Consider the following 55,397-nt stretch of genomic DNA (forward strand, 5'->3'; position numbering starts at 1 on the left):
ATCTTCAGCTGGGCGGAGGCGTCGCGGGCGATGATGTCGGCCTCGCCGTCGCCGTTGAAGTCCGCCGCGGCCGTCTGCGTGAACACCGGAGCGGGGTCGGAATCCACGCCACCGATCGGCGAGACGTAGCCGTCGACCTTCTGGGTGTTGTAGTAGCCGTTCTTGATGGTGCCGTAGGTCACCGAGTTGTTCTGGTTGCCGCCGATGATGGTGATGGTGCCGTCGGCGTTGATCGACTTGACCAGCGCCACGTGGTCGGCGTACCCGGCACCGTTGTAGTTGAAGACCACCGCGTCGCCGACGTGCGGGGTCTGCGTCAGCCCGCCGTTGTACTGGCCGAAGCTGCCGGCGGCGGGAGTGAGCCCCGAGACGTTCACACCGGACTGCGCCCAGACCCACTTCGCGAAGTCGGCGCACCAGGGTTCGACGCAGCTGTTGTAGTAACCGGACCCTCCCTCGCTGTTCGTGTCGCACGGGCCGTTGCCGAGGTTCTGCTCGGCGATGCCGATGATCGTCGAGCCCACGCTCGCCGAGGCCGTCTGGGCGGCGGCGAACACAAGCGTGGGGGTGAGCACGGCGGTGGCGAGGACGCCTCGCAGCGTACGGCGAAGAACGGTCTTGGACATTCGACATCTCCTGATCTCGGGCATGGCAAAGTCGGTGGCGGCGCGTGTGGCGCCTGGGTGTGCGGGGAAGGCGTGGGGCCGATCGGACGCGGCCTCGTCGGTCAGGTACGGCTCAGGGCGCGATGGTCACCCTGGTCGCGGCCTTTCCGGCCAGGTGGTTGGACGGCTGGGCGACGGCATACGCCTGGAGTTCGGTGACGCCCGCCCCCAGGGCGGCGTCGAGCGCGACCCGGTATCGGATCGTCATGTCCGCGTTCCTGGGCAGGGGAGCGCCACCGGTGGCGACGAGGAGGAAGTCCATCCCGGCCGCTTGGGGCAGCGGAGCGGGCTGCCAGGTGCCGCTCGCCGGGTCGAAGCGCTCCAGGTGGCCGGGCACGGACCCGAGGGGGGAGAGCCCGCCCTCGTACTGGTCGAAGCGCACCACGGGGGCGATGAGCGGGAAGTCGACGTCCCCGGTGTTGCGGAAGGTCACGGTGAACTCCACCGGGGCGGCGCCGGGTACGAGCCGGGCCGACGACGGCAGGCCGTCGATCTCGGCTGTGAGCCGCGCGGTGTCCGAGACGGCGAGCCGTCCCTCGGGCAGCTGCCGTGGTGCGTCCGTGGGCCTGACGGAGGGCGACGCCTGAGAGGGTCGGACCGACTGCGTGTGGCGGGGCGTGGCGTGGGCCGTCGCACTCTCCTGGGGGCGCACGGGCGCCGGAGGGGAGGTGTGCCGCGTGGGCTCGGTCGTGTGGGCGGTACGTATGGGGCGCGGGAGCCGGCTGTCCTGCGGGACGGCCGACGCACCCGGGTCCCCGGGGAGGGCGGTGCGGCTCGCTCCTGCAGCCGCCGGTGCGGCTTGGGGAGCGGAGGGCTGGGCGCCGCCGCAGGCGGTGAGGAGGCCTGCGAGTCCGGCGGCCGCCAGAGCGGTGGTGACGAGGCGCTGAGCACGGAACCTGACGGACTGCATGGCTACGGGAATCCTCTGCGGGGATGTCGACGGGGTGGGGGACCCAGGGCACTCGGTCCGAGGGCGCTTCTTCGCCGGAGGCGACGGACAAGGGTGAGCGGGTTCGGAGCAGCGTCCGAGGCGGGCCCGCTGAGACACACGTACGGGAAGGGGAGCCGCCGTCCGTGTGCGTGGCGCTACTGCCAGGTCATGTTGTCGGTGCCCGCGACGGGAACGGTGTCGGCCGCCGGGGCCGCGGCGACGACCAGGCCGCCGGAGGACGGGACGGTGGTGCCGGCGGTGACAGCGAGGGCGGCGCCGAGGGCGGCGACGGCGACGGCGACGGTCGTGCCGATACGGGTACGCAGCATGACGTGATTCCTCTTTCCTGACGTGAGCGGAACGAGCCCGGAGCGCATCCCCCGGCCATGCCGGGTCCCGCGGTCCCACCGGGCTGCCCGGCGGCGAGATCCAGCATTCCCGCAGCTCAAGTCCCCGCCAAGAGCTGCCAGGTGGACGGAATCGGCCGTGGACGGATCAGTCCACGTCACCCTGGTCCACCGCGTGGGCGGCGTCGTAGACGGGGGCCAGGAGCGGCACGTACGCCTCGATGAGAGTCCAACCCGCCAGCTCCGTCTTATCGGCCAGCATCCTCGAACAAGCGGCCGACGCGACGTGCTCGGCTTCCTCCAAGCGGTCGGCGAGCAAGAAGATGCCGAGGACGGGGTCGCCGAGGGTCGCGTGGTGGATCGTGACGTGTTCGACGTGACCGGGTACGGCCATGTCGGCCACCCAGGTGCCGATTGCGTCGGGGACGCAAGCCCCCGTGGGCCGACGCAGATGAACATGAACCAGGTACATGTCCGAAAGGCTTACAGGGCCGACACCGGGCCGATGTCCGGCAGACAGGACGGTTCGGGCCATGGCCGGAATGGGCCAGGCTGCTTCGTGTTCCGCGTTCTCCCTCGTCACCTGTCAGACGTGCCTGGCATGATCCTGCGATCATCTGTGTTCATATCGAAAGCATTCCGGGGGGGATGTCAGAGATGCTCGTCGAACTGGGCCTTGACGGCACGGCCGAGGCCGTCTACCGGATCATGCTGGCCCACCCTCAGCGCGGCGTGGGAGCCATCGCGCAGAGCCTGGACATATCCGAGAGCAAGGTCCGAAGCGCTCTGGACACACTCAGCGAGCTCACTCTCGTCCGGGCGTCGTACGAGTCCCAGGGCCAGTTGCGGGCCGTGCCGCCGGCCCTGGGCATGGAGATGCTGATGGCTCGCCAGCAGGCCGAGCTCGCGGCACGCCAGCAGCGGTTGGAAGCCTCGCGCGAGGCAGCGGCACGGCTCATCGCCGACTACGCCGCCCTCACTCCTTCGGTCGGCGGGCCCGGAGAACAGCTCATCGGTCTCGACCGGATTCGCGACCGTCTCGCCACTCTGACCCGGGAGGTCAGGGAAGAGGTGATGGGCCTGAACACCGACGGAGCCCAGACCGCGGAAGCCATGGCGGCGTCCCGTCCCCTGGATCAGGAGCTCCTCGACCGAGGCGTTCGCGTGCGCACCGTCTATCTCGACAGCGTACGCAACGACGACGCCACGCTCGGCTATGCCGACTGGCTGACCACCCGCGGCGCCCAGGTGCGCACGGCGCCGACACTGCCCACCCGGATGATCGTGGTCGACCGGAAGACCGCTGTCATCCCACTCACCAGTCAGGACACGGCAGTCGGGGCCGTGGTCCTGACGGGCGACGGCATCGTCACCGCGCTCTGCGCACTCTTCGAGACCATCTGGGCCACGGCCCGACCCCTCGGCAGCAGTTCCACACCCGACGAGTACGGCCTCACCGCCCAGCAGAGCGCGACGCTCCGTCTCCTCGCGAACGGCCACACCGACGAAGCCATCGCGAAGCGGTTGGGAGTCTCCTCACGCACCGCCCGACGCATCGCCACCGACCTCATGGACCGACTCGGCGCCCGTAGCCGCTTCGAGGCGGGAGTCCGCGCCGTCGAGAAGGGCTGGCTCCGCTCCTCCGTCTGACACGGCCGTCCACCGGTCCAGCCTGACTTTGCTCGTGCAGAGACCCCGTACCGGCCGAGGAAGTTGGCCCTGGAGAGCGAACTCACCGGTCCGAGCCCCGTGGAGCGGGCACTGGGTTCCACGGCGTACGGCCTGTCGAACGCGAACGGGCTGTCCACCGCCGTCGGTCTCGGCCGTCAACACCCATGACTCCTCTCGCGGCCGCCATGTCACCCGCCCCGGTACAGTCCTTCACCACAAGGCCCCGCCCGCCCCGTCCGGCGCGCGGGGCCTTGGGCTCACCCGCGCATGCGCGCCGGGCACGCCATGCTGCATGCTGTGCCTTCACGGTCTTCACGTATGGAGCTGCGCATGACTACCACCTTCCCGGACGTCTCCATCAACACGGAGCGACTGGTGCTGCGCCCGTACGAGGAAGCCGACATCCCCGCCTTCGTCGAGATGATGAACGACGAACTCGTCACCGCCTGGACCTCGGTGCCGCATCCGTACACCCGCGCCCACGCCGAGGACTGGGTCCGCCGGATCGCCCCCGCCGAACGGACCGCCGGCCGCGGCATCGTCCTCGCCGTCACCGAGTTCCTGACGCAGCGTCTGGTCGGCACCGTCCACCTCCACTCGACCGACTGGCACGTCCGGGCCACCGAGGTCGCCTACGTCACCGCCCCCTGGGCCCGCGGCGAGGGGTACGCCACCGAGTCCGTCCTCGCCGTCGCCCAGTGGCTCTTCCGCGACCGCGGCTTCGAACGCCTCCAGCTCCGCACCGCCGCCGACAACACCGCCTCCCAGCAGGTCGCCCAGAAGATCGGCTGCATCAGCGAGGGCGTGCTGCGCAACGCCTGGATAGCGCGCAGCCTCACCGAGAGCGGCGAGTGGACCGACATCCGCACCGACCTCATCCTCTGGGGCCTCCTCCCCGAGGACCTCGACGGCGTCGCCGACCAGATGGCCGAGGCCGGATACTCCTCGTACACCGACTGGAGCTGAGCGTTCCGGACGTCGGCCCGGGGTACTCTCGACACGCCCCGACCTGCGACGACACCACAGGAGACAGACGCGATGGCCGATCGGGTCACGGTGATCGGCTGGGACGGCTCGCCCCTCACCGCCGCGGCCGGCTCCGCGCTCTCGGCCGCCACGCTTGTGGCCGGCGCCGCCCACCACCTGGCGCTCCCCGAAGTACCCGCCGGCGCCGAGCGCGTCCGGCTCGGCAGCGTCGGCCTCGCGGCCCGCCGGATCGCCGGCCACCGCGGCACCGCCGTCGTCCTCGCCGACGGGGACCCCGGGTTCTTCGGCGTCGTCCGAGCCCTGCGCGCCCCCGAGCACGGCCTGGAGGTCGAGGTCGTCCCCGCCGTCTCCTCCGTCGCCGCCGCCTTCGCCCGGGCCGGCATGCCCTGGGACGACGCCCACGTCGTCGTCGCCCACGAGAAGACCCTGCGCCGCGCCGTCAACGTCTGCCGCGCCCACCCCAAGGTCGCCGTCCTCACCTCCCCGGGCGCCGGCCCCGCCGAACTCGCCCTCCTCCTCGACGGCGTCCACCGCACCTTCGTCGTCTGCGAACAGCTCGGCACCACTCGCGAACAGGTCTCCGTCCTCACCTCCGACAAGGCCGCCGACCACACCTGGCGCGATCCCAACGTCGTCCTCGTCATCGGCGGCGCCGGCGGCACCGGGGCCTCCGCCGCCCCCTGGCTGATGGGCAACGACCCGGCCGCCGGAGCCGTCCGCGGCTGGGCGGGCCGCCCGGAGGAGTACGGCTCCGAGGACCGCCCCGGCATCGGCCACGACCCGACCCTGCGCGCCGTCCAGCTCGCCCGGCTCGGCCCCCGCACCGGCGACCTCGTCTGGGACGTCGGCAGCGCCGGCGGCAGCTTCGCCGTCGAGGCCGCCCGCTTCGGCGCCGCCGTCATCGCCGTCGACGCCGACCCCGCCGCCCGCGCCCGCACCGAGACCGCCGCCCGCCGCCACGGCGTCCTCCTCCAGACCGTCACCGGGCGCGCCCCGCACGTCCTGGAGAACCTCCCCGAACCCGACGTCGTACGCGTCGGGGCCGGCGGCGTCCCCGTCGTCACCGCCTGCGTCGACCGGCGTCCGGAACGGATCGCCACGCACGCCACCACCCGCGACGAGGCCGAGGCGATCGGCACCGCCCTCGCCGCCGGCGGCTACGCCGTCGAGACCGTCCTCCTCCAGACCGTCGGCCTCGATCCGGCCGACTGGACCGAGCGCGAACGCTCCGTCGTCTTCCTGCTCTCCGGCCGCCGGACCGCCGGCGCCCCCTGACCCCGGCCGGGCACCGGGGCAGGTAGGCTGGCCGATTGTTGTACCGCACGGGGATGTTCGGCAGGTTGTTCGTCAATGTCCCGAATCGATGACCGTCTTGACCCGTTCTCGGTGGTCACCGGCGTGCGGGACACCGGGGGGACGGCGCGACGTGGCGCAGTCCACAGCGCACCGTGGCGGATCCGCCTGCCACGATGGGCGCGGGCCGCGACAATGCTCGGGTGACGGCGCGTCTCCGTGCCGCGCGGCGCGGGCGCTCGTTCTCGTTGACGGGCGCGGCTCTGAACGAAGACAACGATGGGCGAGGGGTACGCATGACGGACACCGGCCAGGTCCCGGGCGAGGGACTGCCGGAGAACGCAGGCATGGTCGAGCAGCCGGGCATCCCCGCTCCGGGCGCGTACACCTACCTGGACCCCTCCGGCCCCATCCCCGGGCAGCTCCCCGAGGACGACGACATGCTGCTGATGCCGGGCGCCCAGGGCGCCTGGAGCGAGCACGCCCCCGGCGTGGCGCCCGCCCCGCCCGTCGCCGTCCCCGCCCCGCCCGTGGTCCCGGCCCAGGGCGGCGCCCCCGAGGCCCTCGGCCAGGACCTCGGAGCCGCCCCCCAGGCCGCCGTGCAGGCCGTCCCGATGGGCGACCCGCTCACCGACCCGCTGCCGGACCCGCTCACCGACCCCCTGACCGGGCCGCTGCCGGACCCGCTGACCGGCCCGCTGCCCGACGGCCTCGTCCTCGCCGACCAGCTCACCGCCCCGGTCACGCCGGCGCACGGAGTCCCCGTGCCCGGCGCCACCCCGCCGCAGGGCGTGCCGTTCGGCACCCCGGCGCACGGCGTCCCGGTCGCCCCGCAGGAGCCCGTCGCCACCGCCCACGGCTACGAGCCCGGCATCCTCGACACCGGCGCCCACGAGGCCGCCGGCCGCGACTCCGGCTCCGTCGACCTCGGCGGCGTCCGCGTGCCGCCGCCGGCCGCCCCGCAGCCCGCCCCCGCGCGCCGCCCGCTCCACATGGGCCCGCCGGTCCCGGACACCGCCACCGGAGGCGTGGTGCGCTCGCTCGCCGACCGCGGCCCGGCCGCGCCGGTGCCCGCCGCCCCGCCGGCCCCGGTGCCCGTCCCGGAGCCCCTCGTGGCCACCGGTCCCGCGCCCGTGCCCGTACGCACCCCGGGGCCGCCCACCACCGGGCCCGAGTACTTCGAGATCGCGCAGGACCAGCAGACGGCCCCGCAGGGCGCCGAGCCGTGGGCCGCGCAGCCGCAGGAGCCCCCGGCGCCCGCCGAGGTCCCCGAAGAAACGGTCGTTCCGCCGAGCGGCCTGTTCGTCCAGGTCGAGGGCACCGTCCCGACCGCAGAGCAGCCCGCCCCGACCCCGCCGGCCGGGACCTTGATTCCCGAGCAGGAGGCCGTCGCGCCCGAGGCCGTGGCCCCCGAGGCCGTCGTCCCCGCGCCCCGCGAGCCCGAGGCCGCCGCCGCAGAGCCCGTGGCCGAGGAGCCCGTGACGGCGGAGCCGGTGGCGGAGGAGCCCGCCGAGGCACCCGTGGCCGAGGCCGTGGAGGCCGCCGCGCCCGCCGACGTACCGGCGGAGACCGCGCCGGAGGCCCCGGTCGAGGAGATCGCGGCCGAGGAGATCCCGGCCGAGGAGGTCGCGGACGAGGTGGTTCCGGCCGCCGAGCAGTCCGTGGAGCCCGTGGAGCCGGTGGAGCCGATCGCCGAGCCGGCCACCGAGCCGGTGGCCGAGCCCGTCGTGGCCGAGGCGGTTGTGGCCGAGCCCGTCGCCGTCGAGGAGCCCGTCGCCGCCGAGCAGGCGGTCGAGACCGTGGCCGTCGCGTTCGAGGAGCCCGCCGCCGAGGAGCCCGCCGCCGAGGCGGCCCCCGTCGAGGCCGTCGCCGAGGCCGAGCCGGAGCCCGCCCCCGAAGCCGAGCCGGAGCCCCAGCCCGAGGCCGTCGCCTCCGAGCAGCCCTCTGCCGAGCAGTCCTCTGCGGAGCAGCCCCAGGCCGAGCAGATCCCGGCCGAGCGGTCCCCCGCCGAGGCGTTCGCCGACGCCGCCGCCGAGGTGCCCGCCGAGGCCCCCGTCGTCGCCGTGGCCGAGGAGATCCCGGTCGTCGCCGAGGACGCCCCCGAGGCCCCGGCGCAGACCGAGGCCGAGGAGGCCGAGGACGCCGACGAGCAGGCGGAGCCGCGTCCCGCCGCCCCCGGCTACGACGAGGCCGAGCGCGAGGCGGTCCTGCGCGTGATGCGCGAGCGCCGCGACATCCGCAACGGCTTCCGCTCCGACCCGATCCCGCACGAGGTGCTGCTCCGCGTCCTGGAGGCCGCCCACACGGCCCCCAGCGTCGGCCACTCGCAGCCCTGGGACTTCGTCGTCATCCGCTCCGCCGAGACCCGGCAGACCATGCACGAGCTGGCCCAGCGCCAGCGCGAGGCCTACGCCAAGTCGCTGCCGAAGGCCCGCGCGAAGCAGTTCAAGGAACTGAAGATCGAGGCCATCCTCGACACCCCGGTCAACATCGTGGTGACCGCCGACCCCACCCGGGGCGGCCGGCACACCCTCGGCCGCTACACGCAGCCGCAGATGGCCCCGTACTCCTCGGCCCTCGCCGTCGAGAACCTCTGGCTCGCCGCCCGCGCCGAGGGCCTCGGCGTCGGCTGGGTCAGCTTCTTCGACGAGCGCGAGATGGTCCGCGCCCTCGGCCTCCCCGACCACCTGGAGGTCGTCGCGTACCTCTGCGTCGGGTACGTCGACGAGTTCCCGGACGAGCCCGAGCTGATGCAGGCCGGCTGGGCCAAGCGCCGCCCGCTCTCCTGGGTCGTCCACGAGGAGACGTACGGCCGACGCGCCCTGCCCGGCGAGGACCCGCACGACCTGCTCCAGGAGACCGTCGCCGCCATCCGCCCGCTGGACGCCAAGGCGCTCGGCGAGGCGTGGGAGCGGCAGAAGCGGATGACCAAGCCGGCCGGCGCGCTCGGCATGCTGGAGATCATCTCCGCGCAGCTCTGCGGCCTCTCCCGGGTCTGCCCGCCGCCGATCCCGGAGCCCGCCGCCGTCGCGATCTTCGCCGGCGACCACGGCGTGCACGCCCAGGGCGTCACCCCCTGGCCGCAGGAGGTCACCGGCCAGATGGTGGCCAACTTCCTCGGCGGGGGAGCGGTCTGCAACGCCTTCGCGAACCAGGTAGGCGCCGAGGTCTGCGTCATCGACGTGGGCGTCGCGAGCGAGCTGCCCGCCACCCCCGGCCTGCTGCCCCGCAAGGTCCGCGCCGGTTCCGGCGACTTCACCACCGGCCTGGCGATGACCCGCGAGGAGACGATCGCCGCGATCGAGGTCGGCATCGAGACCGCCCGCGACCTCGTCGCGGCCGGGAACAAGGCGCTCCTCACCGGCGAGATGGGCATCGCGAACACCACCGCGTCCGCCGCCCTCATCTCGGTCTTCACCGGCGTCGACCCGGCCGAGGTCACCGGCCGCGGCACGGGCATCAACGACGAGACCCACGCCCGCAAGGTCGACGTGGTCCGCCGCGCCCTCGACCTGCACAAGCCGGACCCGCAGGACCCGATCGGCGTCCTGTCGCAGATCGGCGGCCTGGAGCACGCCGCCCTCGTCGGCTTCATCCTGGGCGCCTCCTCGCTGCGCACCCCGGTGATCCTCGACGGCGTCTCCACCGGCGCGGCCGCCCTGGTCGCCCGCGCCATCGCCCCCGAGTCGCTGGCCGCCTGCATCGCGGGCCACCGCAGCGCCGAGCCCGGCCACGTGGCCGCGCTCAACAAGCTGGGCCTGCGCCCGCTGGTCGACCTGGACCTCCGCCTCGGCGAGGGCACCGGCGCCCTGCTGGCCCTGCCGCTGGTGCAGAGCGCGGCCCGCGCCATGCACGAGGTCGCGACCTTCGACTCCGCGGGCGTCACGGAGAAGTAGTCCGTACGGCCCCGGTGCCGCCGCCCCCGACCCGGGGGAGGGCGACACCGGGGCCGCCCCATGTCCCCCGCCCCCGTCCCCCGCGCCCCTCCCCGCCCCCCCCGCGCCCCCTCCGGAGCCGCCCCGCGCCGGTCCGAGGGACGAGGGTCACAAGGTGCCCACGCCACGTCACCGATATCGTGTGCACCGGGCCTCCCGCCCGCCCCACCAGCCGCTTCACCGCCGCAGCGGCCGGCCCAGGGCCTGCCCGACCACGTCCGTCGGGTCCGGCCCGCCCGGCACGCACGATCGGCGCACGGCCGAAGCGCCCGAGTAGCTCCGCTACGAGGGCGCCCCGGCCGCACGCCGCTCGCACGCACCGAACCACCCGGCCCGATCCGACGCACATGGTCGGACAGGCCCAAGCCCCGTCCGAGGAGCCGCCCGCACATGGCCCAGCACGTCGAGCCCGCCGAGCACCCCGCCTACCCCGTCGGCCTCCGCCTCGCCGGCCGGCGCGTCGTCGTCCTCGGCGGCGGCACGGTCGCCCAGCGCCGCCTGCCCGCCCTCATCGCCGCCGGCGCCGACATCACCCTGATCTCCCCCTCCGCCACCCCCTCCGTGGAGGCCATGGCCGAGGCCGGCGAGATCACCTGGGTGCGCCGCCGCTACGAGGACGGCGACCTGGCCGAGGCCTGGTACGCGCTCGTCGCCACCACCGACCCGGCCGCCAACGCCGCCGCCTCCGCCGAGGCCGAGCGCGCCCGCGTCTGGTGCGTCCGCTCCGACGACGCCGAGGCCGCCACCGCCTGGACCCCGGCCACCGGCCGCGGCGCCGGCGTCACCGTCGCCGTCCTCACCGGCCACGACCCGCGCCGCTCGGCCGCCGTCCGCGACGCCGTCCTGGAGGGCCTGCGCGACGGCTCCCTCGCCGCCCCCGCGCAGCGCGCCCGTACGCCCTTCGTCGCCCTCGTCGGCGGCGGCCCCGGCGACCCCGACCTCATCACCGTCCGCGGCCGCCGGCTGCTCGCCGAGGCCGACGTCGTCATCGCCGACCGGCTCGGCCCCCGCGACCTCCTGGACGAACTGCCGCCGCACGTCGAGGTGATCGACGCGGCGAAGATCCCGTACGGCCGCTTCATGGCCCAGGAGGCCATCAACAACGCGCTGATCGAGCACGCCAAGGCCGGGAAGTCCGTGGTCCGTCTCAAGGGCGGCGACCCGTTCGTCTTCGGCCGGGGCATGGAGGAGGCGCAGGCGCTCGCCGCCGAGGGCATCGCCTGCACCGTCGTGCCCGGCATCTCCAGCTCCATCTCGGTCCCCGGCGCCGCCGGCATCCCGGTCACCCACCGGGGCGTCGCCCACGAGTTCACCGTGGTCAGCGGGCACGTCGCCCCCGACGACCCGCGCTCGCTCGTCGACTGGGCCTCGCTCGCCAAGCTCACCGGCACCCTGGTGATCCTCATGGGCGTCGACAAGATAGGGAAGATCGCCGAGGCGCTCGTCGCCCACGGCAAGGCCCCCGACACCCCGCTCGCCCTCGTCCAGGAGGGCACCACCGCGACCCAGCGCCGGGTCGACGCCACCCTCGCGACGGTCGCCGAGGTCGTGAAGGCCGAGGACGTCCGTCCGCCGGCCGTCATCGTCATCGGCCCGGTCGTCGCGGAGGGCCCCGACAAGCTCACCCGCTGACGCGACCACTCATCCACCCGGCCGGGACGGGCGGCGACCGCCGCCCGTCCCGCGCATTGGCACCACACCCCGGACAAGGCAGTATCACCCCGTGGCCGAAATCATCACGATCACCGACGCCGACGACCCCCGCCTCCACGACTACACCGGCCTGACCGACGTCGAGCTGCGCCGCCGGCGCGAGCCCGCCGAGGGCCTGTTCATCGCCGAGGGCGAGAAGGTCATCCGCCGCGCCAAGCAGGCCGGTTACGAGATGCGGTCGATGCTGCTCTCCGCCAAGTGGGTCGACGTCATGCGCGACGTCATCGACGAGGTCCCCGCGCCGGTGTACGCGATCCAGCCCGACCTCGCCGAGCGCGTCACCGGCTACCACGTGCACCGCGGCGCCCTCGCCTCCATGCAGCGCAAGCCGCTCCCCGAGCCCGCCGAACTCCTCGCGGGCGCCCGTCGGGTGGCCGTCATGGAGGCGGTCAACGACCACACCAACATCGGCGCCATCTTCCGCAGCGCCGCCGCCCTCGGCATGGACGCCGTCCTGCTCTCCCCGGACTGCGCCGACCCGCTCTACCGCCGCTCGGTGAAGGTCTCCATGGGCGCGGTCTTCTCCGTCCCGTACGCCCGCCTGGACACCTGGCCGCGCGGTCTGGAGGCGGTACGGGAAGCGGGCTTCAAGCTCCTCGCGCTCACCCCGGCCGAGAAGGCCACCGCCATGGACGAGGCCGCCCCGCACCGCCTCGACCGGGTCGCCCTGATGCTCGGCGCGGAGGGCGAAGGCCTCTCCACCCAGGCGCTGCGCGCCGCCGACGAGTGGGTCCGCATCCCGATGGCCCACGGCGTCGACTCCCTCAACGTGGGCGCGGCCGCGGCCGTCGCCTTCTACGCGGTGACGGCCGGCCGCCCCGAGGCGTAGCCGGGCCCCGCCGCTCAGCCCTGGAGGGCCTGGGCGGCGGCGATGCCCAGCGCCACCAGGAGGGTCACCACCACGAAGACCACGAGCCGCTGGCGCAGCAGCCGGGGGTTGGCCGGGCGGCGGCCGGTGGACGTGGTCCGCGCCCCCGGACGGGTCCCGGGACGCGACTGCGGATTGCGGGAGCCGCCGGTGCGCGGGGGCGCCGAAGGGCGCGAGGACGGTGCGGCGCCCCGCCCCCGGGCCGCGGCCCGCTCCGGCTCGCGGCCCGGCGCGTCCCGCTCCGTGTACCGCTCGGTCGGCCGCAGCGTGCCGCGCTCCTCCATCCGCTCGCGCGGGGCCGGCGTCCGCGCGGACGGCAGGCCCTGCGCCTCGCGGGCCGCGATCTCCTTGAGCCGCATCGACAGCTGGAGCGTGCTGGGGCGGTCCTCCGGGTCCTTCGCCAGACAGGCCCGGATCAGCGGTGCGAGCGCGTCGGGTACCCCCTGGAGCTGGGCCTCCTCGTGGACCACGCGGTAGAGCATGACCTCGGAACTGCCGTGTCCGAAGGGGGAGTCGCCCATCGAGGCGTACGCGAGGGTGGCACCGAGCGAGAAGACGTCCGTCGCCGGGGTGACGGCCGCGCCCCGCACCTGCTCGGGCGCGAGGAAGCCGGGGGAGCCGACCGCCGTGCCGACGTGCGTGAGGGTGCTGGCCCCGGTGGCCCAGGCGATCCCGAAGTCGATGATGCGGGGGCCCTTGGGGGAGAGCAGGATGTTCGACGGCTTCAGGTCCCGGTGCACGACCCCGGCCTCGTGGACGGCGACCAGGCCCTCCGACAGGGCGGCGCCGATCGAGGCCACGTCGGCGGCCCGCAGCGGACCCTCCTCGGCGACCCGGTCGTGCAGCGAGGGCCCGGGCACGTACTGGGTGGCGAACCAGGGACGGTCGGCGTCCAGGTCGGCGGCGACCAGCCGGGCGGTGCAGCCGCCGCGGATCCGCCGGGCCGCCGACACCTCACGGGCGAACCGCGAGCGGAACTCCTGGTCCTCGGCGAGGTCCGGGCGGATCACCTTCAGCGCCACCCGCTGCCCGCGCCGGTCGGAGCCGAGGTACACGACCCCCATCCCTCCGGCGCCGAGTCTGCGGTGGAGCCTGAACGCCCCGACGATCCGCGGGTCCTCGCGCCGGAGCCGCATCATCGCCATGTCCGTCCCCTCGTCCGTTCGACGTGGCACAGCTTACGTAGTGGCGCCCCCGCGCGCTCATAGGCCGCGCCCTCCCACCGGCTTCGATTGTCAGTGCTGAGGGGGACGACGGCCCCGTGCCGCACCGACTCTCCCCGCCAACACCCCTTGCCGTCCAGCCCACTTGACAACGGCCCCGGACAACTCCCGCCGCCCCGCGCCGGGTACCTCCGCCCAGGTCCGCGCACCCCGGCGCACCCCGCTCCCCCTCCGACGTGACCCAAGTCACGCGGGGGCGCGTCCCCTCCGGGAAGACCCCCACCCGCGCGCCCCCGTCTCCACCCAGGGGAGTACGCCGGGGGGAGCGGCGTCATCCTCCCGTAGGCCCGGAAGCCGGTACGCGGGCATGACGCCCCGGGCGGTCCCGCTCCCTACTGTTGAGGTCATGCGGTGGGCGCGACTCTCGTCCCCCGAGGAACACGCGCCCACCGCACCGAGAACCGGCAAGAGACAGCGACAGGAGAGGACCATGGCCCACACGGCACACCGGCCGACCACCCGCCCCGCGGGACGCCGTCACCCCCTGGTGGCCACCGCCATGGTCCTCCCCCTCGCGGCCCTGCTCGTGGTCGTCTTCGGCGGCTGGGAAGCGGTGGTCACACAGGCGTCGTCCGTGGGCGTGATGCTGGGGCGCTGAGCGGCGCCCCGGACCCGGGAGAGCGGCCCGGGTCGGGGACATCGGCCGACAGCCCCGTGGGGACGGGGGTGCGGCGGACGACAGCGCAGGGGCCGGTCGGCCGGGGAGCCGACCGGCCCCTCCGCGTGTCCGGACCCGGGCGTACTCTCGCCGGATGGAGTTCGTGGAGAGCGGCGGCGACGTGCTGGGGGCGCTGGCCCTGATCGCGCGGGGGGCGGTGCACGGCGGGGAGCGGTGCGGGTGCGATCCGGAGGCGGTCCGGGTGCTCGCGGACCGCGAGGACGGGGCCGTCGTACGGCACGGCGGGATCGTCGCCAAGGCGCACGCCCCCGGCACGGAGGACGGTCCGCACGCGCTGCGGGTCGCGCTCGCCGGCGACCCCGCCCTCGGCGGGATCCTCCTGCCGCCGGTCCCGGGGCCCAGAACCGAGCGGGTCGCGGGACGGCCGGTGACGGTGTGGCCGTACGGGCCTCCGGTCGATCCCGGCGACCCCGACGCGGCGCCCTGGGAGGACGCGGCCCGGCTGCTCGCCCTGCTCCACCGCACCCCGCCCCCGCCCGGCCCGCTGCCCGCGATGCGGGCTCCCGTGAAGGCGGCGCTCGCCGTCGGGCGGATGCTCCGCGCCGCGCCGGACCACCCGGCGACCGCCACCGTCCTCGCGGCCTGGCGGACCGTCACCGGGGCCATGGGCGAGGCCGGCACCGGGGGCACGCGCGCGTCCCTGTGCCACGGCGACTTCCACCTCGGCCAGCTCGTCCGGGACCTCCGCGGCGACTGGCGCCTCATCGACGTCGACGACGCCGGGCTCGGCGACCCCGCCTGGGACCTGGCCCGCCCCGCCGCCTGGTTCGCCGCCGGGCTGCTTCCCGCGGAGGTGTGGGCGCGGTTCCTCGGCGCGTACGAGGCGGCCGGCGGCCCGGCCACCGGGCCGGACCCGTGGGCCCGCCTCGACCTGCCCGCCCGTGCCCTGACCGTGCAGACCGCGGCGCTCGCGCTCGCCAAGGCGGCGGCGGAGGGCCGCGCGCTCGACGAGGTCGAGGGCGTGATGATCGACACCTGCGCCAGGATCCCGGTTTCCCGAACCGTCCCGGGTTCCGCCGCGTCCTCATAAGCTGAAGCAGTCATACGAACGGCAACGGCAGGGGAGTTGAGCCGAGCATGCAGTGTCCCAAGTGTCACGCGGCGATGCACACGTACAACCGCAACGGCGTCCAGATCGAGCAGTGCAGCGGCTGCCGCGGGATCTTCCTGGACTACGGCGAGCTGGAGGCCCTGACCCGCCTGGAGTCGCAGTGGCAGGCCCCGCCGGCCCCGCCCGCCCCGCCGGCCGGCTACCCGGCCCAGCCCGCCCCCGCCGCCCCCGCCTGGGGCGCCCCGCACGGCGGCCACCACGGCGGTCACTACCGCCAGCGCGGCTTCGGCCGGATGCTCTTCTCCTCCTGAGCCGTCCGCGTCCTTCCGGCCCCCGGGTCCGTCCTGCGGATCCGGGGGCCGGCGCGTGCCCCCGCCCGCACGACGACGAAGCCCCCGGCCGCGAACCGCGGCCGGGGGCTTCGTCTTTCTGTGCGCGATACTGGGATTGAACCAGTGACCTCTTCCGTGTCAGGGAAGCGCTCTCCCGCTGAGCTAATCGCGCGGGACGCACCCGAAGGTGCGGGAGAAGTGGTGCGCGATACTGGGATTGAACCAGTGACCTCTTCCGTGTCAGGGAAGCGCTCTCCCGCTGAGCTAATCGCGCGGGACGCACCCGAAGGTGCAGGTGAAGTGGTGCGCGATACTGGGATTGAACCAGTGACCTCTTCCGTGTCAGGGAAGCGCTCTCCCGCTGAGCTAATCGCGCGGGGATCCGAAGATCAGGATCCGAAGATCCAGTGGACGATACTGGGATTGAACCAGTGACCTCTTCCGTGTCAGGGAAGCGCTCTCCCGCTGAGCTAATCGTCCTTGGAGGTGGAGACGGGATTTGAACCCGTGTAGACGGCTTTGCAGGCCGTTGCCTCGCCTCTCGGCCACTCCACCAGGAGTGATAACGGGGGTTCGGGAAGATCCCCCACATCGAGCGGACGACGAGATTCGAACTCGCGACCCTCACCTTGGCAAGGTGATGCTCTACCAACTGAGCCACGTCCGCTTGTCGTTTCCGGCCCGCTTGCGCGTCCCGGCGACGTGTTGAACTCTAGCGGATTCCTGGGCCAGTACAAAAACGCGTTTCCGCAGCGTGCTGACCTGCACGCCCTTCGACGCGCCCGGCGGCGGCTCCCGGAGGGTTCGAACGGTGTTCACCCGCCGTGTCCCCGAGGTCGCGCGGAGCCCCGCTCCCCGCGCACCCCGTGCCCCGGGGGCGGCTCGACCTAGACTCGATGCGTGTACGACCTACCTCCCCTGGCCCGCTTCGGCGGCCTCGTCGCGACCGACCTGCGGGACGTCACCCATGATCCCGAGGCGCTCGACTCCACCGGCTTCTGGGCCGTCTGCGCCGACTTCGAGGGCCGGCTCACCTGCGCCCGCTTCGGAGACGTCCGCAGGGCGCCGGTGCCCGCCGCCGTCCCCGGCGCGTGGATCGGCCCCGGCCCCGGCGACTGGACGTCGTCGCTCGACCGCGCCGCGTACACCGCCGGCGTACGGGCGGTGCGCGAGCACATAGCGCGCGGCGAGGTCTACCAGGCGAACCTCTGCCGGGTGATGACCGCGCCGCTCCCCGATCCGGCAGCCGCCGACGTGGACGCCCTCACCTCGCTGCTCGCGGCCGGCAACCCCGCCCCGTACGCGGGGACGATCCGGCTGCCCGCGCACGGCGTGGAGATCGCCACCGCCTCGCCCGAGCTGTATCTGCGGCGCGACGGCGGCCGGGTCTCCTCCGGTCCCATCAAGGGCACCGGCAGGACCGCCGCCGACCTGCTCCCCAAGGACCACGCCGAGAACGTGATGATCGTGGACCTGGTCCGCAACGACCTCGGCCGCGTCTGCGAGACCGGCTCCGTCGCCGTCCCCGCCCTCTGCGACATCGAGGAGCACCCCGGCCTGGTCCACCTCGTCTCCACCGTCAGCGGTGTGCTGCGCGAGGACGCCGGCTGGCCCGAGCTGCTCGACGCCACCTTCCCGCCCGGCTCCGTCACCGGCGCCCCCAAGTCCTCCGCGCTGCGGATCATCGAGGCGCTGGAGACCGCGCCCCGGGGGCCGTACTGCGGCGGCATCGGCTGGGTGGACGCGGACGGCGGCCACGGCGAGCTGGCCGTCGGCATCCGCACCTTCTGGATCGACCGGCCGTTCGGCGTGCTGCGCTTCGGCACCGGCGCCGGCATCACCTGGGGCTCCGACCCCGAGCGGGAGTGGGAGGAGACCGAGCTGAAGGCGGCCCGGCTGGTCGCGATAGCGTCGGGCGCCTACGAGTCAGGCGCCCGGGACGGCGAGGTCCCAGGAGCGAGCGGAAAGGCCATCTCTCGATGAAAATCTGGGTCAACGGCGGGCTGCACGACGAGGAGACCGCCCGGGTCTCCGTCCTGGACCACGGACTGACCGTCGGCGACGGCATTTTCGAGACGGTCAAGGCCGAGCGCGGCGAAACGTTTGCTCTCACCCTCCACCTGGAGCGGCTCACCCGCTCCGCCCGCGGCCTCGGCCTGCCCGACCCGGACCTCGACGAGGTCCGCCGGGCCTGCGCCGCCGTCCTCGCGGCCAACCCGATGGAGCTCGGCCGGCTGCGGATCACCTACACCGGCGGCCTCTCCCCGCTCGGCTCGGAGCGCGGCGACGCCGGCCCGAGCCTCGTCGTCGCCGTCGGGGAGACCTCCCGCCGCGCCGACACCACCGCCGTGGTCACCGTCCCCTGGACCCGCAACGAGCGCGGCGCCCTCACGGGCCTGAAGACCACCTCGTACGGGGAGAACGTCGTCGCCCTGGCCCGGGCCAAGGAGGCCGGCGCCACCGAGGCCCTCTTCGCCAACACCGTCGGCCGGCTCTGCGAGGGCACCGGCTCCAACGTCTTCGTCGTGCTCGACGGCCGGATCCACACCCCGCCCGTCTCCTCCGGCTGCCTCGCCGGCATCACCCGCGCGCTCGCCGTCGAGTGGACCGGCGCCGTCGAGGCCGACCTGCCGTTCGACGTCCTGGAGACCGCGGAGGAGGTCTTCCTCACCTCCACGCTGCGCGACGTCCAGGCCGTCCACCGCGTCGACGGCCGCGAACTCGCCGCCGCCCCCGGCCCGGTGACCGCCAAGGCCATGCGGGTCTTCGAGGAGCGGGCCGCCGCCGACCGGGACCCGAAGCTCGGCTGAAATCCGGATGACGGGGCCTTCCCGGATGGGTAGAACACCCCTGATGACCACCACCCTGCGGCCGGCCGAGCCGCTCCAGCACTCCGCCGACGGCGGCCGTTCCCGCGTCTACGACATCTGCGTGAACAGCCGCCGGGTCGGTTCCGTCCGCGTCGCCACCGATCCCGGCTTCGGAGCCGCGTCGGGGAGGGTCGACCGCCTGTGGGTCGACGAGCCGGACCGCGGCCGGGGGCGGGGGACGGTGGCGGCGCTCGCCGCCGAGGAGGTGCTGCGCGCCTGGGGCTGCTCGGACGTCCGGATATCGATGCCGGCCGACGCCATCGCCGCCCTCGGCCTGGCCCGGGCGCTCGGCTACGCCGAGCTCAGCCGGAACATGCTGAAGGAGCTCGCGGACCGGTCGCCCGCGCTGCCGCCCGGCGTCGAGGTGCGGCCGATGACCGAGGACGAGTTCACCGCCTGGCAGGCGACGGCCAGGGAGTCCTTCGCGCGGAGCTGGGTCGACCGGGGCGTGCCCGAGGACCAGGCCCGCGCCAAGGCGGAGGCCAGCCACCGCGAGCTGCTGCCCCAGGGGCTCGCCAGCCCCGGCACGGCGTTCCACGTGGCCCTCGCCGACGGCCGGGTCGTCGGCAACGTGTGGACCGGGGTGCGCGAGCTGGAACCCGGCGTCAGCGCCTCGTACGTCTACGACATCAAGGTCGCGGCGGAGCGGCGCGGCCGGGGGTACGGCCGGGCGCTGATGCTGCTGGCCGAGCGCGTGGCGCGGGAGGCCGGGGAGCACCGGCTCGGACTGCACGTCTTCGCGGGCAACACCCCGGCGATCCGCCTGTACGAGTCGCTCGGCTACCGCACGACCCACGTCAACAGCGCCAAGCGGCTGCTCTGAGACGCGGCGCCCGGGTCAGCCGGCCAGCAGGCGGTCGGCGATCTCCTCGATCCGGGCGCGCAGCCCGTCCTGGTTCTGCCCGCCGTCGAGGCGCTCCCCGCCGATGACGTAGGTCGGGGTGCCGGTGATCTTGAGGGCCTGGCCCTCGGCCTGGTCGGCGTCGACCGTGAGCAGGTGCCGTCCGTCGATCAGCGCCGTGTCGAACTCCTCGGCGTCCAGGCCGAGTCCGGCCGCCACCTCCATGAGCACCGGCTCGCCCCGGTCGGCGAGCTCGGCGGTCCTGGCGAGCAGCGCCTCCACGTAGGCCCAGCCCTGTCCCTGGTCGGTCGCCTCCTCGGCGGCCTGGGCGGCGGCGTAGGCGTGCTTGTTCTTGGTGAGCGGGAAGTGGCGCAGCTGGATGTCGAGCCGGTCGCCGTAGGCCGCGCGCAGCGCGCGGACGTCGTCGAGGGCCCGGAAGCAGTCGGGGCACTGGAGGTCGAACCAGGCCTCCAGGACGACGGGGGAGGGGGCGGTGGTGGAGTCTGTCATGGACGGCAGTCTTCCAGCAGGTCGGCACGGGTCCCGCATCGGCACGGCACCGGGACCTGAGGAGGAGATCCCGTCCGGGACGACCCGGAGATCTCCCTGAGACCGGCCCGTGGGCGTGGCCTCCGGCGGGTGGACCGGTGCAGGATGGAAGGGACGTATCACCCGGGACCTGGAGGATCGCATGCTGGCCGAGACCATCTTCTCCGCGGTGTCCGCGGCGGGCCTGGGCATCGCCGCGATCACGGCGTACCGGAAGAAGTACCTGAGCGCGGCGCGGATCGCCGGCTGGTCGCTCGTGCCGCTCGGCCTGGTGATGACCGGTGCCGTCGAGTGGGCCTTCGACACCGTCTTCAGCCCGGTCGCCTGGGTCGGCTTCGGAGTGCTCGGCGCGGCCTGGCTGCTCCTGCTGACGGCCCGGGGCGTGGAGCGCCGCCGGGGTGGCCGGAAAGCGGTGGACGGGGGAGCGCGGCCCGAGGCGGTCGCGCCCGGCGCCTCGTCCCCGGCCTCCGCCACCGCGTCGGCCCGTGAGGCCCTGGCCCGTCCCGCGTCGGGCACGCCCGCCCGTGGCGGGGAGGCCGAGGACTTCAGCGACATCGAGGCGATTCTGAAGAAGCACGGAATCTGACCGCTTCTGGCCGTTGCCTGCCGGGCCGCGACCGGGCGGTGATCCGGAGATCCACGGGAAGGGATGAACCGCCCCGTCCAAGGGCGGATTCCGGCCTTCCCGGGGTCCGCGGTGCGCGATCATCCCCCCGAGATGCTCGAAACCTCGCGGGAACCCGCCCCCGCCTCCGCCGAGTCCGTGCCCGCCGCCGATCCGCCGGTCGACGAGCCGAGGGGCTGTCTCTACGCGCTGTCGCAGCCGCCGCTGATGATCTTCCTGACGGTGATCGGGGCCCTGCTCCTGATGGCGGCCCTGCACGACCTCTACGTGCTCTGAGGGGTCAGCCGGCGGCTTCCTTGCGGCGGGCCCGGTAGGCGGCGACGTGCAGCCGGTTGCCGCAGGTGCGGCTGTCGCAGTAGCGGCGGGAGCGGTTGCGGGAGAGGTCGACGAAGGCCCGGCCGCAGTCCGGGGCCTCGCACCGGCGCAGCCGCTCCCGCTCGCCCGAGACCACGATGAAGGCGAGCGCCATCCCGCAGTCGGCGGCCAGGTGGTCGGCGACCGAGGCGCCCGGCGCGAAGTAGTGCACGTGCCAGTCGTAGCCGTCGTGGTCGGTGAGCTGCGGGGTGGTGCCCGCGGCGGCGACCAGCTGGTTGATCAGCGGGGCGGCGATCCTGGCGTCGGGGGCGGTGAAGACGGCTGCGAAGCGGTCCCGCACCGCGCGGACGGCCCGCAGGTCCTCGGCGTCCAGGTCGCCCACGTCGCTGATCCGGTGCTCGCGGACGAACACGCCGAGCGCGTCGAGGTCCGCGAGCGTGTCCTCGCGGTCGCCCTGGGCGGCGGTGTTCATGAGATCGACGACGGTGTCGAGGGCGATCCGGGTGTCGTGGGGAATGAGCACGCTTCGCTCCCTGGCCGGCCGCGGGCGGGCGCCCGTGGAATGCCGTCGACTCTAGCGCGCCCCGGAAATGCGCGACGGCGCCCTCACCGCGCCGGCTGCGCGGTGAGGACGCCGGAGGTCGAGCGGATGCGACCGCCCGCGCGGCGCCGTCGCCCCGAGTCGGACGACGCCGTGCGGTCTATGGCCTGGCTCAGCTGTCGGCCAGGATGTGGGACAGCTCCGTATCGAGGTCGAAGTGCCGGTGCTCGGTGCCCGGTGGCACCGCGGCGTCGGTCCGCTTGAGGAACGATTCCAGGGCCCGCGCGGGGGCCTCCAGCAGGGCCTCGCCCTCGGGCGAGCTCAACGCGATGCAGACGACTCCCTGGCCGTGACTACGGGAAGGCCAGACCCGGACGTCGCCCGTGCCGGTGGGCCGGTGCAGCCCCTCGGCGAGAAGGTCGCGGGCGAAGACCCACTCGACCGTCTCCTCGGCTCCGGTGTGGAAGGTGGCGTGCACGGCGTACGGATCCGCCGTGTCATACCGCAGGCCCGCGGGTACAGGCAGTGAGGACTCGCTCGACACAACGAGGCGCAGGTGCAGCTCGCAGCTCACCACGGTGTTCATAAGCGCCAGGGCCTTTCGCTCAGTGTGCGCTCGGGGATTCGCACGTCGGCGAAATCGACATGCCACCTCCGGTGCCGTTGTAAACCCCTCTGTCGGTTTTGTGATCGTTCAGGTAGCTCGTCTGGCGGTATGTAACTTTGGGTAATACCGCCATACCGGTGGGGCTGGTGAGTCGGGTAAATTGGCACCATGAATGCGGAGAGTGACGAGCGAGCCCCCGAGCCCCAGCCCGCCGAGCAGGCCGAACTGGGATCCCGCGCGCCGGAGTTCATCAAGGCCCGCCGCGGCCTCCACCTGAGCTGGCAGGTCGGCGTCTTCATCGTCGGACTCGCCGTGATCGTGGCCGGCATCCTCATGCTCGTCTTCCCCGGCCCCGGCTGGCTGGTCATCTTCGGCGGCATGGCGATCTGGGCCACCGAGTTCGTCTGGGCGCAGATCGTCCTGCGCTGGACCAAGCGCAAGGTCACCGAGGCCGCCCAGCGTGCCCTCGACCCCAAGGTCCGGCGCCGCAACATCACCCTCACCGTGATCGGCCTGGTCATCATCGCCGCGCTGCTCGGCTGGTATCTCTGGAAGTTCGGCCTCGTCATGCCCTGGAAGATCGACGAGTGACCCAGGGATGGTTCGGAAGCCCCGCTGACATGCGGTAATGTTTGCGGTGCGCCGGGGCGATTAGCTCAGCGGGAGAGCACTTCGTTCACACCGAAGGGGTCACTGGTTCGATCCCAGTATCGCCCACCCCGGTCCGAGGGCCCGGAGACGACATCGTCTCCGGGCCCTCGGCGCGTCCGGCCCCGGATCACCGCATCCGGGCCAGCCGCTCCCGCATCCTCCGCGCCTCCCGCAGCCGCCGCTCGTAGGTGGCCCCCACCGCGAGCAGCAGCAGCCCGGCCGCCGCCGGCGGCAGCCACCGCGGCAGCGCGCCGACCAGCTGCACCACGTACGGCGCCAGCTCGTGCACCGCCACCAGGGCGAGCGCCGCCCCGCCGAGGACCAGCGGCGCCTGGAGCCGGAACCGCGCCCCGAGCAGCGTCACCGCGAGCGCCCCCGTCCCCAGGAGCAGCGGCCGCGCCCAGTACGGGTCCGACCAGACCGCCATCAGACTCGGCACCAGCGTCGCCGCGAGGCCGGGGCCGTACGCGACCCAGGACGAGGCCTCCGGGTCCCGGCGCCGCCGCAGGAAGCCCACCACCAGCGCCGGCACCGTCACCGGCAGCGTGTACGCCTCCGGGACCGTCACGCCCCACACGCCGAGCCGCAGCCAGGCCGCGGCCAGGAAGAGCGCGCCCGCCGTCCACGAGGCCGCCCGCCGCCGCTCCGCCCGCAGCGCCGTCGCCGCCGCGATCACCCCGCCCAGCGCCAGCGCCACGGCGAGCACCTCCGGACGCGGCGCCGTGAGGGCCACCGCCAGGACGCCCACCGCCACCCCCGACAGCTCCGCCGCGAGCGACCGGAACCGGGCGGCCAGGACCGCCGTGCCCGCCGGGACGAGCAGCAGCACGAGCCCCGCCGTGGCCGCGGAGACCCCCGCCGCCGCGGTTCCCGCCCCCACGAGACCCGCCGCCGCGAGCACCGCGCCACCGGCCGCCGTCTCCCGCACCGCGCCGGCACCGAGCACGGCCGCCGCCACGAACAGCCCCAGCAGCACCCCCAGCACGGCGAAGGTCGCCGCCCGCACGTCCAGCGCCAGGAGCAGCGCCGAACCCGCCGAGGCGAGCCCGGCCGCCAGCCCGGTCCCGGACAGCAGCGCGCCCGCCGCCACCGGAGCCGCCGGAGCCCCGGCCGTCCACGCGACGCCCCAGCCGGCGCCCTCGGGCCGCGCCGCCGGCTCCGGCCGCTCCGGCACGGCGGCCGGCTCGGGCAGGCCTCGGGCGAGCACCCCCGGCCGCACCGCCACGCCCAGCGCCGCGCCCGTCGCCACCAGCCGGACGACGAGCCCGGCCGCGTACGACAGCTCCAGCGCGACCGGGAGCGCCGTCAGCACCGCCCACCCGAGCAGCACCGCCCCCCACCGGCCCCACGGCCCGCGCACCACCGCCGCCGCGCCCGCGCCGAGCAGCAGGACCAGGAGCGCCGTCGCCGGATAGTCCGCCGGGACCGGCGCCGCGTGCGTCCCCGACCAGACGCCCGCGCTCCGGCCGGCCGGGCCGAGCAGCCCCCCGAGCACCGGCGGCAGCGCCCACACCAGGCCGAGCGCCGCGATCCCGCCGCCGGCGAGCCCGAACCCGGCCCGCACCTCCGCCGGGATCCGCTCCGCCCGCACCGGACGCCACAGCGACGCCACCGCCAGACCGCAGACCACGTACACCGGCACCGCCCACTCCGCCGGCAGCGCGGCCCGCACCGGACCCGCCACCGCCGCCACCCCCGCCGGCGCGGCCACCATCGCCAGCACCCGCGCGGCCGGACGCACCACCCGGGCCGCGTACAGGAAGACCGCGGCCCAGCCGAGCAGCAGCGGGCCGCCGGTCCACGGGCTCGTCAGCGACAGCCAGCCGCCCGCCGGCAGCGCCCAGAGGGCCAGGAGGGCCGCCGACACCCCCGCCGTCGTCCGCACCGCCACCCCCACGGGACGGGCGAGCAGCAGCACGTCCGCCGCCGCCGTCAGCGCCGTCGCCCACGCCACGGCCGCCGGACCCCCGCCGGCCGCCAGCACCCCCAGTGGCAGCGGCAGCTGCGCCGCGGCCACCGCCGCGGGGAACGGCAGCCGCAGCACCCGCAGCAGCCCGCCGTACCCGGCCCACACCCCCGCGAGGACCGCGGCGGCGACCGCCGCGTACCCGAGCCCGTCCGTCTCCGGCAGCGCCACCCGGTGCAGGGCGTACGCGTCCAGGACCGTCAGCGCGAGCCCCAGCGCGCCCACCGCCTCCGCCGTCGACGCCAGCCCCCGGCGCAGCAGCACCACGGGCGCCGCCAGCGCCGCGGAGGTCACCACGAGCAGCACCGCGGAACGCCCCGCGATGCCCATCGAACCCCAGCTCACCAGCGTGAACGCGAGCGCGGCGACCGCGAGCAGCGTCCCGCCCAGCGTCAGCAGCACGTTCTGCGCGCCGCGCGGCGAGGTCTCCGCCGCCCGGGGCGCCCCCGGGAACGGCGGGGCCGTCGGCGGGCCGGCGGGGGAGTGCAGCACCCCGAGCAGCCACACCCGCCGGGCCAGCAACTCCGCACGGCGCGCGTCGAGTCGGGCCAGCTCGACGTCGACGCGCCGCAGCTCCTCGACCGGAGGCAGGTTCATGTCCATGCCCGGAGTGTCGCGCCGCGCCCCCGCCCGGGGAATGCGCGCTGCTACTCAGATCCGGCCCGAGTACCCACACTGGACCCATGGACTGGTGCCGGTACCGCTTCCGCAGCGTCTGGCGGCTCGCCGCCCCGCCCGACCGGGTCTACGCCGCCCTCGCCCGCGCCGAGGACTACCCCCTCTGGTGGCCGCAGGTCCGCGCCGTCGTCCCCCGCGACGACACCAGCGGCACCGCCCGCTTCCGCTCCCTGCTCCCGTACGACATCGAGGTCACCGCCCGCGCCCTCCGCCACGACCCCCTGGCCCGCGTCCTGGAGGTCCGGCTCGACGGCGACCTGGAGGGCTGGGCCCGCTGGACCCTCACCGCCGAAGGCGCCGGCACCCACGCCCTCTACGAGCAGGAGGTCGAGGTCCGCGCCCGGCTGCTGCGCCTCCTCGCCGTCCCCGGCCGCCCCTTCTTCCGCGCCAACCACGCCCTGATGATGCGCGGAGGACGGCGCGGGCTCGCCGCGCGCCTGCGCTCCGGATGAACGCTCCGGTCGCATGCTCCGAACGAATTTGGAGCACGGCCCGGAAGGCCTGTATGGTTCAACCCGTTCCCGGGCGATTAGCTCAGCGGGAGAGCACTTCGTTCACACCGAAGGGGTCACTGGTTCGATCCCAGTATCGCCCACCGGGAGAGGCCGGTCCGTCATCACGACGGACCGGCCTCAGCCGTTTCCGGCACCGCTCACGCCTCACGCCGCCTTCCGCAGCTCCGGACGGAGCGGCCACGCGGGATCCACCAGCTCCGGCGTCCCCTGCCGGGTGAACCACGCCTGGAGGCCCCGCGCCTGTGCCGCGTGCCACACCGCCTGGAGCGTGTGCAGCTCCGCCGGGGACAGCCGCTCCAGACGGGACGCGAAGCGCCGCCCCACCGCCCGCACCACCTGGAGCGCGGCCGTGGCGTCCGCCGCCGCGTCGTGCGCCCCCTCCAGCTCCACCTCGTAGTGCGCGCACAGGTCGGTCAGCGTCCGGCGGCCCTTGCGGTACCGGTCCAGATGCTTGTCGAGGACCCGCGGATCGAGCACGCACAGCGAGGTGTGCTCCAGGTACCGGCCCAGCGTCGACGCCCGATGGCGCCTCAACTCCCGGTCCAGGATGGTGAGGTCGAACGGCGCGTTCATCACCACCAGCGGCCGTCCCGCCGCGTTCTGCTCCGCCAGGGCGCGCCCCAGCTCCTCCATCACCGGCGACGGCCACCGGCCGTTGCGCTGGAGGTGATCATCCGTCAGCCCGTGCACCGCCGTGGCCCCTTCCGGGACCGGGACCCCCGGATTGACCAGCCAGCGGGTCACCCGGGGCCGCGCCCCGGCCGCGTCCTGGACGACGAGAGCGGCGGACACGATCCGGTCCTGCTCGACGTCCACTCCGGTGGTCTCCGTGTCGAAAGCGGCCAGGGGCCCTTCGTACCAGTTCGTCGTCATACCCGAACTCCTCGCACCCGCGCGGCAGATGGCCAACCCCCTGCCCCGAAGCGGTGATACCCGCCCTGTTTGCGGCGTACGCGGACCGGTCACAACACTGGTGACGGGGAAGGACGTTCACATGTCGCTCGCCAAGCCCGAGTCGGGAGGGCTGCCGCCCCAGCGGGCGGCCCCGGCACGCGGCTCACTCGCCACCACCGCCTGCATGGAGACCCTCCAGGTGGGATACCTGCACGCCGTCGCCGCCGCGGCGGGCTGCTCGCTCGCGCAGCCCTTCCCGGACAACGGCGTCGACTGGCACGTGAGCCACGGCTCGCCCGGACACACCGTCGACGACGAGGTCACCATCAAGGTGCAGCTGAAGTGCACCTACCAACTGCCACCGCACCCGACGGGGAGCACCTTCCCCTTCACCCTCGACAACGACCACCTGGTGAAGCTCGCCCGGACGCCCGTGGCGGTGCACAAGATCCTGGTCGTGATGATCGTCCCGAGAGACCCGGAGGACTGGCTGCGAGCGAGCCACGACCGGCTCGACCTGCGGCACTGCTGCTACTGGATGAACCTGGCCGGGCACCCGGTCACCGGACGCCGCCGGACCACCGTGCGCGTCCCCACGGCGCGGATCTTCGACGACCGGGCGCTCTGCGAGATCATGACCCGGGTCGGCCGGGGAGGGAGACCTTGATGCACCGACCGATCGACGACTCCGGATACGGGACGGGGGACGGGTACGGGACCGGGGACGGGACGGGCGGCGGGTACGGGTCGGGCGACCGGGGCGCACCCGGGCCCGTCCCGTCGCCGTACCGGTCCCACCCCGTCCCGGCCGCCGGCCCCGCCGGCTCCTGGTCCTCCCCGGGCGACGGCGTCCCCGACCCCGGCCGGGTCGACCCGCGCGTCCTCGGCGCCCTCCTCGCCCGCCACGGCTGGCAGCGCCGCGGCGGGGCCGCCGGCCGCTACGGCCGCTGGACCCCGCCCGGCGGGCAGGCGAGCGGCGGCACCAGCCTCCTCGTCCCCGACAGCCTCGCCTTCCCCGACTGCGAGGACCTCATCGGCGAGGCCCTCACCGCCCTCGCCCGCAGCGCGGCCCCCTCCGCCCGCGAGGTCCTGACCGGCCTCGCCGTCCCCAGCGACGAGGTCCGCTGGTGGCGCGAGGTGCCCCCGGGCCCGGCCGGCACCGTGCCCTGGCCCGCGCAGGAGAAGTTCCGCGCCGCCGCCCGCGGGATCCTCCTCGCCGGGGCCCTCGCCGTGCGCGGCCGGGCCGGCTACCACGGCTCCCGGCACCGCTCCGCCGCCCGGGCCGCCCTCGAACCCGTCGTCGTCGGCACCGACCCCGGCGGCCGGGTCCTCACCGCCTTCCTGCCCGTCCCGCCCGGCCGCCCGGTCGCGGTCCGGCTCTACCACGCGCTGCACGCCGCCCGCGAGGCCGTCGACTACCAGCGCGCCACCGGCGGCATGGAGGCCTTCGACTCCGCCGTCGAGGCCGGCGTCAGCCGCGAGCTCACCGAGGCGCTCGTCGCCCTCGTCCGGGGGACCGAGGGCGCCCGCGTCGCCCTCGAATGGGCCCCGGCCGCCGGCGTCCCCGAGGGCTGCGCCGCCCGCCCCGAGCCCGTCGAGTTCTCCCCCGGCGACCTGCCCGCGCTGCGCGAGGCGAGCGCCCGCTACCTCACGGACGAGCCCTCCGTCCCGGTGCGGATCACCGGCGCCGTCGTCCGGCTGCGCCGCTCGGGACCGCGCGGCGAGGGCACGGTCAAGCTCCGGGTGCTCGGCGGCGCGGAGGTCGGCCACGTCCGCGTCGCGCTCGACGAGGAGGCGTACCGCACGGCGGGCCACGCCCACCTCGTGGGCCTCCCGATCCGGGTCGTCGGCCGGCTGGAGAGCCGCGGCGGCTTCCGCCGGCTCACCGAGGCCTCCGGCGTGGTCCCGGTACAGGTGGACGAGACGGAGCGGGACAGGCTGATGAAGGCACTGCACGAGAACCTCGATTTCTTCGAGGAGGCGTGCGGGCCGGAGGAGGACCGGTGAGCGGGGCGCGGGCGGGCCCGTAAGATCGAGGGGACGCGGCACCTCGTCTCTGCCGCGCGCCGCCGGCGCCGGCACCTCGTGTCTGCCAGCGCCCCGATGCATGGAGTACCCGTGTCAGAAGTCCGTGTGACCGTCCAGTCCGCCTCGGGATCTGAGGAGAGGACGGTGAGCGCGGGCACCACGGCCGGCGCCCTGTTCGCCGACGACCGCACCGTCATCGCCGCCCGTGTCGCGGGCGACCTCAAGGACCTCTCGTACGAGCCCGCCGACGGCGAGGTCGTCGAGGGCGTCGAGATCTCCTCCGAGGACGGCCTGAACATCCTGCGCCACTCGACCGCGCACGTCATGGCGCAGGCCGTGCAGGAGCTCTTCCCCGAGGCCAAGCTGGGCATCGGCCCGCCGGTCCGTGACGGCTTCTACTACGACTTCGACGTCGAGAAGCCGTTCACGCCCGAGGATCTCAAGGCCATCGAGAAGAAGATGCAGGAGATCCAGAAGCGCGGCCAGCGCTTCGCCCGCCGCGTGGTGACCGACGAGGCCGCCCGCGAGGAGCTCGCCGACGAGCCGTACAAGCTGGAGCTCATCGGCATCAAGGGCTCCGCGTCGACCGACGACGGCGCGAACGTCGAGGTGGGCGGCGGCGAGCTGACCATCTACGACAACCTCGACGCCAAGACCGGCGAGCTGTGCTGGAAGGACCTCTGCCGCGGTCCCCACCTGCCCACCACCCGGAACATCCCGGCGTTCAAGCTGATGCGCAACGCGGCCGCCTACTGGCGCGGCAGCGAGAAGAACCCCATGCTGCAGCGCATCTACGGCACCGCCTGGCCGTCGAAGGACGAGCTGAAGGCCCACCTCGACTTCCTCGCCGAGGCCGAGAAGCGCGACCACCGCAAGCTGGGCAACGAGCTCGACCTCTTCTCCATCCCGGACGAGATCGGCTCCGGCCTCGCCGTCTTCCACCCCAAGGGCGGCATCATCCGCCGGGTCATGGAGGACTACTCGCGCAAGCGCCACGAGGAGGAGGGCTACGAGTTCGTCTACTCGCCGCACGCCACCAAGGGCAAGCTCTTCGAGAAGTCCGGCCACCTCGACTGGTACGCCGAGGGCATGTACCCGCCCATGCAGCTCGACGAGGGCGTGGACTACTACCTCAAGCCCATGAACTGCCCGATGCACAACCTGATCTTCGACGCGCGCGGGCGCTCCTACCGTGAGCTGCCGCTGCGCCTGTTCGAGTTCGGCACCGTGTACCGGTACGAGAAGTCCGGCGTCGTGCACGGTCTGACCCGGGCCCGGGGCTTCACCCAGGACGACGCGCACATCTACTGCACCCGCGAGCAGATGGCGGAGGAGCTGGACAAGACCCTCACCTTCGTCCTCAACCTGCTCCGCGACTACGGTCTGACGGACTTCTACCTGGAGCTGTCGACCAAGGACCCGGAGAAGTTCGTCGGCTCCGACGAGGTGTGGGAGGAGGCCACCGCCGTCCTCCAGCAGGTCGCCGAGAAGCAGGGCCTGCCGCTCACCCCCGACCCGGGCGGCGCCGCCTTCTACGGCCCGAAGATCTCGGTCCAGGCACGGGACGCCATCGGCCGTACCTGGCAGATGTCGACCGTCCAGCTCGACTTCAACCTGCCGGAGCGCTTCGACCTGGAGTACACCGCTCCGGACGGCACCAAGCAGCGCCCGGTCATGATCCACCGCGCGCTCTTCGGTTCGATCGAGCGCTTCTTCGCGGTGCTCCTGGAGCACTACGCGGGCGCCATGCCGCCGTGGCTGGCCCCGGTCCAGGCGACCGGCATCCCGATCGGCGACGCGCACGTCGAGTACCTGCAGGAGTTCGCCGCCAAGGCGAAGAAGCAGGGCCTGCGCGTGGAGGTCGACTCCTCCTCGGACCGGATGCAGAAGAAGATCCGCAACGCGCAGAAGCAGAAGGTCCCCTTCATGGTCATCGCGGGTGACGAGGACATGGCCGCCGGTGCCGTCTCCTTCCGCTACCGCGACGGTTCGCAGGAGAACGGCATCCCCGCCGACGAGGCCATCGCCAAGATCGCCAAGATCGTCGAGGAGCGCGTCCAGGTCTGACGGCCCGGCGCGTCCCGCCGAGCGCGTGGTCAGGAGGCCCCCGGGGAGTCCCCCCGGGGGCCTTCCCCGTTCCCCGGCTTCTCGTCCTCCCTGGTGAACGCCTGGATCAGCCAGGACGAGAACGAACCCGTCACCGCGCCGAGCAGTGCCAGGCCGCAGGCCATCAGGCCGACCGCGACGATCCGGCCGATGGGGGTCACGGGGGCCACGTCGCCGTAGCCGACCGTCGCCAGCGTGGCGCAGGCCCACCAGACCGAGTCGCCGAAGGTGACGATCGAGGCGCCGGGGGCACCGGCCTCGTGGTGGTAGACGGTGAGTGCGGCGGCGAAGCCGAGCAGGGAGACGGAGAGGCCGGAGTAGACCATGACCCGGGCGTAGAGGCTGAGCCGCGGCTGGTCCCGGCGGCGCTGGACCCGGTCGTAGAGGGTCACCATCCGGACCGGGCGCAGCAGGGGCAGGAGCAGGACGACCGTGTCCATGAGGTGGGTGCGGACGAAACGGAGCGGACGCTGGCCGCTGAGCCGGAGCCGTACCGCGTAGTCGACGATGAAGATCGCCCAGGCGCCGAGGACCACGCCGACGCAGACGTCCACCCCGAGCCGGGGGAGGTGGTCGCGGGCGAGGACCCGGACCGCGTACCCGGCGAGGTACGTGACGGAGGCCACGGCGAGCGGCAGCTCCATGCGGCGGTCCCAGCGTTCCTGCCGGGGCGGTTTCGGGGGCCTCTCGCTCATCCGATCAGGATCACCCGAGGCGGCTTCCCTCGCCCCGCCGACACGTTCCGAACGGGCGACGCAATATGCTGCACAGCATGACGACTGAGCCGGAGCAGCAGATCGGGGTGGGGGCGCCGGACGCGTTCCAGCGCCTGTGGACGCCCCACCGGATGGCGTACATCCAGGGGGAGAACAAGCCGACCGGGCCGGGCGCCGACGACGGCTGTCCGTTCTGTTCGATCCCGTCGAAGTCGGACGAGGACGGGCTGGTGATCGCCCGGGGCGCGAGCGTGTACGCGGTCCTCAATCTGTATCCGTACAACGGCGGGCACCTGATGGTCGTCCCCTACCGGCACGTCGCCGACTACACGGACCTGGACGCGGCCGAGACGGCGGAGCTGGCCGACCTGACCAAGCGGGCGATGATCGCCCTGCGGGCGGCGTCGGGCGCGCACGGCTTCAACATCGGCATGAACCAGGGCGCCGTGGCGGGCGCGGGGATCGCCGCGCACCTGCACCAGCACGTGGTGCCCCGCTGGGGCGGCGACACCAACTTCATGCCGGTCGTGGGCCACACCAAGATCCTGCCGCAGCTGCTGGCCGACACCCGGAAGATGCTGGCCGACGCCTGGCCGGCCACCGTCTGAGCCGACTTCCTCGCCGTACGGCCCCGGGGCGCGCGCCCCGGGGCCGTACGCGTCCCCGCGCGGGGACGTCAGGCGTCGTAGACGTCGGCCTTCCTCGGGCCGGGCTCCTGCACGGAGCCGCCGAGGACGAGGGAGCGGTTGGTGAAGCGCTCGGTGTCGACGTTGTGCTCGCCGAGGAAGCGGATCGTCGCGGTGTGGACGGCGCGGAGCACGGGCGTGGCCATGCGGATGGCGTCGTCGGCCATGAAGCGGTTCTTCCACAGCGGTCCGGCCCACACGTGCCGCAGTCCGAAGGGCTCGGGCAGGGTCATCTTGCCGCCCAGGTAGTCCAGGACCGGCGGGTACCAGGTGAGCGGGGCGCGGACGGCGAGCCGGACGATGTCGTCGGTGCCGAGCAGCGGCTGCGGGATCTCCTTGGTCTCCCAGAAGCGGACGGTCTTGGAGACCTCCTTGGTCTTCGCCTTGGGCTTGGTGGTGAACAGGCCGTGGACGGGGCCGAGGGCGTGGCCGGTGACCTCGATGCGCAGGGTGTGGTGGAGCGAGGTCACCGTGACCATCATGGTCAGGACCACGTTGCCGTCCCAGAGCGTGAACTGGACGCCCAGGTAGTGGCGGTTGCCGGCGTCGAACTGCTGCTCGTTGCAGATCCGCTGTATCTCGTGGGGCTTGACCTGGTAGTGGACGATGTTGTCGCCCTCGGGGCGGCTGACCTCGTCGGCGCCTTCGCCGACGGGGGAGACGATCCAGTGCTTGACCGTGGGCTTCGGGAAGCCGGTCTTCAGGGAGCCGCGCTCCAGGAGCGTGAGCTGGTCGTGGATCTTGCGGATCAGGTCCCAGGCGCGGAAGTCGTGCATCTCCCGGCCGGCCACCGGGACCAGCTCCTCGGCGAGCGTCCAGCTGCCCCAGCGGGTGCCGAGGCCGAGGATGCCCTTGGGGCCGGCGTAGAAGACCACGTTGGACTGCTGCTCGGCGGAGAGCTTCTCCAGGTTGAGCCGGAGCTCCTCGGCGGACTTCTCACCGGGGTCGGTGGGGACGGACTTGGGGACGTGGGCGCTGATGCCGCCGCCGCTCAGCAGTCCGGTCCACCGCTCGCGGAGGTCCACGGCGGCGCCGAGGCAGATCCGGCTCGCGAGGTACCAGCCGATCACCGGGGCGACGATCATCGCCCGCAGGTAGTTGGGGAGTATGCCGTCGAAGGGGAGCTTGAGGAGGAACAGGACGGCGACGATGCCCATCGCCCACAGCAGGACGGTGCCGATCAGGCTGGTCTTCTTGTTCGCGTTCCCGGCGGCGGTGCGGCGCAGGTAGATCACGCCGAGCCAGAGCAGCAGCCCGGGCAGGAAGAGGAAGCCGCAGACGAAGGTGACCAGGGTCAGCTTGAGGTCGCGGCGCCGGCGGATGTGGGTGGCCGCCAGGCAGTGCTCGACGACCGGCTGGGGCTCGGCGCCGAAGGACTGGATGAGCGCCTTGCGGCCGCCGCCGAGCATCCGGACCTGCACGGCCCGGGAGAACGCCTCGCCGAGGTCGGGGCGGAAGAGCTTCTCCCACTTGCCCTTCTTGACCCCGGTCTTGTAGTGCTCGTTGTCGGCTTCCTGAATGGTCTCCAGGGGGCTGTCCCGGTACGCGGCCGAGGCCAGCGCGTTCGTCGCCCCGGTCAGGCCGCTGCCGCCCTGGAGCGGGATCTGTGCCCCCGGTCCGAAACCGTCGATCGCCACTTCCGCCCCCATCACCGCGATTACCTGTGCGGGCCGTTCCCGACTGCCGCGCCCGGCACCGCCGCCGAGCTGGGCACCACAGCGTAACCGGGCGGCGTGGTATGCGTCACCGGCTGTGGACAACCCCGGCCGGAAGCTGTGGACAAGGCTGACCGGAACCCGTCCGCCCGCTACGGTGCCGGGCGGACGGAGACCGCTGTCGCCACGTCAACTATGAACCCTTCCCGGTCTGTTCGCGGAGGCGTTCGGCGATCTGAGGGGGCATCGGTTCGTGCCGGGCGTAGCTGCGGTCGAAGCGGCCCGTGCCGTGCGAGACGGACCGCAGGTCGATGGCGTACCGGCCGATCTCGATCTCCGGGACCTCGGCCCTGACGACCGTGCGGCCCGGCCCCGCCTGGTCGGTGCCGACGACCCGGCCGCGCCGCCCGGACAGGTCGCTCATCACGGCGCCCACGTACTCGTCGGGGACGAGCACCCGCACCTCCGCGACCGGCTCCAGGAGGTGGACCGGGACCTCGGCGGCCGCCTCGCGCAGGGCGAGCGCGCCGGCCGTCTGGAAGGCGGCGTCGGAGGAGTCCACCGAGTGGGCCTTGCCGTCCTTGAGGGTCACCCGGACGTCGACCAGCGGATGCCCGGCGGCGACCCCGCGCGCGGCCTGGGCCCGTACGCCCTTCTCGACCGAGCCGATGAATGGGCGGGGGACCGCGCCGCCCACGACCTTGTCGACGAACTCGATGCCGCTGCCCGGCGGGAGGGGTTCGACGTCGATCTCGCAGATCGCGAACTGGCCGTGTCCGCCGGACTGTTTGACGTGCCGTCCGCGGCCGGAGGCGGGTGCCCCGAAGGTCTCGCGCAGCGGCACCCGGTAGGGGACGGCGTCCACGCGCACCCCGTAGCGGCCGCGCAGCCGCTCCAGGACGACGTCCTGGTGGGCCTCGCCCAGACACCAGAGGACGACCTGGCCGGTGTCCTGGTTCTGTTCCAGGCGGAGGGTCGGGTCCTCGGCGACCAGCTTGGCCAGGCCCTGCGAGAGCCGGTCCTCGTCGGCCTTGCCGTGCGCCTCGACGGCGAGCGGCAGCAGCGGTTCGGGCATCGGCCACGGCTCGATGAGGAGCGGATCGTCCTTCGCGGACAGGGTGTCGCCGGTCTCGGCGCGGCCGAGCCGGGCCACGCAGGCGAGGTCGCCGGCGACGCAGTGCGCCATGGGCCGCTGCTGCTTGCCGAAGGGGGAGGTGAGGGCGCCGACCCGTTCGTCCACGTCGTGGTCCTCGTGACCGCGGTCGGCCAGGCCGTGCCCGGAGACGTGCACGGTGTCGTCGGGGCGCAGCGTGCCGGAGAAGACCCGGACCAGGGAGATCCGGCCCTGGTAGGGGTCGGCGGCGGTCTTCACGACCTCGGCGACGAGCGGCCCGTCGGGGTCGCAGGCGAGCGGCGGGCGGGGCTCGCCGGCCGGGGAGGTGACGGCCGGCGGCTCGTGCTCCAGCGGGGAGGGGAAGCCACGGGTGATGAGGTCCAGGAGCTCGACGGTGCCGAGGCCCTGGCCGCCGCCGTTCGTGGCCGGGGCGGCGGCGAGCACGGGGTGGAAGCCGCCCCGGGCGACCGCCTTCTCCAGGTCGCCGACGAGGGTGTCGACGTCGATCTCCTCGCCGCCGAGATAGCGGTCCATCAGGGTCTCGTCCTCGCTCTCGGCGATGATGCCCTCGATGAGCCGGGCCCGCGCCGCGGCGATCGGCTCCCGGTCGGCGTCCGCGGGCGGCAGCTCGCTCCGGACGCCCGTCGCGTAGTCGAAGACCCGCTCGGAGAGGAGGCCGATCAGGCCGGTGGCGGGGGCATGGCCGTCGGCGCCCTCCGGGCCGTGCACCGGCAGGTAGAGCGGCAGCACGGCGTCGGGGTCGTCGGCGCCGAAGAGCCCGGCGCAGACCCGGGTCAGCTCCTCGAAGTCGGTGCGGGCGGTGTCGAGGTGGGTGACGACGATGGCGCGGGGCATGCCGACGGCCGCGCACTCCTCCCAGACCATCCGGGTGGAGGCGGCGACCGCGTCGGCCTCCTGGGCGGCCGAGACGACGAAGAGGGCCGCGTCCGCCGCGCGCAGACCGGCCCTCAGCTCTCCGACGAAGTCGGCGTATCCGGGGGTGTCGAGCAGATTGACCTTGATGCCGTCCCAGCCCACCGGGACGAGGGAGAGCTGGACGGAGCGGTGCTGGCGGTGCTCGATCTCGTCGTAGTCGGAGACGGTCGCCCCGTCCTCGACCCGGCCCGGTCTGCCGAGCGCCCCGGCGGTCTGGGCCAGCGCCTCGACCAGCGTCGTCTTGCCCGAGCCGCTGTGGCCGACCAGCACCACGTTCCGTACCTCCGAGGGCCGGTCGGCCGTCGGTGCCCTGCCGGCGGCTCCGGCGGGGGTGTGCGCCTTGTCGCCCATGATGTCCTCCCGGCTGCGAGGCGGTGAGGGGAGCGGGCGCGGGGGAGCGGCGTCGCGGTGCGGCTCCGGGGGTGCCCGCGGGGTGCTCCTTCGAGCTTTGCACCGACCTCGTGACGCGTCCATACGTCGTACACCGGTGGGCCTCCAGGGGTACGGTGACGCGGCGGGGTGGGTGCGCTCCCGTGCGGCGCCACGCGCGTGGCTACGATGGGTGAGCCGGTGGTCATGGGACCGCGCGGCCCGCCGAAACCTCGGGAAGGCCATGCTGAACAAGTACGCGCGTGCGTTTTTCACGCGTGTCCTCACACCGTTCGCCGCGTTTCTGCTCCGCCGGGGCGTCAGCCCCGACGCCGTGACGCTGATCGGCACGGCGGGAGTGGTCGCCGGTGCGCTGGTCTTCTTCCCCAGGGGCGAGTTCTTCTGGGGCACGATCGTCATCACCCTCTTCGTCTTCTCCGACCTCGTCGACGGCAACATGGCCCGGCAGGCCGGGATCTCCAGCCGCTGGGGCGCCTTCCTCGACTCGACCCTCGACCGGGTCGCCGACGGGGCGATCTTCGGAGGCTTCGCCCTCTGGTACGCCGGCAAGGGCGACGACAACGTGCTGTGCGCGGTGTCGATCTTCTGCCTGGCGAGCGGCCAGGTGGTCTCGTACACCAAGGCGCGTGGCGAATCGATCGGCCTGCCGGTCGCGGTCAACGGCCTGATCGAGCGGGCCGAACGGCTCGTGATCTCGCTGGTCGCCGCCGGCCTCGCCGGACTGCACGCCTTCGGCGTGCCGGGGATCGACGTGCTGCTGCCCATCGCGCTGTGGATCGTGGCCGTCGGCTCGGCCGTGACCCTGGGACAGCGGGTTGTGACGGTACGCAGGGAATCGGCCGAGGCGGACGCCGCCGCGGCCGCCGGGGGAAGCGGAGCCGCGACGTGAGCGCGCTGAAGGACAAGGTGGCCGACGGGCTGTACGGCCTCGGCTGGGCCACCGTGAAGAAGCTCCCGGAACCGGCGGCCAGGGCCCTCGGCCGGAAGATCGCCGACACCGTGTGGAAGCGGCGCGGCAAGGGCGTGCTGCGCCTGGAGTCCAACCTCGCGCGCGTGGTGCCCGACGCCACGCCCGAGCGGCTCGCCGAACTGTCGAAGGCCGGCATGCGCTCGTACATGCGCTACTGGATGGAGTCCTTCCGGCTCCCCACCTGGAGCCGCGAGCGGGCCGCGAACAGCTTCTCGATCAAGGGCGAGGACGTCCTGAAGGACGCCATAGCCTCCGACCGGGGCGTGATCCTCGCCCTGCCGCACATGGGCAACTGGGACCTGGCCGGCGTCTGGGTGACCCGCGCCCTCGGCGTGCCCTTCACCACGGTCGCCGAACGGCTCAAGCCCGAATCGCTGTACGACCGCTTCGTCGCCTACCGCGAGTCCCTCGGCATGGAGGTGCTGCCGCACACCGGCGGCGCCGCCTTCGGGACCCTCGCCCGGCGGCTGCGGGGCGGCGGCCTGGTCTGCCTGGTCGCCGACCGGGACCTGTCCGCCTCCGGCGTCGAGGTCTCCTTCTTCGGCGAGGCCACCCGGATGCCCGCGGGACCGGCCATGCTCGCCCTCCAGACCGACGCGGTCCTGCTGCCGGTGACCCTCTGGTACGACGACACCGACGTCATGAAGGGCGAGGTGCACGCGCCCGTGGAGGTACCCGAGTCAGGTACCCGCGGCGAGAAGGCGTCCCTCATGACACAGGCCCTCGCCGACACCTTCGCCGGGGCCATCGCGGACCATCCGGAGGACTGGCACATGCTCCAGCGCCTCTGGCTGGCCGACCTGGAGGAGCGCACACCGTGAGGATCGGAATCGTCTGCCCGTACTCCTGGGACGTACCGGGCGGCGTCCAGTTCCACATCCGCGACCTCGCGGAGCACCTGATCCGGCTGGGGCACGAGGTCTCCGTCCTGGCCCCCGCCGACGACGACACCCCGCTCCCGCCGTACGTCGTCTCCGCCGGCCGCGCCGTGCCCGTCTCGTACAACGGCTCGGTGGCCCGGCTCAGCTTCGGCTTCCTCTCCGCCGCGCGGGTCCGCCGCTGGCTGCACGACGGCACCTTCGACGTCGTCCACATCCACGAGCCGACCTCGCCCTCGCTGGGACTGCTCACCTGCTGGGCGGCGCAGGGCCCGATCGTCGCCACCTTCCACACCTCGAACCCGCGCTCGCGGGCGATGCTCGCCGCCTACCCGATCCTCCAGCCGGCGCTGGAGAAGATCAGCGCCCGGATCGCGGTCAGCGAGTACGCGCGCCGGACCCTGGTGGAGCACCTCGGCGGCGACGCCGTCGTCATCCCCAACGGCGTCGACGTCGACTTCTTCGCCGGCGCGGAACCGAAGGAGGCCTGGCAGGGCGAGACGCTGGGCTTCATCGGGCGGATCGACGAGCCCCGCAAGGGCCTGCCGGTCCTGATGAGGGCGCTGCCCCGGATCCTCACCGAGCGGCCGGGCGCCCGGCTCCTCGTCGCCGGGCGCGGCGACGAGGAGGAGGCGGTGGCGACGCTGCCGCCCGAGATGCGCTCCCGGGTGGAGTTCCTCGGCATGGTCAGCGACGAGGACAAGGCGCGGCTGCTGCGCAGCGTCGACGTGTACGTGGCGCCCAACACCGGCGGCGAGTCCTTCGGCATCATCCTCGTCGAGGCGCTGTCCGCCGGCGCGCCGGTCCTCGCCGCCGACCTGGACGCGTTCGCGCAGGTCCTGGACCAGGGGGCGGCCGGCGAGCTCTTCGCCAACGAGGACGCGGACGCGCTGGCCGACGCGGCGATCCGGCTCCTCGCCGACCCCGCCCGCCGCGCCGAGCTCAGCGCGCGCGGCTCGGCGCACGTGCGGCGGTTCGACTGGTCGACGGTCGGCGCGGACATCCTGGCCGTGTACGAGACCGTCACCGACGGAGCGGCGGCGGTCGACACGGACGAGAAGGCGGGTGGCCTCCGCGCCCGACTGGGCCTGTAGCCGGCCCTGCGCGTGCCGCGCCCCCTGCCGGGTCCGGTTCCGCCGTGCCCGCCCGTTCCGCCCCGAGCGGAACGCGGGCCCACCGCGGGGGCGCGGGCGCACCCTGGTCGGATGATTCACGTCACGCGGCTCGACCTGGGCAGCTTCACCCGGCCCGCCGAGGAGTGGGGCGGGGCCCACGCGCGCGTGGAGCACGCGTTCGCGTACCTCGTCCGGCATCCGGGCGGCACCGTGCTGTTCGACACCGGCATGGGCGAGGGTTCGCCCGAGACCGACGCGCACTACCGGATCGTCCGCCGGCCGCTCGCCGTCGCGCCCGGCGAGGTCGATCTCCTGGTCAACTGCCACCTCCACTTCGACCACATCGGCGGCAACCAGCGCTTCCCCGGCACCCCCGCCCTCGTGCAGCGCCGCGAGCTCGCCACCGCGCGGGCGGGCGCGTACACCATCGACGGCCTCCTGCCCGGCGTCGCCTGGGCGGAGATCGACGGGGAGCACGAGCTCGGCCCCGGCGTGCGGATCGTGCCGACGCCCGGGCACGTCGACGGGCACCAGTCGCTCGTCCTCGACCACGGCGACCGCCTCACCGTCCTCGCGGGGCAGGCGTACGACACGGCGGGCGAGTTCGGGACGCCGTACCGGCCCTGGCTCGGCCGGCTCGCCGAGCTCGCCGACGGGCGGCCGGCGCGCGTCCTGTTCGCCCATGACCACGCCCTTTGGGAAGGTGTGCTGCCGCCGCCCGGGTAGCCTGTGCGCCCGTGACCGAAACCCTGATCTGGACCGTTGTCGCGCTGATCCTCATCGGCGTCTACCTCAGCTGGACCGCCGGCCGGCTCGACCGGCTGCACACGCGGATCGACGCGGCGCGGGCCGCGCTCGACGCGCAGCTGCTGCGCCGGGCCTCGGTCACCCAGGAGCTGGCCACCTCGGGAGTCCTCGATCCGGCCGCCTCGATCGTGCTGTACGAGGCCGCGCACGCGGCCCGGCAGGCCGAGGAGGACCACCGCGAGGTCGCCGAGAGCGAGCTGAGCCAGGCCCTGCGCGCGGTCTTCGGCGAGCCGGAGCAGGTGGAGCTCGTACGGGAGGCGCCCGGCGGCGAGGCGGCGGCCGGTGAGCTGGCCGCGGCCGTCCGCCGGGTCCCGATGGCCCGCCGCTTCCACAACGACGCCGTCCGCGCCGCCCGCGCCCTGCGCCGCCACCGCAAGGTCCGCTGGTTCCGGCTCGCGGGCCACGCGCCCTTCCCCATGGCCTTCGAAATGGACGACGAACCGCCGGTGGCCCTGGCCGATCGCCCCTCCTGAGCCCAGGCGGCCTCGGATTCCCGTGAAAAGGATCCACAGGCTGCACATTGGCCCTTGATGTGGACCGCTCGTGGCCTGTTTCCTCGCTCTAGTCGTCAACGTCCCGTTGAACCCGTTGTCACGAGTGAGGTCCCCGTGTCCAGCACCACCACCCCCCAGTCCCCCGAGACCGGCACCGCGCGCGTCAAGCGCGGCATGGCCGAGCAGCTCAAGGGCGGCGTGATCATGGACGTGGTCAACGCCGAGCAGGCGAAGATCGCCGAGGACGCCGGCGCCGTGGCCGTCATGGCCCTGGAGCGGGTCCCCGCGGACATCCGCAAGGACGGCGGCGTGGCCCGGATGTCCGACCCGAACATGATCGAGGAGATCATCGGCGCGGTCTCCATCCCGGTGATGGCCAAGTCCCGCATCGGCCACTTCGTCGAGGCCCAGGTCCTGCAGTCCCTCGGCGTCGACTACATCGACGAGTCCGAGGTCCTGACCCCGGCCGACGAGGTCAACCACTCCGACAAGTGGGCCTTCACCACCCCCTTCGTCTGTGGCGCCACCAACCTGGGCGAGGCCCTGCGCCGCATCGCCGAGGGCGCGGCCATGATCCGCTCCAAGGGCGAGGCCGGCACCGGCAACGTCGTCGAGGCCGTCCGCCACCTGCGCCAGATCAAGAACGAGATCGCCAAGCTGCGCGGCTTCGACAACAACGAGCTCTTCGCCGCCGCCAAGGAGCTGCGCGCCCCGTACGAGCTCGTCAAGGAGGTCGCCGAGCTCGGCAAGCTCCCCGTGGTCCTCTTCTCCGCCGGTGGCGTCGCCACCCCGGCCGACGCCGCGCTGATGCGCCAGCTGGGCGCCGAGGGCGTCTTCGTCGGCTCCGGCATCTTCAAGTCGGGCGACCCGGCCAAGCGCGCCGCCGCCATCGTGAAGGCCACCACCTTCTACGACGACCCGAAGATCATCGCGGACGCGTCCCGCAACCTCGGCGAGGCCATGGTCGGCATCAACTGCGACACCCTCCCCGAGTCCGAGCGCTACGCCAACCGGGGCTGGTAAGCACCGATGAGCACCACCCCCGTGATCGGAGTCCTGGCCCTCCAGGGCGACGTACGGGAGCACCTGATCGCCCTGGCCGCGGCGGACGCCGTGGCCAGGCCGGTCCGGCGCCCCGAAGAGCTCGCCGAGGTCGACGGCCTGGTCCTCCCCGGTGGCGAGTCCACCACCATCTCCAAGCTGGCCGTCCTCTTCGGCCTCATGGAGCCGATCCGTGAGCGGATCGCCGCGGGCATGCCGGTCTACGGCACCTGCGCCGGCCTGATCATGCTCGCCGACAAGATCCTCGACCCGCGCTCGGGCCAGGAGACCTTCGGCGGGATCGACATGATCGTGCGCCGCAACGCCTTCGGGCGGCAGAACGAGTCCTTCGAGGCCGGAGTCACCGTCGCGGGCATCGACACGCCCGTCGAGGGCGTTTTCATCCGCGCTCCCTGGGTGGAGTCCGTCGGAGCCGGGGCCGAGGTGCTCGCCGAGCACGAAGGCCACATCGTCGCGGTCCGCCAGGGCAAGGTCCTCGCGACCTCCTTCCACCCCGAACTCACCGGTGACCACCGCGTCCACGAGCTCTTCGTCGAGATGGTGCGCGCGGATCGGTGACACGATCCCGGTAGGATCTCTGGGGTTCGTTCAAGATGTTGGTTACGCGAAGGAGACAGGCAGATGTCCGGCCACTCTAAATGGGCTACGACGAAGCACAAGAAGGCCGTGATCGACGCCAAGCGCGGCAAGCTCTTCGCGAAGCTGATCAAGAACATCGAGGTCGCGGCCCGCACCGGCGGCGCCGACCTGGACGGTAACCCGACGCTGTTCGACGCCGTCCAGAAGGCGAAGAAGCAGTCGGTCCCGAACAAGAACATCGACTCCGCGCTCAAGCGCGGTGCGGGTCTCGAGGCCGGCGGCGCCGACTACGAGACGATCATGTACGAGGGCTACGGCCCGAACGGCGTCGCGGTCCTCATCGAGTGCCTCACCGACAACCGCAACCGCGCCGCCTCCGACGTCCGCGTCGCCATGACCCGCAACGGCGGCTCGATGGCCGACCCCGGCTCGGTCTCGTACCTGTTCAACCGCAAGGGCGTCGTCGTGCTCCCCAAGGGCGACCGCTCCGAGGACGACGTCCTGGAGGTCGTGCTCGACGCGGGCGCCGAGGAGGTCAACGACCTCGGCGAGTCCTTCGAGGTCATCAGCGAGGCCACCGACCTGGTCGCGGTCCGCACCGCCCTCCAGGAGGCCGGCTTCGACTACGACTCGGCCGAGTCCAGCTTCGTCCCGACCATGCAGGTCGAGCTCGACGAGGAGGGCGCGCGCAAGATCTTCAAGCTGATCGACGCCCTGGAGGACAGCGACGACGTGCAGAACGTCTTCGCCAACTTCGACGTCAGCGACGAGGTCATGGAGAAGGTCGACGCCTGATCGGCGGCCTTCCCGACAGCGGGCCGACGGGGACACACCCCCGTCGGCCCGCTGCGTTGTCAGCGGCACCCGATAGCCTGCACGAATAGCCGATCGAAGGATCCGAGGGAGGGGGCGGCGTGCGCGTACTGGGGGTGGACCCGGGGCTCACCCGGTGCGGCGTCGGCGTCGTCGAGGGCGTCGCCGGACGGCCGCTGACGATGCTCGGGGTCGGCGTGGTCCGCACCCCCGCCGAGGCCGACATCGGCCACCGCCTCGTCGGCATCGAGCGCGGCATCGAGGAGTGGATCGACCGCTTCCAGCCCGAACTGGTCGCCGTGGAGCGGGTGTTCAGCCAGCACAACGTCCGTACGGTGATGGGCACCGCCCAGGCCAGCGCGGTCGCCATGCTCTGCGCCGCCCGGCGCGGCATCCCCGTCGCCCTGCACACCCCCAGCGAGGTCAAGGCCGCCGTCACCGGCTCGGGACGCGCCGACAAGGCCCAGGTCGGCGCCATGGTCACCCGCGTGCTGAGGCTCGCCGCCCCGCCCAAGCCGGCCGACGCCGCCGACGCGCTCGCCCTCGCCATCTGCCACATCTGGCGGGCCCCCGCCCAGAACCGCCTCCAGCAGGCCGTCGCCCTGCACGCCTCGAAAGGCCGCACGTCATGATCGCCTTCGTCAGCGGCCCGGTCGCCGCCGTCGCCCCCACGACCGCCGTCGTCGAGGTCGGCGGCGTCGGCATGGCCGTCCAGTGCACGCCGAACACCCTGGCCGGCCTCCGGGTCGGCGAGCACGCCCGGCTCGCCACCTCCCTCGTCGTCCGGGAGGACTCCCTCACCCTGTACGGCTTCGCCGACGACGACGAGCGCCAGGTCTTCGAGCTCCTCCAGACCGCCAGCGGCGTCGGCCCCCGGCTCGCCCAGGCCATGCTCGGCGTCCACAGCCCCGACGCGCTCCGCCTCGCCGTCTCCACCGGCGACGAGAAGGCCCTCATGGCCGTCCCCGGCATCGGCAAGAAGGGCGCCCAGAAGCTCCTCCTGGAGCTGAAGGACAAGCTCGGCCAGCCCCTCGGCAGCAGCGGCCTCGTCGGCCAGCAGCGCGCCGTCGCCACCGGCCCGGCCCCCTGGACCGAGCAGCTGACCGCCGCCCTGGTCGGTCTCGGCTACGCGAGCCGGGAGGCCGAGGAGGCCGTCGCCGCCGTCACCCCGCAGGCCGAGGCCGCGCTCGCCGAGACCGGCGCCGCGCCCGTGCCCCAGCTGCTGCGCGCCGCCCTCCAGACGCTCAACCGAGCCCGCTGACCGCGGCCGACCCCGCCCGTACGAAGGAAGACACCACCGTGAACTGGGACGACGACGAGACGGCGACCGCCGCCGAGGAGCGGATCGTCGGCGCCGCCGCCGAGGGCGACGACCAGGCCGTCGAGGCCGCCCTGCGCCCCAAGGACCTCGGCGAGTTCATCGGCCAGGAGAAGGTCCGCCAGCAGCTCGACCTCGTCCTCAAGGCCGCCCGCCAGCGCGGCGCCACCGCCGACCACGTGCTGCTCTCCGGCGCCCCCGGCCTCGGCAAGACCACCCTGTCGATGATCATCGCCGCGGAGATGAACGCGCCGATCAGGATCACCTCCGGCCCCGCCATCCAGCACGCCGGCGACCTCGCCGCGATCCTCTCCTCCCTCCAGGAGGGCGAGATCCTCTTCCTCGACGAGATCCACCGGATGTCCCGGCCCGCCGAGGAGATGCTCTACATGGCGATGGAGGACTTCCGCGTCGACGTCATCGTCGGCAAGGGCCCCGGCGCCACCGCCATCCCCCTCGACCTGCCGCCCTTCACCCTGGTCGGCGCCACCACCCGGGCCGGCCTGCTGCCGCCGCCGCTGCGCGACCGCTTCGGCTTCACCGCCCACATGGAGTTCTACGAGCCGCACGAGCTGGAGCGGGTCGTGACCCGCTCCGCCGGCCTCCTCGACGTCGTGATCGACCCGGCCGGCGCCGCCGAGATCGCCGGCCGCTCCCGCGGCACCCCCCGCATCGCCAACCGGCTGCTGCGCCGGGTCCGCGACTACGCCCAGGTGAGGGCCGACGGAGTGATCACCCGCGAGATCGCCGGCGCCGCCCTCGGCGTGTACGAGGTGGACAGCCGGGGCCTCGACCGCCTCGACCGGGCCGTCCTGGAAGCCCTGCTGAAGCTCTTCGGCGGCGGCCCCGTCGGCCTGTCCACCCTCGCCGTCGCCGTGGGGGAGGAGCGCGAGACCGTCGAGGAGGTCGCCGAACCCTTCCTCGTACGGGAGGGACTGCTGGCCCGTACGCCCCGTGGCCGGGTCGCCACGCCGGCCGCATGGACCCACCTCGGACTGGTTCCGCCGCAGGCAGCGGGCCCGGCCGGGGCTTCCGGAGCGGCGGGATCCGGACAACAGGGGCTCTTCGGCGCCTGAGGCGGCTGTGACGGGTGGGTGACGGCGCGGAGTCTCGCCCGACGAGGAACCACGGTGCCATGCTGGGCGTTGTTCCATCGATGCGGACTCGCCTAGACTCCGCCGATGCCGCCCTTTCCGGCGGCGTACCCACCCCCGAAGACCAGGCCGCGGGTTCTCCGTGACCGTGCGAAGGATTTCCGTCCCGTGAATAACATCGGCATGCTCCTCCCGTTCATCGTGCTCATCGGGGCGATGTTCCTGATGACCCGCTCTGCCAAGAAGAAGCAGGCACAGGCGGCGGAGATGCGCAACCAGATGCAGCCCGGCACCGGCGTACGCACGATCGGGGGAATGTACGCCACCGTCAAGGAGATCCAGGACGAGACCGTCCTGCTCGAGGTCGCGCCCGGCGTCCACGCCGTCTACGCGAAGAACGCGATCGGCGCGGTCCTCGACGACGCCGAGTACAACCGGATCGTCCACGGCGACACCGACGAGGACGTCGCCGACGACTCCGACACCGTCGTCCCGGACGACGCCTCCTCGCTGACCGAGGCCGCCGACGAGGCGCCCAAGGCCGATCTGACGAAGAAGTCGGACGCGGCCGAGGCCGAGAAGGACGGCAAGACCGACGGCGAGACCGAGGCGAAGTAAGCCGCATCCGGCACCGCGGCCCCACGCCCACCGGCGCGGTCGCGGTCGGACACGGTCCGACGTCTGCGGGGGATGGTCCCCACACACACTTCGTGGCCTCCGTGCGCCCACCCGGCGCCCGGACGGTTTGGACAGGGAGAAACGACAGGTGGCAGCACCGAACAAGGGTCGAAGGCCGGCGGGGGGACAGAGCCGGCCTGGCCGCGCCCTGGCACTCATTCTGATCGCCATGGTCGCGCTCACCGGCGGCATGTTCTGGTCGGGGCACACCACCCCGCGCCTCGGCATCGACCTCGCCGGCGGCACGTCGATCACGCTCAAGGCCAAGGCGGAGCCCGGCCAGGAGTCCGCGGTCAACGAGACCAACATGAACACGGCGGTCGGCATCATCGAGCGCCGTGTCAACGGTCTCGGCGTCTCCGAGGCCGAGGTCCAGACGCAGGGCCGCGAGAACATCATCGTCAACATCCCCAAGGGGACGAACGAGAAGCAGGCCCGCGAGCAGGTCGGCACCACCGCCCAGCTCTACTTCCGGCCCGTTCTCGCTGTCGCGGCCGCCACGCCTGAGCCGGCGCCCACCGCGAGCGGCTCGACCGCGCCGAAGCCCTCCGCGTCCACCTCCGCGGGTGACAAGAAGTCGGCCACGCCCACCGCCACCGCCTCCACCCAGGGCCGTGTGCTCTCCGAGGCCCTCAAGGCCCCGAACGCCACGGGCACGCCCACACCCACGCCCACCGGCTCCGCCTCCGGCACGCCGAAGGCGAGCGGTACCCCGCAGCCGACTCCGTCCGCGGACGCCGCCACCACCGCGCTCCAGCAGAAGTTCACCACGCTGAACTGCCTCGACCCGAAGGCGCGGGCCGCTGTGGGCCAGGGCGTCAAGCCCACCGAGTCCACCGTGGCCTGTGGCGAGGACGCGCCCGGCGTCTGGTCGAAGTACCTGCTCGGTCCGGCCGAGGTCGAGGGCCGTGACGTCGAGGACGCCAAGGGCGTTCTCGACCAGCAGCGCGGTATGTGGATCGTGACCATGGACTTCACCGAGGCGGGTTCGAAGAAGTTCCAGTCGATCACCGGCAAGCTCTCGCAGCAGGCCGATCCGCAGAACCGCTTCGCGATCGTCCTCGACGGCGATGTCGTCTCGGCCCCCTCGGTCCGCCAGACGCTCAGCGCCAGCGCGGAGATCTCCGGAAACTTCAACCAGCAGTCCGCCCAGGACCTCGGGAACATCCTGTCCTACGGCGCGCTCCCGCTGACCTTCGACACCCAGAGCGTCGACACCGTCACCGCCGCCCTCGGCGGCGACCAGCTGGAGGCCGGCCTCATCGCCGGCGCCATCGGTCTCGCCCTGGTCATCATCTACCTGGTGGTCTACTACCGCGGCCTGTCGTTCATCGCGATCCTCAGCCTCGGCGTCTCCGCCCTGCTCACCTACGTGATCATGGCCCTGCTCGGCCCGGCCATCGGCTTCGCGCTGAACCTGCCGGCCGTCTGCGGCGCCATCGTCGCCATCGGCATCACCGCGGACTCGTTCATCGTGTACTTCGAGCGCATCCGCGACGAGATCCGCGAGGGCCGCACCCTGCGTCCGGCCGTCGAGCGCGCCTGGCCGCGCGCCCGCCGCACCATCCTGGTCTCCGACTTCGTGTCGTTCCTCGCCGCCGCGGTGCTCTTCATCGTCACCGTCGGCAAGGTCCAGGGCTTCGCGTTCACGCTCGGCCTGACCACCCTGCTCGACGTCGTCGTGGTGTTCCTCTTCACCAAGCCGGTGATGACCCTGCTCGCCCGCACGAAGTTCTTCGGCAACGGCCACAAGCTGTCCGGCCTGGACCCGAAGAGCCTGGGCGCCAAGCCGCCGCTGCGCCGCACCCGCCGTACGACCGCCCCCGTCGACCCGAAGGAGGCGTGAGATGTCGAAGCTCGGAGATCTCGGCGCCCGGCTCCACCGCGGTGAGGTCGGCTACGACTTCATCGGCAACCGCAAGATCTGGTACGGCCTGTCCATCCTGATCACCATCACGGCCATCGTCGCCCTCGCCGTCCGCGGCCTCAACATGGGCATCGAGTTCCAGGGCGGCGCCGTCTTCACCACCCCGAAGACGGACGTCACCGTCAGCCAGGCCACGGAGTACGCGGAGGAGGCCTCCGGCCACGACGCGATCGTCCAGCAGCTCGGCAACGGCTCCCTGCGCATCCAGGTCGGCGGTCTCGACACCGAGCAGTCCGACCAGGTCCGCACCGAGCTGGCCAAGGACCTGAACGTCCCCGAGGACAAGATCGCCGCCGAGCTGGTCGGCCCCAGCTGGGGTGAGCAGATCGCCAACAAGGCATGGACCGGCCTCGGCGTCTTCATGATCCTCGTGGTGATCTACCTGGCCATCGCCTTCGAGTGGAGAATGGCCGTCGCGGCACTGATCGCGCTGATCCACGACCTCACGATCACGGTGGGCATCTACTCACTGGTCGGCTTCGAGGTCACGGTCGGCACGGTGATCGGTCTGCTGACGATCCTCGGTTACTCGCTGTACGACACCGTCGTCGTCTTCGACTCCCTCAAGGAGCAGACGAAGGACATCACGAAGCAGACCCGCTTCACCTACGGCGAGCTGGCCAACCGCTCGATCAACGGCACCCTGGTCCGCTCCATCAACACCACCGTGGTGGCCCTGCTGCCCGTCGCCGGCCTGCTCTTCATCGGCGGCGGCGTCCTCGGCGCCGGCATGCTGAACGACATCTCGCTGTCGCTCTTCGTGGGTCTGGCCGCCGGTGCCTACTCCTCGATCTTCATCGCCACCCCGCTCGTCGCCGACCTCAAGGAGCGCGAGCCGGCGATGAAGGCGCTGAAGAAGCGCGTCCTCGCCAAGCGCGCGGCCGCCTCCGCCCGCGGCGAGGACGGTCTGGACGACGGCGCGGACGCGGGCGAGGCCGCGGTCGTCGGCCCGCGCACCGCCGCCCGCCGGGGCCGCGCCGAGGAGCGCCGAGGATGACCGCCGAGGCCCAGGACGTGACCGGCCTGCTGCTCAGCCGGATCCGCGACGTCCCCGACTACCCGAAGCCGGGCGTGCTGTTCAAGGACATCACGCCGCTGCTCGCGGACCCGGAGGCGTTCACGGCCCTCACCGACGCCCTCGCCGCCCTGTGCTCCGCGCACGGCGCGACGAAGATCGTCGGCCTGGAGGCCCGCGGCTTCATCCTGGCGGCGCCGGTCGCCGTCCGCGCGGGCCTGGGCTTCGTCCCGGTCCGCAAGGCCGGCAAGCTCCCCGGAGCCACGCTCCGGCAGGCGTACGAGCTGGAGTACGGCACCGCCGAGATCGAGGTGCACGCCGAGGACCTGGCCGCGGGCGACCGCGTCATGGTCATCGACGACGTCCTGGCCACCGGCGGCACCGCCGAGGCCTCCCTCGAACTGATCCGCCGCGCGGGCGCCGACGTCGCCGGCGTCGCGGTCCTCATGGAACTGGGCTTCCTCCCGGGCCGCGCCCGCCTGGAACCCGCCCTCCAGGGCGCTCCGCTCACCGCGCTGATCACCGTCTGAGACGCGGCCGGACCGAATCCATCGGATTCCGGCCAGGGGCGCCCCGGGAATTCCCGGGGCGCCCCTGGTGTTTGTCCCGGTACGTTCGCGGAAGGGGCCGGAGAGGCGGCTCCTGGCCCCGGTCCGTCCCGTGGGCGCGTGAGCACGGGACCTGATGGCTCGATACGATGGCCTTTCCGGGCCTGACCGGGGGACCCGGAACCTCGCCCGGACTCCGTCCGGGGAGACCCCAGAGGAGCGCTCTTTGCCAGACGAGGCCCAGCCACTCTCCGCCGCGCAGCCCGACCCCAAGGCCCGCCAGGCCGCGCAGGGGACCGGCGCGCCCCAGGACAAGCCCGCGGAGACCAGGCCGAAGCCTGCTGCGCCCGCTCCCGCGCCGACCCCCGCGCCCAGTCGCTCCGGCGGGTCCTCCAACCGGGTGCGCGCCCGCCTCGCCCGGCTCGGCGTGCAGCGCTCGTCGCCGTACAACCCGGTCCTCGAACCCCTGCTGCGGATCGTCCGCTCCAACGACCCCAAGATCGAAACGGCCACTTTGCGCCAGATCGAGCGGGCGTACCAGGTCGCGGAGCGCTGGCACCGCGGCCAGAAGCGCAAGAGCGGCGACCCGTACATCACCCACCCGCTCGCCGTCACCACCATCCTCGCCGAGCTCGGCATGGACCCGGCGACGCTGATGGCGGGCCTCCTGCACGACACGGTCGAGGACACCGAGTACGGCCTGGAGGACCTGCGCCGCGACTTCGGCGACCAGGTCACCCTCCTCGTCGACGGCGTCACCAAGCTCGACAAGGTCCGGTTCGGCGAGGCCGCGCAGGCCGAGACCGTCCGCAAGATGGTCGTCGCCATGGCAAAGGACCCCCGGGTCCTCGTCATCAAGCTCGCCGACCGCCTGCACAACATGCGCACCATGCGCTACCTCAAGCGGGAGAAGCAGGAGAAGAAGGCCCGCGAGACCCTGGAGATCTACGCCCCGCTGGCCCACCGGCTGGGCATGAACACCATCAAGTGGGAGCTGGAGGACCTCGCCTTCGCGATCCTCTACCCCAAGATGTACGACGAGATCGTCCGGCTCGTCGCCGAGCGCGCCCCCAAGCGGGACGAGTACCTCGCGATAGTGACCGACGAGGTCCAGACCGACCTGCGCGCCGCCCGCATCAAGGCGACCGTCACCGGCCGCCCCAAGCACTACTACAGCGTCTACCAGAAGATGATCGTCCGCGGCCGTGACTTCGCGGAGATCTACGACCTGGTCGGCATCCGCGTCCTCGTGGACACCGTCCGCGACTGCTACGCGGCCCTCGGCACCGTCCACGCGCGATGGAACCCGGTCCCCGGCCGGTTCAAGGACTACATCGCGATGCCGAAGTTCAACATGTACCAGTCGCTGCACACGACGGTCATCGGACCCAACGGCAAGCCGGTCGAGCTGCAGATCCGCACCTTCGACATGCACCGCCGCGCCGAGTACGGCATCGCCGCGCACTGGAAGTACAAGCAGGAGGCCGTCGCCGGCGCCTCCAAGGTCCGCACCGACGTGCCCAAGAACGCCGGCAAGGACGACCACCTGAACGACATGGCGTGGCTGCGCCAGCTGCTCGACTGGCAGAAGGAGACCGAGGACCCGGGCGAGTTCCTGGAGTCCCTCCGCTTCGACCTCTCGCGCAACGAGGTCTTCGTCTTCACGCCCAAGGGCGACGTCATCGCGCTGCCCGCCGGCGCCACCCCGGTCGACTTCTCCTACGCCGTCCACACCGAGGTCGGCCACCGCACCATAGGGGCCCGGGTCAACGGCCGCCTCGTGCCGCTCGAATCCACCCTCGACAACGGCGACCTGGTCGAGGTCTTCACCTCCAAGGCCGCCGGCGCCGGCCCCTCCCGCGACTGGCTCGGCTTCGTCAAGTCCCCGCGCGCCCGCAACAAGATCCGCGCCTGGTTCTCCAAGGAGCGCCGCGAGGAGGCCATCGAGCAGGGCAAGGACGCCATCGCGCGGGCCATGCGCAAGCAGAACCTGCCGATCCAGCGGATCCTCACCGGCGACTCCCTCGTCACCCTCGCCCACGAGCTGCGCTACACCGACATCTCCTCGCTGTACGCGGCGATCGGCGAGGGCCACGTCACCGCCCAGTCCATCGTGCAGAAGCTGGTGCAGGCGCTCGGCGGCGAGGAGGCCGCCACCGAGGACATCGCCGAGACGGCCCCGCCGGCCCGCGGCCGCTCCAAGCGGCGCTCCAACGCCGACCCGGGCGTGGTCGTCAAGGGCGTCGAGGACGTGTGGGTCAAGCTCGCCCGCTGCTGCACCCCCGTGCCCGGCGACCCGATCATCGGCTTCGTCACCCGCGGCAGCGGCGTCTCCGTCCACCGCAGCGACTGCGTCAACGTGGACTCGCTGTCCCGGGAGCCGGAGCGGATCCTGGAGGTCGAGTGGGCCCCGACCCAGTCCTCGGTCTTCCTGGTCGCCATCCAGGTCGAGGCGCTGGACCGCTCCCGGCTCCTCTCGGACGTCACCCGGGTCCTCTCGGACCAGCACGTCAACATCCTCTCGGCGGCCGTCCAGACCTCCCGGGACCGGGTGGCCACCTCCCGCTTCACCTTCGAGATGGGCGACCCCAAGCACCTGGGGCACGTCCTCAAGGCGGTCCGGGGCGTCGAGGGCGTGTACGACGTCTACCGCGTGACCAGCGCCCGGCGCCCCTAGCCGGACCCGGTACGGACACGGGAAGGGCCCCCGGCGCGCGCCGGGGGCCCTTCCTCGTACCGCTGCTCCTACGGGATCAGCCGCCGAACTCCTCCAGGCCCTTCAGGGCCTGGTCGAGCAGGGCCTGGCGGCCCTCCAGCTCCTTGGCGAGCTTGTCGGCCTTGGCGTCGTTGCCCGCCGCCCGGGCCGCGTCGATCTGCTTGCGCAGCTTCTCGACGGCGTCCTGGAGCTGGCCGGTGAGACCCGCGGCACGCGCGCGTGCCTCCGGGTTGGTGCGGCGCCACTCGGCCTCCTCGGCCTCCTGGATCGCCCGCTCCACCGTGTGCATCCGGCCCTCCACCTTCGGGCGGGCGTCGCGCGGCACGTGGCCGATGGCCTCCCAGCGCTCGTTGAGCGCGCGGAAGGCGGCGCGGGCGGCCTTGAGGTCCGTCACCGGGAGCAGCTTCTCGGCCTCGCCGGCGAGCTCCTCCTTCAGGGCCAGGTTCTCGGTCTGCTCCGCGTCCCGCTCGGCGAAGACGCCGGACCGGGCCGCGAAGAAGACGTCCTGGGCGCCGCGGAAGCGGTTCCACAGGTCGTCCTCGTGCTCGCGCTGCGCGCGCCCCGCGGCCTTCCAGTCGGCCATCAGCTCGCGGTAGCGGGCCGCGGTCACGCCCCAGTCGGTCGAGTTCTGCAGCGCCTCGGCCTCGGCGACCAGACGCTCCTTGGTCTTGCGGGCCTCCTCGCGCTGCGCGTCGAGCTGGGCGAAGTGCGCCTTGCGGCGCTTGGAGAAGGCCGAGCGGGCGTGCGAGAAGCGGTGCCACAGCTCGTCGTCGGACTTCCGGTCGAGCCGGGGCAGGCCCTTCCAGGTGTCCACCAGTGCCCGCAGTCGCTCGCCGGCCACCCGCCACTGCTCGCTCTGCGCCAGCTCCTCGGCCTCGGTGACCAGGGCCTCCTTGGCGGAGCGCGCCTCGTCGGCCTGCTTGGCCTTCTGCGCCTTGCGCTCCTCGCGGCGCGAGTCCACCGACTCCACGAGCTTGTCCAGACGGGCGCCGAGCGCGGCCAGGTCGCCGACGGCGTGGTGCTCGTCGATCTGCTGCCGGATGTGCTCGATCGCCGTCTGGGCGTCCTTCGCCGAGAGGTCGGTGGTCTTCACCCGCTTCTCGAGGAGGCCGATCTCGACAACCAGGCCCTCGTACTTGCGCTCGAAGTAGGCCAGCGCCTCCTCAGGGGTGCCCGCCTGCCAGGATCCGACGACCTTCTCACCCTCGGCCGTCCGCACGTACACGGTGCCCGTCTCGTCGACGCGGCCCCACGGGTCGCTGCTCACAGCGCCTCCTCACCATGATGCCCTCGTCGGGGTGGTGACCCCCGGGCATCGTCCACAGTTCCTGGGCGGGCCTCGCCCGCCTTCGCCGCGCGGCCGACGATCGGACCGCGCCGCACAACGCCAATCTAGGCGAACGGCGGCCCGGCTGTCCGCACTCGGCGCCACCGAAATTCCACGGTCACGTGCGTGCGGACGTCCGGGCCGCCGTCGCTCCTGCCCCCGGCGTCACTTCGCGGCGACGGTCGCCTTCTCGATGGTGACCGGCTTCTTCGGAGCCCCGTCGCCCTGGCCGCCGTCGGCACCCGCGGCGCCGACCTTCTGCACCGCCGCCAGACCGGCCGCGTCGATCGTGCCGAAGGGGGTGTACTGCGGCGGCAGCTTCGAGTCCTTGTAGACGAGGAAGAACTGCGAGCCGCCGGTGCCCGGCTGCCCCGTGTTGGCCATGGCGACGGTGCCGGCCTTGTACGTCACCTTGCCGTCGGCGCCCGCCTTGCCCAGGGCGTCGAGGTTCTCGTCCGGGATGGTGTAGCCGGGGCCGCCCATGCCGGTGCCCTCCGGGTCGCCGCACTGGAGGACGAAGATCCCGGCGGTGGTGAGCCGGTGGCACTTGGTGCCGTCGAAGTACTTCTTGTCGGCGAGGTGCTTGAAGGAGTTCACCGTGCGCGGGGTCTTCGCCGCGTCCATGGTGATCGTGATGTCGCCCTCGTTGGTCTTCAGGGCCAGGGCGTACGCGCCCTTGGCCTCGATGCCCATCTTCGGCTCGCCGGTCGGCGTCTCCGCCTCGGTGTTCTTGGTGTCGTCCCCGAGGAACTGCACCGACGCGTACACCGCGCCGCCCGCGGCGAGGACCACCGCGAGGGAGGCCGCGATCACGGTGGTGCGGCGTTTCGCCTTGCGCTGCGCCTCCGCCCGTCGCTGCTGCTGGCGCGCGTACTTGTCCCTGGCGAGCTGCCGCCGCCGCTGATCGCTGGTGACCACCGGGTCCGCTCCTTGTCGGTCGTGTGTTCCTGTCCTGGCCGGATGTGCCCGTACCGTATACGGGTTGGCTGTGGAATACGCAGCGCCGGTAGGCTCTGATCTGCTGCATTCCGCAAGGCCGCAGTCATCTGCCGGACGACACAGAAGGACGATCGTGCTGATTGCCGGGTTCCCCGCCGGGGCCTGGGGCACCAACTGCTACGTGGTCGCCCCCGCCGCAGGCGAGGAGTGCGTCATCATCGACCCGGGCCACCAGGCCGCCCAGGGAGTCGAGGAGACGCTGAAGAAGCATCGGCTCAAGCCCGTCGCGGTGGTCCTCACCCATGGCCACATCGACCACGTCGCCTCCGTCGTCCCGGTCTGCGGCGCCCATGACGTACCCGCGTGGATCCACCCCGCGGACCGGTACATGATGAGCGACCCGGAGCGCGCCCTCGGCCGCTCCATCGGGATGCCCCTCATGGGCGAGCTGACCGTGGGCGAGCCGGACGACGTGCACGAGCTCACCGACGGCGCCGAGCTGAAGCTCGCCGGCATGGAGTTCTCCGTCGCGCACGCGCCCGGTCATACCAAGGGGTCGGTGACCTTCCGGACGCCGGAGACCACGGAGATCCCCTCCGTGTTCTTCTCCGGCGACCTGCTGTTCGCCGGCTCCATCGGCCGCACCGACCTGCCCGGCGGTGACATGGACGAGATGCTCGCGTCGCTGACCCGCGTGGTCCTGCCGCTCCACAACTCGACCGTCGTCCTGTCCGGCCAC

Annotated in this window: 52 protein-coding genes and 8 tRNA genes (1 of these 60 cut by a window edge); 39 read left to right on the top strand and 21 right to left on the bottom strand. The window is 73.2% G+C overall.

The window, feature by feature from the left end; translation table 11 throughout:
- From ABZ621_RS13615 to ABZ621_RS13630, 4 genes are all read right to left on the bottom strand, one after another.
- The coding region (locus ABZ621_RS13615) for a CHAP domain-containing protein (RefSeq protein WP_360603907.1) at positions 1-626 on the bottom strand (626 nt) is incomplete at its 3' end.
- Positions 627-738: 112 nt separating this feature from the next.
- Positions 739-1,575, bottom strand: a complete 837-nt coding sequence (locus ABZ621_RS13620; RefSeq protein WP_360603909.1) for a hypothetical protein — start codon at positions 1,573-1,575, stop codon at positions 739-741.
- 176 nt (positions 1,576-1,751) lie between these two features.
- The gene (locus ABZ621_RS13625; protein WP_360603911.1) at positions 1,752-1,925 is read right to left on the bottom strand and encodes a hypothetical protein; all 174 of its coding nucleotides are present in this window, start codon (positions 1,923-1,925) and stop codon (positions 1,752-1,754) included.
- Positions 1,926-2,091: 166 nt separating this feature from the next.
- On the bottom strand, positions 2,092-2,337 hold the full coding sequence (locus ABZ621_RS13630; protein WP_360603913.1) for a hypothetical protein: 246 nt from the start codon (positions 2,335-2,337) through the stop codon (positions 2,092-2,094).
- Between the two features lie 263 nt (positions 2,338-2,600).
- Between ABZ621_RS13630 and ABZ621_RS13635 the strand changes: the two genes are divergently transcribed.
- The 6 genes from ABZ621_RS13635 to ABZ621_RS13660 all read left to right on the top strand — a co-directional run bounded on the left by ABZ621_RS13635 (position 2,601) and on the right by ABZ621_RS13660 (position 12,371).
- Positions 2,601-3,593 (top strand): LuxR C-terminal-related transcriptional regulator, encoded by a 993-nt coding sequence (locus ABZ621_RS13635; RefSeq protein ID WP_360603915.1) that lies wholly within the window; start codon positions 2,601-2,603, stop codon positions 3,591-3,593.
- Between the two features lie 351 nt (positions 3,594-3,944).
- Entirely contained in the window at positions 3,945-4,580 is a 636-nt protein-coding gene (locus tag ABZ621_RS13640; RefSeq protein WP_360603917.1) for a GNAT family N-acetyltransferase, read from the top strand.
- Between the two features lie 72 nt (positions 4,581-4,652).
- Entirely contained in the window at positions 4,653-5,876 is a 1,224-nt protein-coding gene (cbiE, locus tag ABZ621_RS13645; RefSeq protein WP_360603919.1) for a precorrin-6y C5,15-methyltransferase (decarboxylating) subunit CbiE, read from the top strand.
- Between the two features lie 314 nt (positions 5,877-6,190).
- Positions 6,191-9,790 carry a nicotinate-nucleotide--dimethylbenzimidazole phosphoribosyltransferase gene (cobT, locus tag ABZ621_RS13650; protein WP_360603921.1) on the top strand — a complete coding sequence of 1,200 codons (3,600 nt, stop codon included), beginning with the start codon at positions 6,191-6,193 and terminating at the stop codon, positions 9,788-9,790.
- Between the two features lie 429 nt (positions 9,791-10,219).
- Entirely contained in the window at positions 10,220-11,461 is a 1,242-nt protein-coding gene (gene cobA, locus ABZ621_RS13655) for a uroporphyrinogen-III C-methyltransferase (RefSeq protein WP_360603923.1), read from the top strand.
- Positions 11,462-11,552: 91 nt separating this feature from the next.
- A complete protein-coding gene (locus ABZ621_RS13660; protein WP_360603925.1) occupies positions 11,553-12,371 on the top strand; it encodes an RNA methyltransferase in 819 nt (272 codons plus the stop codon).
- Between the two features lie 14 nt (positions 12,372-12,385).
- Here ABZ621_RS13660 and ABZ621_RS13665 read toward each other — a convergent pair whose 3' ends face one another.
- Positions 12,386-13,555: a serine/threonine-protein kinase gene (locus ABZ621_RS13665; protein ID WP_360603927.1), complete on the bottom strand. Its 1,170-nt coding sequence runs from the start codon at positions 13,553-13,555 to the stop codon at positions 12,386-12,388.
- A 508-nt stretch (positions 13,556-14,063) separates the two neighbouring features.
- On the opposite strand from ABZ621_RS13665, the gene ABZ621_RS13670 reads away from it, so the two are divergent.
- The 3 genes from ABZ621_RS13670 (at position 14,064) to ABZ621_RS13680 (ending at position 15,674) form a co-directional block, all read left to right on the top strand.
- Positions 14,064-14,231 carry a hypothetical protein gene (locus ABZ621_RS13670; protein WP_189849773.1) on the top strand — a complete coding sequence of 56 codons (168 nt, stop codon included), beginning with the start codon at positions 14,064-14,066 and terminating at the stop codon, positions 14,229-14,231.
- A gap of 154 nt (positions 14,232-14,385) precedes the next feature.
- Positions 14,386-15,342 (top strand): aminoglycoside phosphotransferase family protein, encoded by a 957-nt coding sequence (locus ABZ621_RS13675; RefSeq protein ID WP_360603930.1) that lies wholly within the window; start codon positions 14,386-14,388, stop codon positions 15,340-15,342.
- A gap of 47 nt (positions 15,343-15,389) precedes the next feature.
- Positions 15,390-15,674, top strand: a complete 285-nt coding sequence (locus ABZ621_RS13680) for a zf-TFIIB domain-containing protein (RefSeq protein WP_189949499.1) — start codon at positions 15,390-15,392, stop codon at positions 15,672-15,674.
- Positions 15,675-15,795: 121 nt separating this feature from the next.
- On the opposite strand, the gene ABZ621_RS13685 is transcribed toward ABZ621_RS13680, so the two are convergent.
- From ABZ621_RS13685 to ABZ621_RS13710, 6 genes are all read right to left on the bottom strand, one after another.
- A tRNA-Val gene (locus tag ABZ621_RS13685) sits at positions 15,796-15,867 on the bottom strand.
- Positions 15,868-15,894: 27 nt separating this feature from the next.
- Positions 15,895-15,969, bottom strand: a tRNA-Val gene (locus ABZ621_RS13690).
- Positions 15,970-15,996: 27 nt separating this feature from the next.
- A tRNA-Val gene (locus ABZ621_RS13695) sits at positions 15,997-16,071 on the bottom strand.
- A 32-nt stretch (positions 16,072-16,103) separates the two neighbouring features.
- A tRNA-Val gene (locus ABZ621_RS13700) sits at positions 16,104-16,175 on the bottom strand.
- 1 nt (position 16,176) lies between these two features.
- Positions 16,177-16,250: transfer RNA gene (locus ABZ621_RS13705), tRNA-Cys, on the bottom strand.
- A 39-nt stretch (positions 16,251-16,289) separates the two neighbouring features.
- Positions 16,290-16,362 (bottom strand) — tRNA-Gly (locus tag ABZ621_RS13710).
- A gap of 233 nt (positions 16,363-16,595) precedes the next feature.
- Between ABZ621_RS13710 and ABZ621_RS13715 the strand changes: the two genes are divergently transcribed.
- From ABZ621_RS13715 to ABZ621_RS13725, 3 genes are read left to right on the top strand one after another with little or no spacing between them, the layout of a single operon-like run.
- Positions 16,596-17,678 (top strand): chorismate-binding protein, encoded by a 1,083-nt coding sequence (locus tag ABZ621_RS13715; protein WP_360603932.1) that lies wholly within the window; start codon positions 16,596-16,598, stop codon positions 17,676-17,678.
- The gene (locus tag ABZ621_RS13720; protein ID WP_360603934.1) at positions 17,675-18,505 is read left to right on the top strand and encodes an aminodeoxychorismate lyase; all 831 of its coding nucleotides are present in this window, start codon (positions 17,675-17,677) and stop codon (positions 18,503-18,505) included. The genes ABZ621_RS13715 and ABZ621_RS13720 overlap by 4 nt, the downstream gene beginning before the upstream one ends.
- Positions 18,506-18,548: 43 nt before the next feature.
- Entirely contained in the window at positions 18,549-19,388 is an 840-nt protein-coding gene (locus ABZ621_RS13725) for a GNAT family N-acetyltransferase (RefSeq protein WP_360603936.1), read from the top strand.
- A gap of 15 nt (positions 19,389-19,403) precedes the next feature.
- On the opposite strand, the gene ABZ621_RS13730 is transcribed toward ABZ621_RS13725, so the two are convergent.
- On the bottom strand, positions 19,404-19,916 hold the full coding sequence (locus ABZ621_RS13730) for a DsbA family protein (protein WP_360603938.1): 513 nt from the start codon (positions 19,914-19,916) through the stop codon (positions 19,404-19,406).
- Positions 19,917-20,097: 181 nt separating this feature from the next.
- Here ABZ621_RS13730 and ABZ621_RS13735 point away from each other — a divergent pair, with 181 nt between their 5' ends.
- Positions 20,098-20,541, top strand: coding sequence for a hypothetical protein (locus ABZ621_RS13735; RefSeq protein WP_360603940.1), 444 nt, complete (start codon positions 20,098-20,100; stop codon positions 20,539-20,541).
- Positions 20,542-20,673: 132 nt separating this feature from the next.
- Complete coding sequence (locus ABZ621_RS13740) at positions 20,674-20,856, top strand: hypothetical protein (RefSeq protein ID WP_360603942.1); 183 nt, start codon at positions 20,674-20,676, stop codon at positions 20,854-20,856.
- 4 nt (positions 20,857-20,860) lie between these two features.
- On the opposite strand, the gene ABZ621_RS13745 is transcribed toward ABZ621_RS13740, so the two are convergent.
- Entirely contained in the window at positions 20,861-21,418 is a 558-nt protein-coding gene (locus tag ABZ621_RS13745; protein ID WP_360603943.1) for a CGNR zinc finger domain-containing protein, read from the bottom strand.
- A 190-nt stretch (positions 21,419-21,608) separates the two neighbouring features.
- The gene (locus ABZ621_RS13750; protein ID WP_030493555.1) at positions 21,609-22,022 is read right to left on the bottom strand and encodes an SsgA family sporulation/cell division regulator; all 414 of its coding nucleotides are present in this window, start codon (positions 22,020-22,022) and stop codon (positions 21,609-21,611) included.
- A gap of 189 nt (positions 22,023-22,211) precedes the next feature.
- Here ABZ621_RS13750 and ABZ621_RS13755 point away from each other — a divergent pair, with 189 nt between their 5' ends.
- Positions 22,212-22,634 (top strand): TIGR02611 family protein, encoded by a 423-nt coding sequence (locus ABZ621_RS13755; RefSeq protein WP_360603945.1) that lies wholly within the window; start codon positions 22,212-22,214, stop codon positions 22,632-22,634.
- Positions 22,635-22,688: 54 nt separating this feature from the next.
- A tRNA-Val gene (locus ABZ621_RS13760) sits at positions 22,689-22,760 on the top strand.
- Positions 22,761-22,821: 61 nt separating this feature from the next.
- Here ABZ621_RS13760 and ABZ621_RS13765 read toward each other — a convergent pair.
- Positions 22,822-25,263: a hypothetical protein gene (locus ABZ621_RS13765; RefSeq protein ID WP_360603947.1), complete on the bottom strand. Its 2,442-nt coding sequence runs from the start codon at positions 25,261-25,263 to the stop codon at positions 22,822-22,824.
- A gap of 80 nt (positions 25,264-25,343) precedes the next feature.
- On the opposite strand from ABZ621_RS13765, the gene ABZ621_RS13770 reads away from it, so the two are divergent.
- Both ABZ621_RS13770 and ABZ621_RS13775 read left to right on the top strand, forming a co-directional pair.
- The gene (locus ABZ621_RS13770; RefSeq protein WP_360603949.1) at positions 25,344-25,790 is read left to right on the top strand and encodes an SRPBCC family protein; all 447 of its coding nucleotides are present in this window, start codon (positions 25,344-25,346) and stop codon (positions 25,788-25,790) included.
- Between the two features lie 71 nt (positions 25,791-25,861).
- Positions 25,862-25,933, top strand: a tRNA-Val gene (locus ABZ621_RS13775).
- A gap of 64 nt (positions 25,934-25,997) precedes the next feature.
- Here ABZ621_RS13775 and ABZ621_RS13780 read toward each other — a convergent pair.
- Positions 25,998-26,726, bottom strand: a complete 729-nt coding sequence (locus tag ABZ621_RS13780; protein WP_360603951.1) for a 3'-5' exonuclease — start codon at positions 26,724-26,726, stop codon at positions 25,998-26,000.
- Positions 26,727-26,847: 121 nt separating this feature from the next.
- Here ABZ621_RS13780 and ABZ621_RS13785 point away from each other — a divergent pair, with 121 nt between their 5' ends.
- From ABZ621_RS13785 to thrS, 3 genes are all read left to right on the top strand, one after another.
- Positions 26,848-27,414 carry a DUF4365 domain-containing protein gene (locus ABZ621_RS13785; RefSeq protein ID WP_360603953.1) on the top strand — a complete coding sequence of 189 codons (567 nt, stop codon included), beginning with the start codon at positions 26,848-26,850 and terminating at the stop codon, positions 27,412-27,414.
- On the top strand, positions 27,414-28,754 hold the full coding sequence (locus ABZ621_RS13790) for a hypothetical protein (protein WP_360603955.1): 1,341 nt from the start codon (positions 27,414-27,416) through the stop codon (positions 28,752-28,754). Before ABZ621_RS13785 ends, ABZ621_RS13790 begins: the two co-directional genes overlap by 1 nt.
- Positions 28,755-28,865: 111 nt before the next feature.
- On the top strand, positions 28,866-30,842 hold the full coding sequence (gene thrS, locus ABZ621_RS13795; RefSeq protein ID WP_360603957.1) for a threonine--tRNA ligase: 1,977 nt from the start codon (positions 28,866-28,868) through the stop codon (positions 30,840-30,842).
- Positions 30,843-30,871: 29 nt separating this feature from the next.
- On the opposite strand, the gene ABZ621_RS13800 is transcribed toward thrS, so the two are convergent.
- Positions 30,872-31,576 carry a potassium channel family protein gene (locus ABZ621_RS13800; RefSeq protein ID WP_360603959.1) on the bottom strand — a complete coding sequence of 235 codons (705 nt, stop codon included), beginning with the start codon at positions 31,574-31,576 and terminating at the stop codon, positions 30,872-30,874.
- 65 nt (positions 31,577-31,641) lie between these two features.
- Between ABZ621_RS13800 and ABZ621_RS13805 the strand changes: the two genes are divergently transcribed.
- Entirely contained in the window at positions 31,642-32,205 is a 564-nt protein-coding gene (locus tag ABZ621_RS13805) for an HIT domain-containing protein (protein ID WP_169092680.1), read from the top strand.
- 68 nt (positions 32,206-32,273) lie between these two features.
- Here the strand turns inward: ABZ621_RS13805 and ABZ621_RS13810 are convergent, their stop codons facing one another.
- Positions 32,274-33,932 (bottom strand): hypothetical protein, encoded by a 1,659-nt coding sequence (locus ABZ621_RS13810; RefSeq protein ID WP_360603962.1) that lies wholly within the window; start codon positions 33,930-33,932, stop codon positions 32,274-32,276.
- Positions 33,933-34,131: 199 nt separating this feature from the next.
- On the bottom strand, positions 34,132-36,339 hold the full coding sequence (locus ABZ621_RS13815) for an elongation factor G-like protein EF-G2 (RefSeq protein WP_360603964.1): 2,208 nt from the start codon (positions 36,337-36,339) through the stop codon (positions 34,132-34,134).
- A 262-nt stretch (positions 36,340-36,601) separates the two neighbouring features.
- Here ABZ621_RS13815 and pgsA point away from each other — a divergent pair, with 262 nt between their 5' ends.
- From pgsA to ABZ621_RS13895, 16 genes are all read left to right on the top strand, one after another.
- Positions 36,602-37,267 carry a phosphatidylinositol phosphate synthase gene (pgsA, locus tag ABZ621_RS13820; RefSeq protein ID WP_360603966.1) on the top strand — a complete coding sequence of 222 codons (666 nt, stop codon included), beginning with the start codon at positions 36,602-36,604 and terminating at the stop codon, positions 37,265-37,267.
- Positions 37,264-38,169, top strand: a complete 906-nt coding sequence (locus ABZ621_RS13825) for a phosphatidylinositol mannoside acyltransferase (RefSeq protein ID WP_360603968.1) — start codon at positions 37,264-37,266, stop codon at positions 38,167-38,169. The genes pgsA and ABZ621_RS13825 overlap by 4 nt, the downstream gene beginning before the upstream one ends.
- The gene (locus ABZ621_RS13830; protein ID WP_360603970.1) at positions 38,166-39,320 is read left to right on the top strand and encodes a glycosyltransferase family 4 protein; all 1,155 of its coding nucleotides are present in this window, start codon (positions 38,166-38,168) and stop codon (positions 39,318-39,320) included. The genes ABZ621_RS13825 and ABZ621_RS13830 overlap by 4 nt, the downstream gene beginning before the upstream one ends.
- Positions 39,321-39,431: 111 nt before the next feature.
- Entirely contained in the window at positions 39,432-40,067 is a 636-nt protein-coding gene (locus tag ABZ621_RS13835; RefSeq protein ID WP_360603972.1) for an MBL fold metallo-hydrolase, read from the top strand.
- Between the two features lie 11 nt (positions 40,068-40,078).
- Entirely contained in the window at positions 40,079-40,621 is a 543-nt protein-coding gene (locus ABZ621_RS13840) for a hypothetical protein (protein ID WP_360603974.1), read from the top strand.
- Between the two features lie 135 nt (positions 40,622-40,756).
- Positions 40,757-41,665: a pyridoxal 5'-phosphate synthase lyase subunit PdxS gene (pdxS, locus tag ABZ621_RS13845; RefSeq protein WP_360603976.1), complete on the top strand. Its 909-nt coding sequence runs from the start codon at positions 40,757-40,759 to the stop codon at positions 41,663-41,665.
- 6 nt (positions 41,666-41,671) lie between these two features.
- Positions 41,672-42,262 (top strand): pyridoxal 5'-phosphate synthase glutaminase subunit PdxT, encoded by a 591-nt coding sequence (gene pdxT / locus ABZ621_RS13850; protein WP_360603978.1) that lies wholly within the window; start codon positions 41,672-41,674, stop codon positions 42,260-42,262.
- 63 nt (positions 42,263-42,325) lie between these two features.
- Complete coding sequence (locus ABZ621_RS13855) at positions 42,326-43,078, top strand: YebC/PmpR family DNA-binding transcriptional regulator (protein ID WP_360603980.1); 753 nt, start codon at positions 42,326-42,328, stop codon at positions 43,076-43,078.
- A gap of 119 nt (positions 43,079-43,197) precedes the next feature.
- Positions 43,198-43,728, top strand: coding sequence for a crossover junction endodeoxyribonuclease RuvC (ruvC, locus tag ABZ621_RS13860; RefSeq protein WP_169092689.1), 531 nt, complete (start codon positions 43,198-43,200; stop codon positions 43,726-43,728).
- Entirely contained in the window at positions 43,725-44,357 is a 633-nt protein-coding gene (gene ruvA / locus ABZ621_RS13865) for a Holliday junction branch migration protein RuvA (RefSeq protein WP_360603982.1), read from the top strand. The genes ruvC and ruvA overlap by 4 nt, the downstream gene beginning before the upstream one ends.
- A 38-nt stretch (positions 44,358-44,395) precedes the next feature.
- Positions 44,396-45,490 (top strand): Holliday junction branch migration DNA helicase RuvB, encoded by a 1,095-nt coding sequence (gene ruvB / locus ABZ621_RS13870; protein WP_360603984.1) that lies wholly within the window; start codon positions 44,396-44,398, stop codon positions 45,488-45,490.
- A 201-nt stretch (positions 45,491-45,691) separates the two neighbouring features.
- On the top strand, positions 45,692-46,126 hold the full coding sequence (gene yajC, locus ABZ621_RS13875; RefSeq protein WP_360604160.1) for a preprotein translocase subunit YajC: 435 nt from the start codon (positions 45,692-45,694) through the stop codon (positions 46,124-46,126).
- Between the two features lie 148 nt (positions 46,127-46,274).
- A complete protein-coding gene (gene secD, locus ABZ621_RS13880) occupies positions 46,275-48,032 on the top strand; it encodes a protein translocase subunit SecD (RefSeq protein ID WP_360603986.1) in 1,758 nt (585 codons plus the stop codon).
- A gap of 1 nt (position 48,033) precedes the next feature.
- Positions 48,034-49,110 carry a protein translocase subunit SecF gene (secF, locus tag ABZ621_RS13885; protein WP_360603988.1) on the top strand — a complete coding sequence of 359 codons (1,077 nt, stop codon included), beginning with the start codon at positions 48,034-48,036 and terminating at the stop codon, positions 49,108-49,110.
- Entirely contained in the window at positions 49,107-49,658 is a 552-nt protein-coding gene (locus tag ABZ621_RS13890; protein ID WP_360603990.1) for an adenine phosphoribosyltransferase, read from the top strand. Before secF ends, ABZ621_RS13890 begins: the two co-directional genes overlap by 4 nt.
- Before the next feature lie 244 nt (positions 49,659-49,902).
- Entirely contained in the window at positions 49,903-52,353 is a 2,451-nt protein-coding gene (locus ABZ621_RS13895) for a bifunctional (p)ppGpp synthetase/guanosine-3',5'-bis(diphosphate) 3'-pyrophosphohydrolase (RefSeq protein WP_360603992.1), read from the top strand.
- 76 nt (positions 52,354-52,429) lie between these two features.
- Here the strand turns inward: ABZ621_RS13895 and ABZ621_RS13900 are convergent, their stop codons facing one another.
- Both ABZ621_RS13900 and ABZ621_RS13905 read right to left on the bottom strand, forming a co-directional pair.
- A complete protein-coding gene (locus tag ABZ621_RS13900; protein ID WP_360603994.1) occupies positions 52,430-53,659 on the bottom strand; it encodes a DUF349 domain-containing protein in 1,230 nt (409 codons plus the stop codon).
- A 225-nt stretch (positions 53,660-53,884) separates the two neighbouring features.
- Positions 53,885-54,637, bottom strand: coding sequence for a peptidylprolyl isomerase (locus tag ABZ621_RS13905; RefSeq protein WP_360603996.1), 753 nt, complete (start codon positions 54,635-54,637; stop codon positions 53,885-53,887).
- Between the two features lie 154 nt (positions 54,638-54,791).
- Here ABZ621_RS13905 and ABZ621_RS13910 point away from each other — a divergent pair, with 154 nt between their 5' ends.
- A protein-coding gene (locus ABZ621_RS13910; protein WP_360603998.1) for an MBL fold metallo-hydrolase crosses the window boundary here: on the top strand, positions 54,792-55,397 show its 5' portion. 102 nt of this gene lie beyond the right edge of the window; 606 of the gene's 708 nt are visible here — the first part of the coding sequence; its start codon is at positions 54,792-54,794; its stop codon lies off the right edge, out of view.

Source organism: Streptomyces sp. NPDC007863, from assembly GCF_040633895.1.
Classification (GTDB): domain Bacteria; phylum Actinomycetota; class Actinomycetes; order Streptomycetales; family Streptomycetaceae; genus Streptomyces.

Bases quoted from the DNA above. Each gene is read 5' to 3' on its own strand.
- ABZ621_RS13620 (WP_360603909.1), bottom strand. From the start codon at position 1,575: ATGCAGTCCGTCAGGTTCCGTGCTCAGCGCCTCGTCACCACCGCTCTG.
- ABZ621_RS13625 (WP_360603911.1), bottom strand. From the start codon at position 1,925: ATGCTGCGTACCCGTATCGGCACGACCGTCGCCGTCGCCGTCGCCGCC.
- ABZ621_RS13630 (WP_360603913.1), bottom strand. From the start codon at position 2,337: ATGGCCGTACCCGGTCACGTCGAACACGTCACGATCCACCACGCGACC.
- ABZ621_RS13635 (WP_360603915.1), top strand. From the start codon at position 2,601: ATGCTCGTCGAACTGGGCCTTGACGGCACGGCCGAGGCCGTCTACCGG.
- ABZ621_RS13640 (WP_360603917.1), top strand. From the start codon at position 3,945: ATGACTACCACCTTCCCGGACGTCTCCATCAACACGGAGCGACTGGTG.
- cbiE (WP_360603919.1), top strand. From the start codon at position 4,653: ATGGCCGATCGGGTCACGGTGATCGGCTGGGACGGCTCGCCCCTCACC.
- cobT (WP_360603921.1), top strand. From the start codon at position 6,191: ATGACGGACACCGGCCAGGTCCCGGGCGAGGGACTGCCGGAGAACGCA.
- cobA (WP_360603923.1), top strand. From the start codon at position 10,220: ATGGCCCAGCACGTCGAGCCCGCCGAGCACCCCGCCTACCCCGTCGGC.
- ABZ621_RS13665 (WP_360603927.1), bottom strand. From the start codon at position 13,555: ATGGCGATGATGCGGCTCCGGCGCGAGGACCCGCGGATCGTCGGGGCG.
- ABZ621_RS13670 (WP_189849773.1), top strand. From the start codon at position 14,064: ATGGCCCACACGGCACACCGGCCGACCACCCGCCCCGCGGGACGCCGT.
- ABZ621_RS13675 (WP_360603930.1), top strand. From the start codon at position 14,386: ATGGAGTTCGTGGAGAGCGGCGGCGACGTGCTGGGGGCGCTGGCCCTG.
- ABZ621_RS13680 (WP_189949499.1), top strand. From the start codon at position 15,390: ATGCAGTGTCCCAAGTGTCACGCGGCGATGCACACGTACAACCGCAAC.
- ABZ621_RS13720 (WP_360603934.1), top strand. From the start codon at position 17,675: ATGAAAATCTGGGTCAACGGCGGGCTGCACGACGAGGAGACCGCCCGG.
- ABZ621_RS13725 (WP_360603936.1), top strand. From the start codon at position 18,549: ATGACCACCACCCTGCGGCCGGCCGAGCCGCTCCAGCACTCCGCCGAC.
- ABZ621_RS13730 (WP_360603938.1), bottom strand. From the start codon at position 19,916: ATGACAGACTCCACCACCGCCCCCTCCCCCGTCGTCCTGGAGGCCTGG.
- ABZ621_RS13735 (WP_360603940.1), top strand. From the start codon at position 20,098: ATGCTGGCCGAGACCATCTTCTCCGCGGTGTCCGCGGCGGGCCTGGGC.
- ABZ621_RS13740 (WP_360603942.1), top strand. From the start codon at position 20,674: ATGCTCGAAACCTCGCGGGAACCCGCCCCCGCCTCCGCCGAGTCCGTG.
- ABZ621_RS13750 (WP_030493555.1), bottom strand. From the start codon at position 22,022: ATGAACACCGTGGTGAGCTGCGAGCTGCACCTGCGCCTCGTTGTGTCG.
- ABZ621_RS13755 (WP_360603945.1), top strand. From the start codon at position 22,212: ATGAATGCGGAGAGTGACGAGCGAGCCCCCGAGCCCCAGCCCGCCGAG.
- ABZ621_RS13765 (WP_360603947.1), bottom strand. From the start codon at position 25,263: ATGGACATGAACCTGCCTCCGGTCGAGGAGCTGCGGCGCGTCGACGTC.
- ABZ621_RS13770 (WP_360603949.1), top strand. From the start codon at position 25,344: ATGGACTGGTGCCGGTACCGCTTCCGCAGCGTCTGGCGGCTCGCCGCC.
- ABZ621_RS13780 (WP_360603951.1), bottom strand. From the start codon at position 26,726: ATGACGACGAACTGGTACGAAGGGCCCCTGGCCGCTTTCGACACGGAG.
- ABZ621_RS13785 (WP_360603953.1), top strand. From the start codon at position 26,848: ATGTCGCTCGCCAAGCCCGAGTCGGGAGGGCTGCCGCCCCAGCGGGCG.
- ABZ621_RS13790 (WP_360603955.1), top strand. From the start codon at position 27,414: ATGCACCGACCGATCGACGACTCCGGATACGGGACGGGGGACGGGTAC.
- ABZ621_RS13800 (WP_360603959.1), bottom strand. From the start codon at position 31,576: ATGAGCGAGAGGCCCCCGAAACCGCCCCGGCAGGAACGCTGGGACCGC.
- ABZ621_RS13805 (WP_169092680.1), top strand. From the start codon at position 31,642: ATGCTGCACAGCATGACGACTGAGCCGGAGCAGCAGATCGGGGTGGGG.
- ABZ621_RS13810 (WP_360603962.1), bottom strand. From the start codon at position 33,932: ATGGGGGCGGAAGTGGCGATCGACGGTTTCGGACCGGGGGCACAGATC.
- ABZ621_RS13815 (WP_360603964.1), bottom strand. From the start codon at position 36,339: ATGGGCGACAAGGCGCACACCCCCGCCGGAGCCGCCGGCAGGGCACCG.
- pgsA (WP_360603966.1), top strand. From the start codon at position 36,602: ATGCTGAACAAGTACGCGCGTGCGTTTTTCACGCGTGTCCTCACACCG.
- ABZ621_RS13835 (WP_360603972.1), top strand. From the start codon at position 39,432: ATGATTCACGTCACGCGGCTCGACCTGGGCAGCTTCACCCGGCCCGCC.
- pdxT (WP_360603978.1), top strand. From the start codon at position 41,672: ATGAGCACCACCCCCGTGATCGGAGTCCTGGCCCTCCAGGGCGACGTA.
- ABZ621_RS13855 (WP_360603980.1), top strand. From the start codon at position 42,326: ATGTCCGGCCACTCTAAATGGGCTACGACGAAGCACAAGAAGGCCGTG.
- ruvA (WP_360603982.1), top strand. From the start codon at position 43,725: ATGATCGCCTTCGTCAGCGGCCCGGTCGCCGCCGTCGCCCCCACGACC.
- yajC (WP_360604160.1), top strand. From the start codon at position 45,692: ATGCTCCTCCCGTTCATCGTGCTCATCGGGGCGATGTTCCTGATGACC.
- secF (WP_360603988.1), top strand. From the start codon at position 48,034: ATGTCGAAGCTCGGAGATCTCGGCGCCCGGCTCCACCGCGGTGAGGTC.
- ABZ621_RS13890 (WP_360603990.1), top strand. From the start codon at position 49,107: ATGACCGCCGAGGCCCAGGACGTGACCGGCCTGCTGCTCAGCCGGATC.